The sequence below is a fragment of the Stratiformator vulcanicus genome, from assembly GCF_007744515.1.
Taxonomy (GTDB): Bacteria; Planctomycetota; Planctomycetia; order Planctomycetales; family Planctomycetaceae; genus Stratiformator; species Stratiformator vulcanicus.
In genome coordinates, this window is sequence record NZ_CP036268.1 from 3,200,055 (window position 1) to 3,257,725 (window position 57,671).

Below are 57,671 nucleotides of genomic sequence, written 5' to 3' on the forward strand. Positions count from 1 at the left end.
GGCTGCGGCATGCCGTCTGAGGGGGTTGCTTCGGGGGCCGTTGCGATGCGAGCGTCATTGGTTGGTGCTTCGGCACTGCGCTTTGGCGGGGCGAGGGCGATGGTGCTTTTGCCGTAGCCGACGGTCGTGATCCACATCGGACTTGTCTTACGAACCGGTCGGCGGACCTTTCGGCCGAAACGATCGACGAAGTTCTCCGCCTCGGGCTCTTTCGCGCCGTCACGCAGTGTTAATTTCACTTCGCGACCGGTCGGGTACTTAAGCATCAAAGCGAAGTCGTGTTGCGTGTTCGATGCCACCAGCGGCGCTCCGACTTCTCCCTGCTTGCGGAATTCGACGGTCACGAACTGATCGCCGACATGCAGTTTCGGGCGACCGTATTCGCTATTTTCATTTTCGCCGGCGACAGCAAACAGGACCTTGTCCAAATCCCAACTCTTATCGGCGACCAGCACGAAGTCGTCGCGACCGTAATTCAGGTCGTAATAGCCGTAAAGCGAGCCTCGCAGGCGGCTCGCTACATGGTTCGGCATCGCCTCCCGGCCGAGCGCGGCCGCGCACTTGAGCAGCACCGGTACGGGCACGCGGGCGACAAGTTGCGGGTCTTGAAGTTGCTGGGCGATGCGAGACGGGTCTCCCGTTTCGGCGATGACCGAAACGAGCGCGACGCGGCTTTGTGCTTCTTCAAGATCGGCGTCCAAATTTCGCAGCACGGCGTCCTCGGCCTTCGCGAGCCGACCGGCCCGCAGCAGCACACCGGCGGCAGCAAGATTGACCTGCCAGGAATCGGTCACATAGGCGACCGACTTTTCAGCCGCGGCGACGGCCCGGTCATCGTGCCGGTATTCACGGATCATCGCCAGATTGACCCACGAGGCGGCGAGCATTTCGTCACGTCGGAAATGCCCTTCGCCCAGTTCGGTTAGTCGCTCGAACGTGCGGCACGCGTCGTCGAGTTTCCCCAAACCTTGTTCGGTGCGCGCCACGTGATATTGATAGGGCGGATAGCACTCCATGAAGGGTTCCATCCGCTTGAGGAGTCTTAATCGGACCGGGGCGTCGCGTTCCTGCAGGGCGTGTTCGAGCCGATCGAGATCGTCGTTGCGAAGCAGCCAGCGGTCGGGGATGTTCCGTTTGCGGGCCAGCTTCCAGAACACATCGAGAAAGCCGGTCGATTTATCCATCACCGCTTCGATCCGTTCTTTTTCCACATTGAACAGATCTTTGTCGCGATCGATTTGCGAAGAGCGGACATCCCACCAACTTCCGGCTCCGATACGGGCGGCGGTGATGTAGTCGATCTCGGCCAATTCGGTCGCCACTTGCAAAGCCGTCGCGGTCAGACGTTCGGCGACGGTGCGATTGAAATGGTTCTTGACCACTTTCTCTTCGCGTGCGGACAGCCGGACATCGCCGATCTCATCAAGGACGGACGAATACAGCTTGATGACCTCTTCGTCCCCAATACCGTTGAGATTCAGATTGTTGAGAATCCGCTGCTCTTCTTCGGCCAAGACCTGCGGCGTCGGATATTTGCGGATGCGATAGAACGAGGACCGGCAGTAGTTCATCGCGACCGCCGTCCGCTTGGCCTCCTGGATGGCCGTCTCCCCGGCGACCGAGGATGAAAGAGCAGATGCCGGTTCATCGGCAATCGCACAGGCCCCCCACGAGACGAGCAGCGTCATCGCGGAGACCATCAGCATCCGCTCGAACAACGTGTCGAACGATGTCCGCTTGGACGGATATTTCTGGAAGCGTGGCATTGGGACGGACCTCAAGTGGTCGTTGGCGGCGAGCCCGCGCTGTCCTTTGCGCGGAAGCGGCCGCAATTTCCTATCGAAGTCCGTTTCGATCTGTGGTGTGGGTTGGGCGAAGTCTTCTACTTGCGAACGGCGTGCCCGCTCAGGATCGGCCGAAAAAAACCGTATTTGTCTGAGTTTTCGGACGATCTGACGACTTCGGAGGGTGTGCGGCGGGCACTTCTTTCAAGCCCGCACGACTGCGATTGTAACTTCACCAATGGCGATCCCATCGGCTTTCATGAGCAAACGCAGGCGATCACGTACGTTTGGTCGCACAACGAAGCGATCACGGGCTTTGCAGTCGACCTGTCGGGTCGTGACAGTTCTGCTTGTGGGAAAAAAGAAAGCGGCGGGGATGTCCCCGCCGCTCGTATCGATCGATGTGCCGTATTAAGCAAGCAACGAGATCAGCCCACGCGGCGAAGCGGCAGGGTATCGCTGCCCTGTTGCTCACTCGCGTAGAGTCGAGGCAGATTGGCCCCGCGACCGAGTGCCCGCGAAACGCCGCGAACGACTTCTTCCTGCATCGAGGCCGTCAGTTCGCTGTAAATCGGCAACGCCAGGACTTCGGCACAGGCCCGCTCACACTCGGGCATATCGCCCTCTTTGTAACCGAGGAACTCGAAGCATTTTTGCATGTGCAGGCCGATCGGATAATAGATGCCGCACCCGATGTTGTCCCCGCGCAGGCTTTGCTGCACTTCGTTCCGTTTGCCGTCCGGAACGCGAATGACGAACTGGTTGAAGATATGTCGCCGGTCGGGCAGCGTCGTGGGAAGTTCGACCCCGTCGAGCAATTCGTAGTGCCGAAACAACTCGGCGTAGCGTTTACCGTTTTGGCGTCGGGCCTCCGACCAGTCTTCCAAGTGCCGCAACTTGATGCGGAGCACGGCTGCCTGAAGCGCGTCGAGGCGACTGTTGAAACCGACCTCCACATGGTTGTACCCGCCGACATCGCCATGCACGCGAAGGCGACGCAGTCGATTGGCGACCTCGGGATCGTCTGTGGTGATGATTCCGCCGTCGCCGGCTCCGCCGAGATTTTTGGTAGGGAAGAAGCTGAAGCAGCCGGTCGTGCCGAGAACTCCGGCCTTTCGGCCGCGATAGGCCGAACCGATGGCCTGCGCCGCATCTTCGATGACCGGGATGCCCAATCGCACCGCGATCCGCCAGATCGGCTCCATTTCGGCGCACTGGCCGAAAATGTGAACCGGCATGATTGCTTTGGTCTTGGGCGTGACGGCTGCTTCGATTTGTTCGGGATCGATATTGAATCCGACCGGCTCAATATCGACGAACACCGGCTTGGCACCGACGCGGTGGATCGCCCCTGCGGTCGCAAAGAACGTGAAGGGACTCGTGATGACTTCGTCACCCGGCCCGACACCAGCCGCCATAAGCGACAAGATCAGGGCATCTGTGCCCGACGCGCATCCGACCGCGTGCGCCGAATCACAATATGCAGCAATCTCTTTCTCGAGCTCCGCCACCGGCTCGCCCAAAACGAATGCCTGCTGCTCAAACAGTTCGGAAACCGTCTGCTGCACTTCGTCGCGAATGGTCGCGTACTGAGCCTTGAGATCGATCAGAGGAACTGGACAGGGGGCGGGGGCCGGGCCACCGTCTGCAAGACGGACACTGCTCATCGGCGACTCCATTCGCTCGGCAAGTGATCGGAAAATTTGATGCGAAACCGCGGGAAGCGATTCGGCGAATCCGGTTGATAGTTCGGTCTTCGCAAGCGGTCAAGATGAGCCGACTTTCGCCGCAACGACAATTCGACGCAGTACCGGCACGTCGATCGCTACTAACGGAGTGCGAATAACTGCCTCCCCCGCCCCGCCTCCAGTACCCCACCATCGCTCTACATATTTCCCCACCCACCCTCGCGTAGAACTACCGACGACAACAACTGTCGTAAATCATTCCCCAAAAGCAACTTGCGCCTTTCATCCTTGTTCGTAATAAATTTTATTGCCAAATGACATCGCGATCGGTGTGATGCGGCTCCAAGGGGTTTCTTTGAGTTAATCGGATAATGCAAATCGCTGAAATGTTGGGCAGACAACACGCTACACCGAGCATTCTCGCGGGCGTCCTCTCAATCGGCGGCGGTCTACTCGCATTCGGCCTCGCCGAGGCCCGCGATGATCGCGATGAGGTAACCGAGTTCGTCGCATCACGCGACGCGGCCTACGAAGCCGTCAGCAAAATGCTGAACACGCCGGCGGAGGGTTTGACGAGAACGTTACCGACCGAGCCACTTAACGTGCAGTATCGATTCAGAAAGGCGAGTATTGAGGCAGTCCGACTCAGTCTGCAAAACGGACCGTGGTCGGCCCACCGATTTCTCGTGGCTGCCTATTCCACAGAGACCAAAGACCGTTTGCGCGACGATGCTCTTGATCCCGACCGATTCAATTCGATCGACAAGACGCTCGATTTACTCGTTGCCGAACTGGATAACCACGGTTTCGTTTCCCGAAAACCGGCTTCAATTAGTCGGCATCGGAGCGACCGAGAGATTTTGCTCCGTCGCGATGGGCCGGGGCACATCGAGGTTCTAGCTCGTGCGTCGTGGGACCCCGAGGAACGGGGATGGTTCTTGAATCTAAGAATCAACGAGAGCTTCGAACAGTGAGGCGATAAAGCGATCAAGTGCCCGACCTCGCGTGGTTCATTTTCGGGTCAGATCGCGGAAGGCCTCAAGTAATCGATTGGTCGTTCGGCCCGGTTTGCCATCGCCGATCGGACGACCGTCCAAACTGATGACCGGCACGACTTCCGCCGCTGAGCCGGTGAGGAAGCACTCGTCCGCCACGTAGAGATCATGCCGAGTCAGGGTGACCTCTTCTGATGGGATTTCCGCCTCCCTGGCCAGTCGCAATACCGCGCGGCGGGTAATGCCGTCGAGAATCCCCGCATCAATCGGCGGCGTCTTCAGCACGCCGTGCTTCACAATGAAAATATTGTCGCCGGTACATTCGGCGACTTCGCCTTTGTGATTCATCATCAAAGCCTCAACGGTTCCGGCGTCCGACCCCTCGACTTTGGCCATGATGTTGTTGAGGTAGTTGAGCGACTTAATTCGCGGGCTCAGCGCCTGCGGGTGATTACGGATCGTGCTCGCCGTCACCAGCGGCATGCCCTCTTCGTAAATTTCCGGCGGATAAAGCGTGATCGTATCGGCGATAATGATGACCTGCGGATCGCTCGTGCGGCGGATATCGAGTCCCAACGACCCGGATCCCCGCGTCACAACAAGTCGCACGTAGCCGTCGGAGATGTTGTTGGCCGCGACCGTCTTCTCAACCGCCCGCGTCATTTCGTCTGGCGACATCGGAATTTCGAGCCGGATCGCTCGCGCGCTCTCGAACAGCCGTTCGATGTGCTCGGGATGCAAGAAGACTTTGCCGCCGTAGACGCGGATGCCTTCGAAGACGCCGTCGCCGTAGAGCAGGCCGTGATCAAAGACGCTGACGGTCGCCTCTTCCTTGGGCACGAGTCGGTCGTTGAGAAACACCTGCAGCGACATCAGCATCTCCTCTCGGGGCGAATACGGTTCCGCGTATCTCACCCGACCAGCCCCAAGTCGGCAAGGTTCACGCGAAGGGGAGGGGGGAAGAGGGAGGCGTGCGCCTTCTGGTGAAGCGGCGAGTTAGGAGCTAGGAGTCAGGAGTCAGGAGTCAGGAGTCAGGAGTCAGATCGCATCGAGCTTCACCGCTCAACTCTCGACACTGGACTCTCAACGCTCGACCCTTCGCAAACGGCCCGCGCAACAAAAAACCCCGCCTGAAAAGCGGGGCATTCACCAGCAGACTTTCACCTCTCACCTCTCACCTCTCACCTCTCACCACTCACCACTCACCACTCACCACTCACCACTCACCACTCACCACTCACCACTCACCACTCACCACTCACCACTCACCTCTCAACTCTCACCTCTCTCACAAATCCGGGGAGGACAAACGAATCCATTCGTCGGTGCTCTTCAGATTTGACTCTGTCGCGCTCCCTGTCGGTCGCGGCTATACTCCTCCCCGCTTTCCGCTTTCCGCTTTCAAAAAAGTGCCTCGTCTTGAGGCGTTTCGCGGTCCTGATCTCTCTTAGCGTCGGCTGAGCTGATCGTAGTTCACACCACGCTCAGCCGCCGAAGCCATCTCCCGGACGTCGTTGCCGGTCGCTGCTTTGTGAGCGGCGATGACATCGACATCCTGCGTCAGCGGTTTCAGCAGATCGTAGTTGCCGTCGCGGACTTCGATGTCCGGTGTCACACCGGCTCCGGCCATCTTGCGTCCCGTCGGCGAGTAAAACAGAGCAGTCGTAATCTTCAGGTTGCCCCGAACAGTGCTGACCGGGAAGTGCGTCTGCACCGTGCCCTTGCCGTACGACCGGCGTCCCACAACCACTCCGCGACGATTGTCCTGAATCGCGGCGGCGAAGATTTCACTGGCACTCGCACTGTTTTCATCAACCAGCACAACCAGCGGAACCTTCCAGGTTCGGGCTCGGCTCGCACTTTCCGACATGTTGTCCTCAGCCGTGCGGCCTTTCGTCGAGACGATGCCACCCGAAGGCAGAAACTTGTTCGAGACACTGATCGCCGTAGTGAGCAGACCGCCCGGGTTGCCCCGCAGGTCGAACACGAGCGATTTCATGCCTTTGTTGTGAAGGTCCCACAGGGCTTCGTCCATTTCCTTGTCGGTCGTGGCGGCGAACTTGTCGAGCTTGATGTAGCCCACACCCGCCCGGCTGTCGATCATTTTCGCTTCACTCACGCTTCGCAGTTCCACCTGAGCACGTCGCAACGTGACCGAGTTGCTCGCCCCGTTGGCCTTCGCAATCCCGAGCATGACCGGCGAGCCGATCGGTCCGGTGATGAGGTCGACCGCGTAGTCGAGGCTGCGTCCCTTCAGGCTCTGCCCGTTGATCGATGTGATGACGTCACCTCGCTCGACCCCGCCAGCTTCGGCAGGACCGCCACGCAGAGCCCGCACCACGATAATCCCGTTGTCGTGCGGCTTAATCTCGACACCGATTCCGACAACGTGCGTGTCCATCACACCGGCGGTCTTGCCGGGGACATCGAGGACGGCTCCCTGTCGGCCCGACGGGTCTTCCGGCAGGAAGGCCGAGTATTTGTCGAGCGATTCAGTCGCACCGTAGACAAACTCCGCGGCGACGGCCGTTCCGCCCAGGTTCAGCGTGCTGGAAGCCACGTTGGCGACACAGTACATGGCGTTCATGGCATCGTTGGCATTCGAGATCGAACGGCTCGCGATGCACTCGTCTACTCCCCGTTCGAAGGCCGCGATACGATCCCGGCTCGGATTGAGGTTGTAGGCCCGTTGAAATTCCGGATTCGAAACCGCTCGCTTCAAGTTCGTCACAGCCTGTGCCACCCGATCCTGATAAGAGGTCGGCTCGTAGTGCCGGGCATCGATCATCCGCGAAATCTCCATGTAGAGATTCACGAATTGCTGACCGCTGGTCGACTGGATGAACCGCAGCGTGACGGGGTTGCCGTAGCGTTGGCTCAACTTGGCGTCGACAAGATCGACACCGGTCGGTTCAGCCGGTTGAGTCGGAACAGCCGGTTCCCGTCCGAAGTCGAGGTCGATCGGATTGCGATCGAGATTTCGATCGATCGGGCGATTCCGGAACAACTCGTCGTAGTTCCGAAGCGGAGTGCGATCACGCTGATCGTTGACCGGCTTCCGCGTCCGATAGTCGATTTGGCGATCGTAGCTTCCGTTATTGCTTCGGTCGTTGCTGATTCGATCGTTGTCGCGGCTGCGATAGTCGCGTCGATCCAACCGCAGGTCTTGCTCATATCGCGAGTCGAAGTTCGACCGAACCGAGTCGGTCGCGAACGTCGACGGCGCGGGGCCGAAGTCGGCAGCGGCCAACGGAGCCGCGAGAACCGTGGCAGTGAGCACTGAGATCGCCCACTGCGAAGCGTTTTGAAAAAGGGTCGAAATATTCATGGGAGTGATCCTCTCCGTCAATTGGATTCTTGGATAAGTGAGTCGGAAATCCGTTTTGGTGGGCGGCATCCGTCCTGATCCGACAGTCGCCGCATTCGCTTCGATTGCTCAGACAGCCTGAGGCAGCACGAAGTAGCCTGAGTAGCTGACCGTCGCCGGCATCGCCGCCGAGTCTTCGAAATCGGGCGTGACGACAGCCTTCTCAGCGTCGTCTTCCCCGGTCGGCTCTTCGTCCCGCACGGCCAGTTCGCCACGCAGCACGCGGATGTCGCTGGGAGCATCGATGCCGATCTTAACGGAACCCTTCCCAGTCCGGATCACCTTGATCGTGACGTTGTCGCCAATTTGAATCGTTTCAGCCTGCTTACGAGTCAAAACTAACATTGCCCTACTCCTCCTGAATGTGGCCGCGTTTGGCGGCCGGGTGATGGACCCGGTAGTCAGGACCGCAAGTCTGACGTCCGTGTCACTGTGTTGTTCGGAAGAATCAATTTGCGAACGGTGTGCCGGAGCCGGTGCCGAAAGTCGCTTTTCGCATTGACTTTTTGCAAGTCACTTATATGAATGCATTTACATTTTTATTTGGCGCGCCACACAACCGGATTCCCCCTTGTAAGTTCGTCGAATCCCCCAATCCGAAATCGGAAGGATTACAATCCTTCGCGCGCCAATTCGAAACGTGTCATAATGATGGCGACAGGTTGAATCATTTTGACTCGACCCGTGCCCGTGGGGAGAACCCCGATTATGGCGGTCGGGGCGATTACGCGGCTTGAGCCGTTTCGAAGCACTCTCGACAGCGGGTGCTCGGCCAATGTATGCCCCCTCGAAGTGCCCGGACGAATTGCAAAGCGACCGGGGTGCGCTATACTCGCCGCCGGTCTGATCGGAATGATCAGATTCGATCGACGAGACCGATTCACGCACGACATTTTCACACACGACATTGGGGCCAGACGTGGCTGAGCAGTTCACCAGCGAAGACGTTAGAAAGGTCGCCTCACTGGCCCGACTCCGACTCGAAGATGCCGAGTTGGAGACATTCGCCGGGCAGATGACCGACATCCTCAAATACGTGGAGATGCTCGAAGAGGTCGACACGGAGGGCGTCGAACCGATGGCCCACGCGGTTGAGCGCAGCAATGTCCTCCGCGAGGACGAACCGACGCAGATGCTTCCGCGCGAGGCGGCCCTCGCCAATGCTCCGAAGACCGACGGCAAGTTCTTTCTGGTGCCGCAAATTATCGACGCCGAATAAGCGGACTCGGCCCCAACTGGCGGAATCGGATCAGATCAGGATACGAGATTTATGGCTCAGGCAGACCAGATCATCGCAAAATCGGCTGACGAACTCGCCCGACTCATCGCGGACGGCGGCCTCTCATCGACCGAAGTCACGACCGCGTTTCTCGACCGCATTGACGCAGTCGACTCGCAGGTGGAAGCCTTCCTGCACGTCGATCGCGAAGACGCCCTCAAACAAGCCGGGGAGGTCGACAACAAGCGGTCAGCCGGAGAAGCCCTCGGCCCGCTCGCCGGCGTACCAATTGCGGTCAAGGATGTCCTCTGCGATGAGACGAAGGCCTGCACCTGTGCGAGCCGGATGCTGGAGAACTTCCGGCCGCCTTATTCGTCGCACGTCGTCAACAGGTTGAAGGCGGCCGACGCCGTATTGATTGGCCGCACAAACATGGACGAGTTTGCGATGGGCTCGTCGACCGAGAATTCGGGCTTCCAGAAAACGAAGAATCCGTGGAGCCTCGACAGCACCCCCGGCGGCTCCAGTGGCGGAAGCGCTGCCGCGGTCGCGGCTTCGATGGCCCCGCTCGCCCTCGGCACCGACACCGGTGGCTCGATCCGCCAACCGGCCGGCTTTTGCGGTATTGTCGGCTTGAAGCCCACGTATGGCCGCGTCTCACGATACGGTCTCGTCGCCTTTGCCAGTTCGCTCGATCAAGTGGGGCCGATGTCTCACGACGTCTCCGGATCGGCCCGGTTACTGCAGGCGATCGCGGGGCATGATCCGCTCGATTCGACTTCGCTGCCCGAGCCGGTCCCCGATTATCTCTCGACGATCGACCAACCGATCGACGGACTCCGCATCGGTATCTGCCGGGAGCACTACGGCGAAGGCCTCAGCCCCGAAGTCGACCGGGCGGTGCAGGCGGCGGTCGACACTTATATCGAGCAGGGGGCCGAGGTCGTCGACGTTGAGTTGCCCCATTCGAAGTACTCCGTCGCGACCTACTACATCATTGCGCCGTCGGAGGCCTCCAGTAACCTCGCCCGCTATGACGGTATTCACTACGGCTACCGGGCCGAGAAGTTCGACGACATGATCGACCTTTACGCCCGCAGCCGTGGTGAGTCGTTCGGGGCCGAAGTGAAACGCCGCATCATGCTCGGGACTTACGCCCTGAGCGCCGGGTACAGCGATCAGTATTACAACAAAGCCTTGAAGGTCCGCCGGTTGATCCGCCGTGACTTCGACGATGCGTTCTCCAAAGTCGACGTAATCCTCTCGCCGGTCACGCCGTCGCCCGCATTCAAGATCGGCGAGTTGGCCGATGACCCGCTCGCGATGTACCTCTCGGACATCTACACGATCAGTGCGAATCTCGCCGGCATTCCCGGCATTTCGATTCCTGCGGGTCAGAGCGAAAGCGGACTTCCGATCGGCCTGCAATTACTCGGCCCGACCTTCGGCGAGGAAACCCTCTTCCGCGCTGCCCGCATGTTCGAACAACGCACCGACTGGCATAAACAGCGAGCTGCGCTCGCGTAGCTTTCAGCTATCAGCTTTCGGCTATCAGCTTTTCAAGCGATGGCAACGGCTGATAGCTGACGGCTGATAGCTGAAAGCCCTCTCGATGAACTACACAACCGTCATCGGACTTGAAGTCCACGTGCAATTGCAGACGAAGACCAAGCTCTTCAGCGGCTGCATCAATCGCTTCAATCCTGATCAGCCCAATACGCAGACCGACCCGGTGACGCTCGGATTGCCGGGAACGCTGCCGGTGATGAACCGTAAAGCGTATGAGCTCGCGGTGAAGGTCGGGCTGGCGCTCAACTGCAACATTGCGAAATTCACCAAGTGGGATCGCAAGCAGTACTACTACCCCGACCTGCCGAAGGCTTATCAGATCAGCCAGTACGATCTGCCGCTTTGTGCCGACGGCTATCTGGAAATTACCGATGCCGAGACCGGTGCGCATCGCAAGATCGGCATCATCCGGGCCCACCTCGAAGAAGACGCCGGTAAGAACCTGCACGAAGGGGGCGGCGACAGCAAAGTCGACCTGAACCGTGCGGGCACGCCGCTCGTCGAGATCGTCTCACAGCCCGACCTCCGCAGCGCCGCCGAAGCGAAAGCGTATCTGGAAGAATTAAAGCTCTTAATGACCTACCTCGGCGTCTCCGACTGCAACATGCAGGAAGGCTCGCTCCGCTGCGATGTGAACGTCAACCTGCATGTCCACACGGATGACGGCCACAAAGTCGCCACGCCGATCGTTGAAGTAAAGAATATGAACAGCTTCGCCGGCGTCGAGAAGGCGTGCGAGTACGAAGCGGAGCGGCAGTTCGAAGAGTTTCAAGAGACCGGTAAGAAACTCGGGGAGGTGCCCAAAGCGACTCGCGGCTTCGACCTCGACCGCGGCGTCACCTATAAGATGCGCGAAAAGGAAGAAGCGGCCGACTACCGCTATTTCCCCGACCCCGACCTCGCCCCGGTCACCGCGAGCGACGAGTTCGTAGAGTCGATCCGCGCGACTCTCGGCGAGTTCCCGGCTGCGAAGCGGGCCCGCTATGTCGAGGCGCTCGAGCTTTCCGACTACGACGCGCGAGTCATCATCGGGCAGGGGGTCGAGTTCGCCCGTTACTTTGAAACCGTCGAAGAGACCTGCGGCGATGCCAAACGGGCTGCCAACTGGTGTACCCAGGATGTGCAGCGCGATCTGAATGACCGCAAGCTCACGATCGACGAGTTCCCGATCCCCGCCGAAGTGCTGGGCGACATCCTCAAACTGATTGTCGATGGCAAGCTCACCACCAAGAGCGCTCGCGATCTCTACGGCGACCTGCTGGAGTTGCCGCGCGAGAAAGTCACGAAGGCGAAAGCCGACGAAATCATTGCCGAGAAGGGTCTCGAAGTGGTCGAGGATACCGGCGCCCTCGATGCGGCGATCGACAACGTGCTCGCCGAGCCGAAGAACGCAAAGACGATCTCCGACGTCGAAGGCGGCAAGCAGCAAGCCGTCGGCCCACTCATCGGCCAAGTGATGAAGCAGGTCAAAGGGGCCGACCCCAAGACGGTCCGGGAGATGCTGTTAAAAAAGATTTTGAGCTGACTCGGCTCCCCGACGCGTTCTTCAGGAATCCCCCGGTCTTGCCGGCCCCGCCGATCGACATACAAATGCGTACAGTAATTCGCATTTCAACGATCGGAGACGGCGGCCATGAGCAAGCAGACAAAGTCCGACCCCAAGCAAACGCAGCCGGACGGACCTGACAACCGGGTCAAAGTCCCGGAGAATTGGACGACCGGCGACGAAGAGATGACCGGCGCTCAGGCGTCGTACCTGAAGACGTTGTCCGAAGAGGCCGGTGTCGAATTCGACCCCGCTCCGACGAAGGCCGAAGCATCGGAGCGGATTAACGAATTGCAGGAGCAGACCGGGCGTGGAAAATAAGGCGGGTTCCGAGCTGCCTATTGTCCAGTTGCCTCACCAAACGCGACTCACACGGCGGCAGAACTATGCCTTCTGATCGACAGCCTCAAGCAGCGCCGCGAGGGCTTTCTTCACCGCGGCGTCGACCGGTCCGGGGAGGACGGTGCCTGCCGCTTGGCGGTGGCCGCCTCCGCCGAACTTTTCGGCGACTGCGGCCACGTTGAGGCCGGTGCGGCTGCGGAGGCTGACTTTGATCGAGCCATTTTCCTGCTCGATCGCGATGAACGCGGCCTCGGTTCCGTCGAGCGTCAGGCACTCATTGACGAGGTCTTCGGTGTCGGCCTGCTGAGCACCGAGATCTTTGAAGTCGGCCTGGGTCACCCAGGTGTAGGCAATACGTCCGTCCGCCGCGAATTCGATCCGCCCGAGTACGCGACCGGCCAATCGCAATCGGCCGACCGATTTGCGCTCGTATAACATCCGATAGACATATTCCGGCCGAGCCCCCAAGGCGACCAGCCGGGCTATCGTCTCGTACGTCGAAGGCTTCGTCGATGGAAAACGAAACCATCCGGTATCGGTCGCGATGGCGGCAAAAAGTGGGACGGCCGCACGCTTCGGCAATTCAAAGCCGAGGGCGTCAGCCAGTTCGACCACCAGCACGCCGGACGCTTCCGCGGAGACGTCCTTAAATTCGACCGCCCCGATATCGTCGCTACTGACGTGGTGATCAATGACGACTTTCTTCGCGGAGGTCCGGCGAAGGATCGTTCCCAAATCGCCAAGCTGCGTCCACGCGCTCGTATCGATCACAATATGCACGTCGGCATCTTCGACGCGATTGGCGTCGATTGTCTCTCCGAGCTTATGCACGACGCCGTCGGCATCGAGGAAATCGAGGTGCCCGGGAGCGGCCGAAGGATTGACGATCGCCACCGACTTTCCGGCGTCTTCCAAAATCGCCGCCAGCCCCAATTCCGATCCGAGGGCGTCGGCATCGGGACGCACGTGGCTGGTGAGGATGAACTTCTCACCCTCCTCCAAAATCGGACGTAGCGGCTCCCAATCGATTTTCATGCCGACAGCTTAAACGCCGCAGCCGACGTTACAAGCAAGAGCCGGACCCGACCGAAGAAAGTCGAAGCCACAATCGGGACGTCATCAATGCGTCGCGTTCGACGGCTCAGGCCGCATCGACTTCTGAGATGCGGTTCACCGGGGCAAAGGGTGACTGCATATCCTGCTCAGGCCGCATGACGAAGTGCATCGCGTAGGCGTCTTCTTCGGTCTCTTCGTAGCGATTGCGGAGCACGCCGAAGGCTCGAAAACCAAGCTGCTTAAAGAACAGTTGAGCTGAAAGATTTGTCTCGCGGACTTCGAGAATGATTTCGCGGCGGCGCTGTTGAGACAGTTTCTCGACAAGGCGATTGATCATCGCCGAACCGATTTTGCTGCGTCGGAAAATCGACGCGACGGCGAAGTTGAGAACTCGCAGGCGAGACTTCTGCAACTCGTAGATCATGAACCCGACGACCTCGTCATCGACTTCCGCGACCATCCCGATGCAGTTGCGCTGCCGAAGGCAGCAGAGAAAATCTTCTTCCGTCCAAGGAAACTCGAAGCTTTCCGCCTCAATCGCGAGGACGGACGGCATATCTCGCCGAATCAGCCACCGAATTTGAGCGGGCGATTCGTGGACGGTTGAAATTGCGGCTGAACTCACGGCGGCCTCCCTGCCGAACGATCGTTCTCGAACGATAGATTCGATTGCTATCTTCTGAAGCGACTCATGAATACCTGACGACTGCAAAGATGCAACTCGGTGACTCAAATCGCTACAGGTTTCGAGATTGGCTCCGAAAATGAACGATCGCCACTGACGTCTTGTCGTCGGCGATTTTCGTTGCGAGCGGATGCTAGCGATCCGTCAATTCGCGAGCCAGAGCGATCGGGGGAAAATGTCAGAATCCCCCGAAAATCGATGAGAGTTAGAATGTTCGAAACGTGCGATTCTGTTCGACGATCCGTCGTGACAATCAAGTCACGCTTTCACCGCGTCGAATGACAATCCATTGAGCCGATCCTGAGAGCGGCTCTGTTCGCCGTCACTCAGCGGACACGGCCCTTGCCGCATGTGACCAACTGATTGAGCACACGTTCGACGCCGGAAATCTGCTGAGCGACCGCTTCGACGTCCGGCGCGTCATCGTTCACGTCCACGACACCGGTCAGGCAGACCCCGTCGCTGATTCGATGCACGACCAAGTCCGAGAACCGGTAAGCCGGGTGGCTCTCCAGCGTCGTCTGCACGTCTTTTTCCACCAAGTGCCTTCCTGCGAGTGTCTCCATCAAAGTCTCCGTCGATTGCGAATTGGGTTCTGTCACCGGAGCTTCCACGGGCTTCGGCTTTCCTTTGCTGCTTCGTTTTGCACGATCGACCGACATCGACGACTCCTTCGTCCAAGGGTACAAGGCTATCCGAACGCTCAGTGTAAAGGATCGCGCAGAAAATAAAAGATATTCTCACATACAGTCTTGTTGATGGGTAGTAGATGTACCTAAACCGTTCACACCGTGCGGCTTGCAATATTTTTGAGAAATCTCCGTTCGCCTCATTCGATGGCGAACCCGTGAGCAGATTCGCCAATCTCCCGTGCAAGATGCGTCACATCATGGTCGGCATTTTCGACGCGGAAACCGAAAAGATCAACGAATCGGGAAATGTCCGGTGCGGCAACGCCGATTCGTTCCGGTTAAGCAAGATACGCGCCGCAGACCGCCTTATTGCGGGACATCTTTGGTACGCAGTTCTTCATTGCGCAACGCCACGGTCGTTCTCGAGACGCGCAAGAATGCGAGTTCGCGTGAGAGAGCTACTGCAAGCCGAATCAGTTCCCGCCCGCTGGGACAGGACGCCGGCGCGGCGGAGGGGCGCAGCAGTCGACGGGGCAGACGTCGTGGTTCGGCCCGAATTGACCGCAGGCCCGCTGTGGTTGATCGCGGTCAAGCCGCTCCTGAACGAGTTCACGCAGCATCTTCACGAAGTCGGGGTGCGTCCCAACGGTTTTCGCCCGCACCATCGTGAGGCCAATCTCATCGGCGACGCCGCGGGCCTCATCATCAAGGTCGTACAGCACTTCCATGTGGTCGGAGACGAACCCGATCGGCGAAATGACAACATACGCGACCTCTTTTTCCCGTAGTGACCGCAGATGGTCACAAATATCGGGTTCCAGCCACGGATCCTGCGGCCGGCCACTGCGACTTTGAAACACGAGCTCCCAACGCGACTCCGGTACGCCGACCGCCTCGGCGACAAGGCGACAAGACTCGCGGAGTTGTTGCTCGTAGGCGGACGTCTGCGCCATCGATGCGGGAATACTGTGAGCCGTGAAAGCCAGATGTGCCGACTCTCTCGCTTCCGCTTCGAACTCATCAAGCGCGGCTGAAACGCGATCGGCGTTCGCCTGCACCCACAAAGGATGATTGTACCACACCCGTATTTTGCCGAACTTCGGCGCATCGCCATCGATCTGATCGCACGCGGCGTAAACATTCTCTCGATACTGCCGACAGCCGGAATACGAACTGTAGGAAGACAGGACGAGAGCCAACGCGTTGCGAACGCCGTCAGCCTTCATCTGTTCGATCGTGTCGGTCAGGAATGGATTCCAATTGCGATTGCCCCAATAGATCGGAAGCGTCACGCCTGACGAATCGAACTCGGACTTCAATGCCTCGATCAACTCCCGGCATTGCTCGTTGATCGGACTGACGCCGTCGAAATGATAGTAGTGCTCGGCGACTTCGAGCATTCGCTCACGTGGGACGTTTCGACCGCGCAATACGTTTTCGAGAAACGGCAGCACGTCCTCTCGTTTCTCCGGCCCGCCGAAAGAAACGACAAGCACGGCGTCAAAATCGGTCGCCGAGCGTTGAACCTGATGCTCCGACATTTTCACTCCTCAAGGGTTTTCAACGGTCGATTATTCACCGCGACTTGGTTTCGGCAACGCCGCACACTGCTTTCTTGCGGCTTGCTCATGAGAACCTCTCCTTGTTTTCCGACGAGAGCCCCGGCTGATCGAGGCCGATTCTTGTAAGTCTTGCAGCGACCTTGAATTTCCTGCGGAGGCGGCTTGACCATTTTTCGGATTTCAACAGAATCTCTCTCAAGTCGCTGACACGGTGAAACGAGTCACCGCACAAGCGACCCCCAGACATACCTTCGGCGAAGTTCTTCGCCACTAAAATCCCGCAACATTCTGAACCCCGCCGACGAACGCGATTCTTACCGATCGCGGTCTGCGCCCCCGATCCATGCACTCTCCGCCCCAGTCCCATTTCGGCACGATGATCGCCTCCTCGGCGGGTGCGGTGAGTCTGCGGCGGCTGCTTCCGGCAGCGAGTTTCATCGGTTCGGCCGACATCGGCGTCTCGCACATCACCGATCGCTCAACGGACTGTCGCCCCGGCAGTGTCTTCGCCGCACTCCGCGGACGAACGGTCGACGGAATCGATTATCTTGACGAAGCCATTTCCAACGGTGCCTGCGGTGTCCTGACAGATCGACCGATCACATCGACCGCCGTTCCTCAATGTGTCGTCTCCAATTCCCGCATCGCGTATTCCGAAGTCTGCCGTGCGTTAGCCGGTCGTCCTGACCAACGCCTGAGGGTCGCCGGTGTGACCGGCACCGATGGAAAGACGAGCGTCTGCTCCATGATCCGGAAGCTACTGGAATCGTGCGGGCAACGCTGCGGACAACTCGGCACCGTCGAAAACTACGACGGCGTTTGCACCGAAACGTCGACGCTGACCACCGATGAGCCTCCCAAATTCTGGAACTCGCTCAGCCGGATGACGTCGAACCGAACAACGATGGCCGCGGTGGAACTCTCGAGCCAGGCTCTCGATCAATATCGAGTAGCCGGCTTGCAGTTGGACTTAGCAGTCGTGACTGGAGTCACACGCGACCACCTCGACTATCACGGCACTCCCCACGCTTATGCAGCCGCAAAGGGAAAAATCTTTGGCCTCGTCCGCAAGGGAGGTCGAGCGATCATTAATAACGATGATCCCGGATCACGCGACCTTTTCGCGAAACACAACTGCGGAATCGACGCTATAACCTGCTCGCTCGACGGTCCGGCTGATCTCAGAGCAACCGACCTTACTTCGAATAAGACAGGGGTGCGGTTTACATTTCAGATGGCCGATTTCGCCGAACAAATTCAGACCGAATTAATCGGTCGTCACAACGTGATGAACATGCTACTGGCCGCCGCGGTCGCTGCGGAATTCGGTCTCGCTCCGGAACAAATTGCCGCGGGACTGTCAAAGATTAAGTCGCCGCCCGGAAGGCTCGAGCGAATTGTGGCCGAACCAATCAATGTTTTTGTCGACTACGCTCACACTCCGGACGCCCTCGCTCGGGTCGTCGATGAGCTGAAGCAGATCACTCAGGGACGACTGATTGTGGTCTTTGGCGCCGGTGGCGGAAGAGACGCGGACAAACGACCGTTACTCGGTCAAGCGGCCTCAAATGCCGACCTCGCCATCGTCACGAACGACAACCCGCGGAACGAGCATCCGCAGACCATCATCGAACACATTTTGGCCGGCATCACCAGCACGACGGTTGAAGTCCGACCCGACCGCTGCGATGCAATTCGCCTCGCACTTGATGCCGCCGTGCCCGGCGACTGCGTCCTCATCGCGGGGAAAGGTCACGAGACCTACCAGGAAATCGGCACCCGGCAAATCAGTCACAACGATGCGGCCTTTGTCCGCCGTTACCTGTCGGCCCGACACCCAGCGACCCCAATCACCGCCTGTGCCTAAGCATTAATAAGTCACCTTATACAAATACATTTTCCCGAATTAAGAACTGAATCGATGGAACCGGTAACTCTTCAAGACGTGGCACAGGCAACCGGGGGCGTACTCGTCCCGGGTTCAGCCGCGTCGATTGAGTTTTCCGGAGTCGCCCTCGATTCAAAAGAAGTCCGGATCGGTGAAATCTTCTGGGCGATCCGCGGCGAGCGATTCGACGGCCACGACTTCGTGCATGAAGCCATCGCCAACGGTGCCCGGGCGATCGTCGCCGAGGATTTGTCATTCGGTTTCTGCTCCGTTCCGGTCTTAATCGTTCAGCACTCACGTTCGGCCTTGGCCGACTTCGCAGGTTGGTACCGCCGGTTGATCGATGCCGTGGTCATCGGGGTGACCGGTTCGGTCGGCAAGACGACCACCCGCGAATTAATTCACGCAGCATTATCGGTCAAACAATCCGGCACGCGCAGTCCTCAGAACTTCAACAATCTGCTCGGCGTCAGCCGAACGTTGCTGTCAATCTCGAAACGGCATCGCCATGCCGTCGTCGAAATGGCGACATCGTCACCGCGCGAAATTTCAACGCTGTCCGAGATCGTCAGTCCCGATATCGGTGTCGTCACATCCATCGGCGAAGCACATATTCGCGGCCTAAAAAGCGTAACCGGTGTCGCCGAAGAAAAAGGTGACCTGCTTCGGAGTCTTCCTAAGCACGGCGTCGCATTCGTTCCCTCGACGGCGCCGGCGTTTGATCGCCTCACCGCCGATGTCGAAGCTGAGCTCATTACTATTGGGTCGAACCCATCCGCAGACGTGGTCGCCCGACTCGTCAAGTTCGATGGCGAACGACTAATCGCAAATATCGAGGGGAGTGAAGTCAGAATAAAAGTCGCCGGGCCGCACATGTTAAGTGATGTCGCCACCGCCTACTGCGTCGCGAAACGGTTCGGACTCTCCGATGAAGAAATCAATCACGGTTTTGACTCCTTTACGCCCCTGTCCGGACGGGGTCTGACTATTCGACGCAAACCGTGGACCGTCGTTGACGACACTTACAATGCCAATCCGACATCGGTTCGAGGCGCGATCGACGGACTCATCGCCCGACCATGTGCCGGGCGTCGAATTCTGGTCATTGGCGACATGCTCGACCTCGGCGAAGCATCGACCGTCGGCCATGAGTCGATCGGACAATATGCGAAAGATCAAGGTTTAGACGTGCTGATTGGTTGCGGACGATACGCCGGGCACTTTGCGCATGGATGGCGTCAAGCGGGCATGGATGCCCAGTGCCCGGTCTTTGTCTGCGATTCAGCCAGCGAAGTATTTGACGTACTTCGGGATGAATTAACTCCCGGAGACGTCGTTTGGATCAAAGGCTCGCGGGAGACCCGTATGGAACGTGTCGTCGAATGGCTCGACGATTTCAATCCGGCGGTCACACTCCCACTCGATACGCCGCACTCCGCTCCCGCGCGGACGGCGGCTTAATCCCTTCCACGAATCACCTCATATTGAAAGCGACTCCTGTGTGTGACGCGGTTGTGTACGTCAGGGTTTGCGGGGATCCGACGTGTTGATGCGGCTTGCCGCATTAAGAGCACTATGGCCTTTGGAATACGTGATTACTGGGTCGATCACTCCAACGGGCTGCTTCACAATCGTTTCACATCACTGGGCGTCGGGGAGCGGGTCCCCGGCGCCCGGATACAACGGTGTCTTAATGCCGCGGCGGAATCGACTCGATAGCCGAGACTTCCGCTGCGAGCATGATGACACAATGCCTTCGATAAAGAAGGTCGACTGCCGAAAACTGCCCTCCTCAGAATTAACGACAGACCATTCAGTCAAGCGTCTGATCGCAAGTAAACCCATTCTGTAAGAAGCGCACACGCCAAATCAATGATCCTTTGGTTGACCGACATCTTTCCATCGCTGTCCGAACGGCTGCAGTTCCTCTCTGCAGGCGATTCGCGGGTCTTCTTAACGGCTCGCATCGCGATGGCGACCATTACGTCATTTCTGCTCGCGATCATTCTCGGACCATTCGCCATCCGCTGGTTGAAAGCCCGATTCACCGAAAAGGTGAAAAGCGCGTCCGCTCGGCTCGACGAGATGCAAAAGGGGAAAGAAGCGACGCCCACGATGGGCGGACTATTCATCATCGGTGCGGTCGTGCTTGCCGGTCTGCTGTGGGGCGATCTATCAAATTCGTTTGTCCAATACGGACTTATTCTCTGCGTTGGGCTGACCATTGTCGGCGGAGTCGACGACTGGATTAAATTAAGAACACAACAACGCGGCTTGACAGCTCGACAAAAATTCGGCGCTCAAGCCGTCGTCGCGGCCATCGTCGCAGCGGGCATTGCCCATCAACTCGGCAACTCAACCGGGGGCGCGGAGCTGATCCTGCCGGTCGGACGGTGGGTGATTCCGCTCGGAATATTCTTTATTCCGTGGGCGATTCTGGCGATGCTCGGCGGCAGTAACGGAGTCAACTTGACGGACGGTCTTGATGGTCTCGCCGCCGGCTGCACAATTTTCGTCGGGGCGACAATGGCGGCCCTCACCTATGCGGCCGGTCACTCCGGTATCGCTACTTACCTCAGCATCCCGTCCGTTCCCGGTTCAGGTGAGACAGCCGTGCTGCTCGGCGCCCTCATCGGAGCCATGCTCGGTTTTCTATGGTTTAATGCTCATCCCGCGCAAGTTTTTATGGGCGATACCGGTGCATTACCCGTGGGCGGACTGCTCGCCTTTTCGGCGATCGTGTGCCGCCAAGAAGTTTTATTCGTCGTCTGTTCGTCGGTCTTCGTCGCTGAAACCGTCAGCGTCATCGCGCAGATGGGATCGGCCCGCATGCTCGGAGTCAAACCACTGCTGTGCGCCCCGTTGCACAACCACTTCCTGTTCCGAGGCGACCACGAAACAAAGATTGTCACGCGTTGCTGGATTGTGTCCGCACTCTCCTGCATTGCCGCCTTCGCACTCTTAAAAGTGAATTAAGGCCGGGCACATCGACCGCGTGACCACGATATAAATGCGTTGTTGGGGAGAGAGGGACCGGAGGCCGGTTCGGTAGGCGAAAGCCAATCGGACCGGCCTCCACCCTTTTATAGGCCACCTTTAAACGGCCCACTAAATGTGTGACCATTACTATTTAATAGCTTTATCAGGATTGTGTAAAATCGGATATCTTCTTAATATTTTCGCAGTCTCCTTCAAGTCGCGTTTCGCTCGTTGAATGACTTCTCCGTCGAGCCGAAAGCAAATCGATGAAGAACACGTTTGCCCTGCCGCTCCTACTCGCACTTTGCTGCGCCTCCACAGGGTGCAGCGCAATGCGAACTTTAGGGCATTTGGCAACCAACACGACTGAGACGAATCGCAAGCTCGACCGCCTGACCGCCCAACTGGGAAACCTGAACGCCGGCATCGCGACCACCAATCAGCAACTCGGGCAGATCACCGCGCTGACCATGGAGACGTCGAGAGACCTAAAAAATATCGATGAGAAGATGACGACGCTCGAGCGAGTCGGCTCCAAAGCCGAGCAAAAGCTCAGCCCGTGAGCGATATCACTTGCGAGGCGGCAGCGATCATGATCGGATCGTGGGTGGCCACCACCGCAGTGTGGCCGACCGTGCAAAGGCGTTCGACGGCCTCGACGACGCGCCGCGAATCGGCCGGGTGAAGATCGCCGGTCGGGTCATCCAACAACAGCAGCGCGTGACGCCCCTTGGCTCCCCCGAGCATCTCCGCCAGATTAAGACGGCCCCGCTCGCCCGTGGAAAGAGTCTCGATTGATCGACCGAGCGTCAAATAGTCGAGGCCAACTTCTCTAAGCGGATTGAGCTTCTTTAAGATGCCCGGGTGGTTACGCAGAACTACGAACGCTTCGGCAACGGTCATTTCTAAGATATCGGCAATCGACTTCGCTTGGTATCGAATATCGAGGACGTCGGTGCGATATCGACTTCCGCCACAATCCTGGCAACTCGCACTCACGTCGGGCATGAATAGCATGTCAACTTTCATGACGCCGGTTCCGCGACACGACTCGCAGCGGCCACCTTCGCTATTGAAAAAGCTGAAGGTCGAAGGCGTAAAGCCACGGACTTTTGCTTCCTGGCTCTCGGCGAAGAGACGACGAATTTCATCGAACGCCTTAATTGCGGTCACGACGACCTGACGGCGGACGTACCGGATGTTCTCCGTCGTTAAGAGTCGTATTTCATCAACCGATGGGCCGGAGCTTTGCTCGACACTGGCAATATCCCGACCGTTTTCTCCGGATCGATCATTGCTCAACCTCGCCTCAACGGCCGGATGAATCACCGCTTGCAAGAGAGTCGACTTGCCCGACCCGCTCGGCCCGCAAATTGCTGTGATCGCATTCAGCCGCAACTTCAGCGACGGAAATTCTCGGCCACGGGCTTGATGGCCATTGATCGATAGATATTTGCTGTCGTCGGCACTTCGCGATTCAGCCTTCTTAAGAATTACATTCTCAATCGTGTTTTCAATCCCTCCCTTCGGACCGGGCGGCCCTTCACTAATGACCCGGCCCCCATCACGGCCGGCCGCGGGCCCTAATTCGATGACGTGATCGCTTTCCGATTGCACCATCGGGTCATTAGCCGCCAACACGACCGTATTGCCCTGACCCGTCAATCTCCGCAGACACTGAACGATGCGTTGGACATCGTCGCATCCAAGCCCTCGCGTCGGTTCGTCAATGACGTACAGCAAATTGCTTTGATCTGCTGCGGAAATCGTAGCGAACTGAGCACGCCGCACCTCCCCGGTCGACAGGTCTCGCACGCTTCGATTTAATGGGATTGCTTCGAGCCTCAACTCTTTTAAGAGGTTCGTCCTGTCGGATAGCTGTTCAAATTGAGCCATCGCGTCTCGATGCTCAGAATGCACTGAGCTCAACCAATCATTTAATTCTTTCGCGCACTTCGCCGTGAGTTCAGGGAAACTCATATCTTGAAGTCGCACGGCCCGTGCTGCCGGCCCGAGGCGCGTTCCATGGCATTCCGGGCAGGGAATCGATTTGCTCAATCTCTTCGGATAAATCGGTGCTGTCCCACGACGCCGGGCTGCTCCGCGTGATCGCAAGGCTTCAGCTAAACCGTCGAAGCGACGATCACCCTCGAGCAGTTTGTTACGATCCTTGACGGCCACTTCGCGGAAGGGACGGTCAAGGTCGACTCCGATCTGCTCGGCATATTTGAAAAGGCTCCTGCGGAGATCGCTGCGACGGTTCGTCTTCAATTCGACGATCGCGTCGTCGCGCAGGCTGATTGTTTCGTCGGGGACAAGTCGACCCCAATCAATTTCTGACACTTGGCCTCTTCCGCCGCAAAACGGGCAGGCACCGAGCGGGGAATCGGACCGAAACAACGACTCTTCAGGCTCCTCATAGCGCACGCCACTGACCGGGCTGATCAGTTCTTCGGTGAAGACTCGCTGGGCCCACTTGCGGCCATTGAAGTTTGTCAGAGCCTCATCGGCCAAAGGAGAACCTTCGTCCGTCTCCGTTAGAGCGATGCAGACACCCGCCCCGGCGGACAGCGCGAGGCCGGCCGAGTCGGCAGCCCGTTGCCAGATTTTCGAATCCGACTTGAGCCGGTCGACAACGACCAAGGCTCCGTCGAAATCGGCCGTGTCACCCCAATTGACCTCGTCAATCGACATCGTCCGCCCGGCAATGATGACCCGGCGAAACCCTCCGCGACGCAGCAGCACCGGCATCAACTTCAAGTCTCGGGAGTTTTCAGCGATGACGTGAAGCGGAAACGCAATGATCACCCGTCGACCGTCGTTGGCATGCGTCACCGCGTCGGCGACAGTCTCCGGGGTCGAGCGGACAAGCGGTTGCCCGGTCGCGGGGTCGATCACGGTCCCCAGACGTGCGAATAGTTCTCGCAGCAATTCGTCGATCCGAGCCAGTTCCGCGAGCGTCTTGTCCCCGGTCGAAAACGTCAGGTCTGCTTTCACAGCTACCGATGGGCAGATCGGAGCGATCGAGTCGACGTCGGGACGCTCGACGGTGCCGCGCTGAACCGCCATTCCTTGAGCGATTCCGGCGGCGTATCGCGCCGTCGCTTCCGCATGCAACGTATGAATTGCGAGGCTCGTCTTGCCCGCTCCGCTCACACCGCAAATCGTGGTGATGCCGCCGATCGGGATAACGCAATCAATGTCCTGCAGATTCCGGGTCCGAGCGCCGATCACTCGAATTACGTCGGACGGCTCGGGCATCGGAAGAAATCCAAGAGTGCTTCACGTCGCCGAACTTGCGCGAATTTGCTCGCAGTCCGCCACCATTTGATGCTGCAATTCTTCGGCTGAATCGAACTTTCGACTCGTTCGCACATACGTGAGAAAGTCGATGTTCAAAATCATGTCGTAGAGGGAGCCGCTGAAATCGAGTAAATGGACTTCGACCGTCGACTCATCGGCGTCGAATGTCGCATTCTTGCCAATGTGAATCGCGGCGGCATACGACGTTTCATTGAGTTGAACGCGTCCCCCGTAAACGCCTTCGGCGGGGATCAACGTCTCAATCTCTGACAGATTTGCGGTCGGAAAACCGAGTCCCGCCCCGCGGCCCGCTCCATGGGAGACGCGTCCGGAAATCTGATACGGCCGGCCGAGCAACTCCGCTGCTTGTTCGACATCGCCCTCACCGAGCGCTTTTCGCACGCGAGACGATGAAATCATTTCGTCGGCGATCGACTGCGGTTCGAGGACGTGCAATTCGATCCCGTGTTCTCGACAAAATTCGGCCAGCAACGCGGTATCGCCTTCGCGATCCTTACCGAAATGGAAATTAGGGCCTTCCACCAGTCCCCGCGCGGCAAACTCGCGAACAATGACCCGGTCAAAAAAATCCCGCGGCGATGAATTCAAGAGAGCGTGATTTGTTTCGAGCACGACCACCTGATCGGCGCCGGCGGCGTGCAGCAGTTCGGATCGTTGCAAAATCGTGGTGAGTTGCGCGGGGGCCAACTCGGGACGCAGCAGTTCGGCCGGGTGCGGATCGAACGTCGCCACCACTGCCGGGCCGCCCAGCCGATCGGCCTCACGTCGCAAACGGGCGATCATCCGGCGGTGACCGAGATGCACGCCGTCAAAGTTTCCGATAGTGAGACAGCCGCCGCGACAGGTTTCGTTCGGGGCGTCAAAAAGGGCCATGGGCGTCGGTCGGAAGCGAAACTGTAAAAAAATGAGGCGGGGACAACGGCAGTTTATGCCAATGGCCCCAACGAGCAACGCAAGCAGGCGGCTGGAGCACTTTCCTGCGACCTGTCGCAGCAATCAGACTCAAAATGCCTACGAATTCGTCCGCCCCGCTTCCAGAACCCGCCCCATTTACGGGAAATTAGCGCTCGTGTCGTCAACAATGCCGACCGCTTTCGGCTGACCCGCTGGATGTCGTCGGGCAACGGACTACGATGGACGCGATCCATCGTAATTCATCACCAACGATTTCAGAATCGTCACGACGATCGAAGTCCCGGTCTCTCATGTCGGCGAATAAAATATTCGGCGTCATCTCGGATCATAGCAAGAGAGCAATATGAGCGAGCAAAAGACCGTAGCCGTGCTCGGAGCCAGCCGAGATCGATCGAAATTTGGCAATAAGTCGGTGCGGGCTCATGCCTCAAATGGCTACGCCGTCTATCCGATCAATCCCAAAGCCGACGAGATCGAAGGGCACACGGCCTACAAATCGTTGGATGACCTTCCGATCGAATCGATCGACCGGGTGACCGTGTACCTGCCGCCTGCGGTACTGATCGGCGAATTGGAAGCAATCGGGCGGAAGCGTCCGACCGAAATTTTTCTGAACCCCGGTTGTGAAAGCAGTGAGGTTCTCGCGAAAGCGAAAGAACTCGATCTGCCGGTCATCCAAGCGTGCAGCATCATCGATGTCGGGGCCCATCCGGCGAATCTGTAGCGGTCCGCGAAACGTCGCGGGCGGGGCTGTTTGGTCGCTCATGGCCCGTCATGTCTTTGACGGCAACGGTTGAGACTCCGGCTTGCGCCTTGGCTGTCGAGCGTCACTTCGTTCGCTCGGATAGACATTGTTCCATCCTGCCGAAGAGTCCTCGGTCATGTGCGCCGGCGAGGCTCGGGGTGGTGACTTCGACCGCTGACGCGATTCGCGGGACGGACGGAAGACGACGAGAATCCACAGTGGCAAGTACCAGAGAACATAAATCCCGCCGCCGCGCGGGTACCAGAACTGAATCGCAAGCATGATGGCAGCCGAGCCGGCTAAGAGCGTTTCGGTCGCACCCCGCCTCATTTTGACCGTCACGCCGATCAACAGAATGACGAAGACCGTAAAGACAGGAATCCGGTAGACCTGCGGCCGATTGCTCCAGAACCCTCCGGCATCAACCCCTTCAAACCTCAGAATCTTCCAGTCGATCGAGCCGATGACCTGTCTGACAAAGGAGTCGGCATCGACAGCGGTCAGCGCCAAAGATGCGGCCAGCAATGCGGCGGTGAATACCAGCGCGGCGGAGAATTTCAGCATCTCCTTCCTGCCGTAATACCGCAGCCACAGCGGCAGCAGGAAGATTGGGCAAAAGATCATGCCGCAGGCGAGGCCCAGCAGCAGACCGGCTGCGACCGGGCGATCACGAAGGGCGACGGCCCAGATCAACAAGCCGGCGGGCAGCACACGATTGACTTCGACGGCTTGAAGCGCGGTGCAGGGCAGGAGTACATAGAGCGCCCCGGCCGCGATTCCAATGGAGGAATCGCCGGTCAGCATCCGTGTGGCGAATACCAACCCGACGAGTACCGCCAGTTGAGACAGGATCGCGGCGATCCGTGCCGAAATCGTCACGGCAAAGTCGACGTTTCGCTCCGCCGCCCCCGGGGGCATCACAACCCGCGAAAGCCCGACCGCGGGCGTCGCCAAGACGGCCCCCGCCGGTCCGACCGACTCGCTCTCTCCCGTTTCATCGGGCCGCGCTCGACGCTCCACCAAGTCTTGGGCACGACCCAACGTCGCGATGGTGTCGGTCGGCAATCGGTCTTCGGTCGCAATTTCGACCGCGATCAAACCGGTGGCCACGATCGCTAGAAACAGCAGACCCGGAGGATTCAAATTTTGTGGCAAGCGGGGGCGACGATTCAGCAACCCATCGCAGAGCAATCGCCCCAGCACGACGGCTGAAATCCCGAACAGCCACGTGTACGCCAACGTCGGGTGAGACTCGACAAACAGCAATCCCGGCGTCACGCTCAATAGCAGAAGCAGGTCAAAATTGCGCAGCGACCAGACGCGACGGAAGCGGAAAAAAACAGCAATAACCAACGGCAGCGAGAGGTAGCACCAAGTCGCCGGGTCGAGCCGATATTCGGGGAGGATGGATTCCATGCGGGGGACCTCAGACCGAAGAGCGATGCCGTCCGCACCGCTGAATCGCTAAAGCCTAACGGCTTAATGGTTTGCGGTCTACTTTCGTGAGGTTTTGATGGTGACCGGCGTGGGGAATCGGTGGGCGGCTCATCGCCCGAGCCACGATGGGAACAACGCCGTGGTGCATCGGTCCGCCGGTCGACCCAGAGGAGTTAAGCATGGGAGTTAACGCATGTTGGATGATCTACTTTCAGGTCGCGTGGGCACCGTCTGGGTCACTACCGGACTCGCCGAGAAGTGCGCGAATCGCGAAAATACGGCGAGTCTTGCCGCCGACCGATTGGCTGCGATCTCAATCGAAGAATGGAAGGGCATCGCCACTCGTTCGGGTTGCGAGGTCGTATTTGTCGCCGAGAGCACCACGCACGGAATTCGCGAAGTTTTATCTGAAGCGATTCTTCAATCAGAAGGTTTCGTGGCGGTCGGAGTCGCTCCGACGACGAGTCAGGCGGCGTTGCTGCAGTCTCTGCCCATTCGAGTTGCATGTCTGCTATGGCCCCAATGGCGACCGCAAGCGATCGGCATTTGGCGTGAGGGACTTCGCCATTTCGTTAAAACCGAGGTGAACTCCGCGGAGCCGCTCGGATCACTGTTGATCGGAACCGACCCCGAAGTTGACGCCTTGCGATTCATCACCGCGATGGATGCCGAGAGCGCTGCCTCATACGTAACGCTGCCGTCGCTCGGACCCGCCTGTGACCATCCCCGGGAGACAGCGCTCAACGGCTTAGGCAGCCTCGGCGACTCGGCCTTCGCTGGCAAATTCGATCATTCACTTGTGAAAGCCGGGCTACTTTTGGTTCATGGCGAGTTGGAAGCGAGCCACTCGATTGCCCAAGACGTCGGCGGCCCCGACGGCGATTACTGGCACGGTATCATGCATCGGCGGGAGCCGGACGACTCGAACGCGAAATACTGGTTTCGACGCGTCGGTGATCATCCGATCTTCCCGGCTCTTGCCCGATCGGCGATGGAGATCGATGAACACTGCGGCACCGATTTTACTCAGTCTGTCGCTCATGCGGGCGAATGGGATGCGTTCGCGTTCGTCGACTTATGCAGCCGAGCCCGGCGCAGTGACGATTCCAACCTGACGGCGTACTGCCAACTGGTGCAGTGGTCGGAAATACTGCTATTGCTGAACCGAGCCTGCGGAACTTCTGCCGACGGCGGCAGTTAAGAATTGACAAACATCTGCGTTCGTTCATACTTATCGAAGTCGCCGGGACGTTGACCTCTCAACCCCGGTTCGGCTGACGAGCTGCGGAGCGTCCTTTTCGAGGACGACTCCGGCAACGCCCGCCCCACTGCCTACCGGCATCTCTTTGGACCCGCTCGATTCCCCTCGCGTAGAGCTGCGCGAATAATGAATCGGGCGGACCGCCTGCTTTCCTTGCGGCACTTCGGAGAAAAACTATGAGTCCATTATTCGCACTATTCACCGGAGCACCGGGATTGCCGGAGCTGCTGATCATCGCGGTGATCGTTTTGGTCCTGTTCGGGAAGAGGCTCCCGAGCGTGATGCGGTCGCTCGGAACGAGCATCACGGAATTTAAAAAGGGCATCAACGATGTGTCGGAGGAGCCGACGAAGTCGGAGGAATCGGCCCACTCCGAGTCGCGAAGTGATGCCTGACGCAGCGGATTGGGAAACGAGAAGTTCTTTCGTGCGACGTCAGGACAATTTGAGGTGAGATCATGGCTCCAGGCATGCCGGGCATCGCCGAACTCGTGATCTTGTCGTTCATTCTCGTTCCGTTCGTACTGCTTCCCGCCGGGATCGTGCTGTTCGTTTTGTGGCTTCAACATTCGAATCGGATGTCGCCCGGCGAAGTAAACCGGCAAGCGGTTGATTCCGAAGAGCCGGGTGATCGATCGGCAGACCGAGATCGATCTTAATGATTGACCATCATCAAATTTGAACAGCGGAAACAATGACAGCCTGAATCTCTTTCATCGATGAAACGGCAGTCATTTCGAGTCCGAAAGCAAACAAAGCGAGTTTCAGATATGGGAATTTTGGGTTCGCCGGGAATGGGGGAGATGCTCGTGGTGGGCGTCATCGCGCTGCTGCTGTTCGGCAAGCGGCTCCCCGAAGTCGCCCGCAACGTCGGCAAGTCGGTCAATGAACTCAAGCGGGCGATGAGCGGCTTCACCAGCGAGATCGACAGCGTCAACCGCGACCTGCGCAGCCCGACTTCGAGCACGCCGCCAAGCCGGTCGATGCCCGGTCGCGAACCGACCGATGAAACGGAATTCGACGTCGCTGCCCCGAAGTTCTCACCTCCCGCAGCGCCGGTCGATGCCGAGTCGAAGGCATGAAATTGCCGGCGATTACGGCGGGATCTCAGCGAAGAGCGGCCACGGCCGGTGTGTCCTTCGGCTCTGACGACACCGGCAGCACATAGCAGGCGGCCTCTTCCGCATTGCGGACATAGACGCGATCTCCGACCACGACCGGATGGTTCCACGTCTTGCCGTCGATCGCAGGCACCTTCGCGAGTTCAACGTGACGGTCTGGGTTCGCTTCGAGTAGAACGAGTTCGCCTTTCTCGGATAGCACCAGAATCTGGTTCGACTCGGTCAGCAACACGGCTTGGCCTTTGCCGTACCGACCGCCTTTCCATTCGCGCTTGCCGGTTTCGAGATCAATACAGCCGAAGATCGCCACGTCGAAGCCGTAGATGTAGCCATCGTGTTCGATGTAGTCGTTGAAATCGGGCTTCATCCCGCGACTGGTCCAGGCTTCGTCGACCGACCAATCTCCGTCCTCTTCAGCAACATCGAGTCGGCGGGTGCCTTCACCCAATCCTGTTGAAATATAAACCGCGTCGTTATCAACAACCGGCTGCAACACACGGTAGCCATCGTAGGGCCAGCGGTGGTTCCAGAGGACTGACCCGTCTGCCGGATCAAGAAACCGAACGCCCTCGTTGCAGATCATCAGGATGCCGTCTGTCTCGGCAATCCGGGCGAATTGCGGCGAGCTGTAAGAGTGATCTCCCGATTCCGCCCCCCAGCGGAGTTCACCCGATTCAACGTCGTAAGCCAGCACACCACCCTCGCCCGTTCCGCCGGCATGAACGATAACGAGCCCTTCGTGAACCAGCGGTGACGATGCGAAACCCCACACCGGCATCGGCATTTCGGGATCACGATCGGCATCGTTCTTTATGTCGACCTGCCAGATCACCTCGCCGGTCTCCGGCTCAAGACGATGCAACAGTCCCGACCCACCCAAGGCGAACACCCCCTCAGCCGTGACGGTTGGTGTCGCCCTCGGACCGGCTCCGGCGACCGGTTCCCAAAACCGGCTCTCGTATTCCGCGGCCCACACGATCTCCCCGGTATCGGCCTGCAGGCACACGACCGCCTCGTTGTCACCCCGTTGCTCTTGAGTGAACAAGTACGGGCCTGCCACGGCGAACGAGGACCATGCCGGTCCGATTCTCGACTTCCAGAGTAGTTTCGGGGGATTCGCCTCCCAGTCTTCGGCAATGCTCACGTTATGGACTTTGCCGTCGCGCTCCGGACCGCGGAACTCAGGCCAATGAAACTCGGCCGCTTCAAAGTCTGTTGAGACTTCCGAGTCGCTCGCATCGACTCGCTCGATCGACGCCAGATATTGCTCTTCCGCACTCGGCTCCCAGCGCCAGGCCAACTCCGAGCGAAAATCGCTTGTCACGCCTTCAGAGCGTGCCAGGGTCCAACCCGCCGAAGCGAGTCCGATGACCAGCAAAGTGATGACGGACCGCGTTTTGGGGAGGCCGCCGAACAGAAGCAACGACACGCCTCCTGCGAGCAGCAGCGTCGGAATGACGTTGTACATCGTGCCCATCCCTTTCATGGTGGGATGGAGGAAAAAGCAGGGAACCGCCCCGACGATCGACCAGCCGAGCAGCGCCAACAATTTTTCCGGCCAACTCGCCCGGCTCGCAAAAAGCCACCACACGACGACAGCCGCTCCGACAACCAGCGGACCAAAGAAGCTCATCATCATCACGGTCAGCGGAGGCGTCTCCCAGGCGAGTTGCAGATACCAGCAGACCGGAATCAGCAACAAAAGAATGACCAACGGCCAGCGGCGCAGCGGACGACCGGATGAGCCGGTCTCGCTGGATTTCTCGGTTTGTTCCGGCAAAGTATCAGTCGGTGGTGTTGTCTCGGTTGCCATTTAGATGACCAGCTTATTCGGAGGGCTTGAGGGTCGTTCAACGAACTGAGTCTAACGCGTTCAAGGCGCAATACGATCGAAATGAACAGATATTATTATTTGCTTCCCAATCAAACCATTGAGTCAACTCGGCTTCACAACTTGATCCACGTGTCATTTCAACGTGCGGCTAGACGATGTCAATCGGGCAGTGGGTCACGCTTCGCGTCAGCCAACGCACATTTGACCGCGTTCTTCAGCACAACTCAGGCAATCTCATGAAGAAATTCCTATTAACGGCATTTCTGGCAACCGGAATTAACATCGTTGCTTCGCTCGTGTCTTTGGCAGCTGATGCAGGCGTCGAAACTGCCGCGGAATCAGGGCTGGCCAGCCTCGACATTCTCGTCATCGCCCCGCATCCGGACGATGAGGTCATCGGCTGCGGAGGGGTCATCATTAAAGCCGACGAAGCCGGCCGGAGGGTCGGCATCGTCGTGGTGACCAGCGGAGACGGCTACCCGAACTGGACGGCAAAGATTTTCGAGAAGGACCGCGAGAATTTAAAACCGGCCGACTTTAAGAAGGTCGGCACAATGCGCCGTCAGGCCGCCGTTGACGCCGCAACCAATCTCGGGGTTTTGAAGGAGGACGTGATGCTGCTCGGCTATCCTGATTCCAAACTCGCGGAGGTCTATCAAGCCGCCGACGCGGAGCCCGTCCGGCAGCCGTATACCGAGCAGAGTGAAACCTACGGTAAGGTGATTCCCGACTATCACTCGGCAACGCACGGCACGCCGGCCCCTTACGTCAAGTCGTCAGTGATCGGGGATCTGGCCGAGATCATTAAGACGCGCAAACCGCGGGAAATCTACGTCACCAATACGGCCGACACCCACAAAGACCACAGTACGACAGGACAATTCTCAATGGATGCGGCGAAGGCCGCGAACTATGGCGGGCCGATCTATACCTATATCGTCCACGGTGAAGTAGAGCCGAATCTACCCCAGCACCGGGTCGCGTTATCCCCGAAACAGGTCGCGCGAAAAAGAGCCGCGATCATCCGCTACGACTCTCAATTGCCAAACGTAACCGACCATCTCGACATTTACGCGGCGCGGGCGACTGAAGAGGAGGTCTTTTGGATTGTCGAATCTGATTAGGCACCCCAGCGATCGCGGTGGACGAGAGCATCTTGATCAATCGGCAGTTGCTATGGCAGCCTCAATTTCGCCGCAATGCAGTCGCCGTTGGCCCATCGGCCGTTATCGGTTCCTGCAAACTTTGGCTGCGAGGCGTTGCGGGTTGGCCACCCGGGGCCGTTGACAGCGCCCGTCAACAGGAGCGCTCCGTCCGGCCCGAGAGAGGCACTGCGAGCGTTGTCGTCATTGGGCCCGCCGAGATAACTTGCGTAGAGGATCGTCTCAAAGTCGGAAGAGAGCTTCACGACAAAGCCGTCGCCCCGCTTACCTCCTCCGTGTTTCTTCTGGAAAGCATTCTCGGTGACAGGGAAGTCCCGCGAGCCGGTTTCACCGACGAAATAAACCGTGCCGTCCTCATCAACGGCAATGCCATCTGCTCCGTCATTGGCCGAACCGCCGATCAAGGTATTCTGCAGGATTTTACCTGCGGTTGAGAGCTTGACGACGGCGACATCGCTTATTCCTTGAAGCATCTTGTGCGTACTCCCGCTGCGAATCGGGAAGTCGGCCGACATTGTCCCCATTGAGAGATAAGCATGTCCGTCATCATCGACTTCCAACTGATGGGTGCTAACCGACCAGTCCCGGTCGGAACCGCCGAGATAAGTCCCATACACCAATTCAGACCCATCGGCCTTAAACATTGCAACGAATCCGTCGGCAACACCGTTCAAGCGTCTTGACTCTGCACCGTCGGTGGTCGGCATATCGCTGGACGTAGTATTCGTTGAAACCACCGGTCGGTGATGGCCATCGAGTCGCACGCACGCCGCCTGCGTGTCCTTGCCGGATCCGCCGAGCCAGCTCGCCCAAGATACAGCCGAGCCGTCATTCCTAATCTTGACGAGTCCACAATCGATATCCCCGGCCGGTTTCTTCTGAAATGAATTCTGAAGCGCGCGATCCATCCAGTCAGGGAATGAATCGATATTTGGCGTATATGACATCGGCACAAAGATACTTCCGTCCGTGTCGACCGCCACGTCCCGGCACAATTCGCCCACGCCGACGTACGTCGCCCACACAATTTCGGTGCCGTCCGGGCGGAGCTTTAGGACGAAGGCGTTTTGTGCTCCGTAAAAACCGATTTCTCGAGACCCGGAAAAATCGGGTTGAAAAACGTCCTTAGTCGTCGGAAAACCGGGTCCAGCCCGTCCGGCCACATAGATAAAGCCGTCAGGTCCGACTTCGACGCCGTAGGCGCGGTCATAATTCGGGCCGCCAATGAACGTCGACCACAGCAATCGGCCATCGGCTGAGAACTTCACCACCAGCACGTCGCAATCGCCATGGGCACCGACAAATTCACCGCCTTGGTTGAAAACCCGATCAACGACACCTGCGGTTGTGGGAAAGTCGGGCGACGAGGTTCCGCCGACAATATAAACATTCCCGTCGGCATCGGCACACACGTCCCGAGCGTGATCCCAATTAGAACCACCATAATACGTCGAAAAGACGAATGGATCGGCCGGTTCGGCAGATGCCGAACTCAGTCCGAGAGCTGCCAACGAAACCAGTCCGACAAAGCAGTCGATCGGAATTAGGCAATGACGTTTTCTCACGATAGCACCTGCTTAGCGGATGAAGTACAGCCTCAGTCTGTTCTCGCGCCCTCATGCAAAACAAGGCCGCCCGGATGTCACCGTGACGACGCATGTTGGCAAAACGACCTTCCCGAGGAATTGCATTCACCTTTGTGCAAAGGTACTAATGCACTAGACGTGGCGGAAATGAGAATCAGTAGGCCGACCAGGTACGCGTTCAAAAGAGGAAGCAATCAATGATCATCTGGGGATGGCGGGGAGTAACGACGACGAAAGACACGGGTGATTTTTTCTGCCCGGAATGCAACGCCGATGCGACCTATCGGCACCGCAAGGTCCGTAACTTTTTCACGCTCTATTTCATCCCATTAATCCCGCTGAATGAATTGGGCACGTTCGTCGAATGTGACCATTGCAAGAACGGTTTTCGCGAAGAAGTCTTAGAACTTGACCCGCGAAGAGCGGCGGTACAGTTCGTCGCGACCTACCAGGAAGCGATGAAGAGCGTGATGGTCGAAATGATGCGAGCCGACGGTGAGATCGACGCCGACGAAATCAGCACGATCCAAAAAATCTATCGAAAGTTGACCGGACAGGAATTAACGCCGGACGACGTCCTGTCGCATGAGCCCAGCGAGTCGTTTCTTGAAGAACTTGAAGCGATCGCCCCGCAGATGAATAACGAGGGCAAGGAGAAGGTGATCAAGGCGGCCTATTACGTAGCGGCCGCCGACGGCGTGTTTGCCGATGAAGAGCGCGACTTCATCGTCGAAGTGGCCGACGCGATTGACATGAGCCGAGCACACCTCAAAGGCGTGATCGCCGATTGCTCCGAACGGTCGAAAGTAAAGCAATAACGCTGCGATTTGTACTCTGGCGAGTTTAAGAAGCCGGCGGCCGAGGTGCGCTCGGACGCCGGCGTATTGTTTAATCGTTCTTAAATTGCTTTCGAGCTTTCTTCCATACCTGACGGGCGCAGCGGTAGTCGAGCCGAACGAGCCGCTGTCGGCGCGTATCGAGAGTGTCGAGCCCGCCGTAAATCGTTTTGGTGTAAACAAACGGCAGGCAGACGCCGGTCACTTTTCGAGGAGTACCGGCATCCTGCGGAATCATGTTGACTTTGACGACGTTGTTGTCAGACAGAGACGGATCACTGCCGAGCCAGCACGACGTTGGCATATCATAAGTCTCGTCAAGAACGGTCACGAAGTCACCGCGCACAATGTCCTCACCCGCGACGGTCGCGGCCAGCGTGGATTGGTCGCACTTGGCGACGGTCGCATTCATCGTCATACCCTCCAGATCATCTCGACGGGTTCACATGGTTGCGTCATCCGCTCGCAATAGTGACGACCCGAAACGTGTGCCAAACGATTCCGTAGGTTTGAGTCGCTCGGTGTAAGGCGGACGGGTGCGCAAGTAAAAGGTTCGCACATCCGGCGCTGGGGAGCGAATTGTGCATCGACTTCACTGCTGATACTTTAGCAACTGCTGATGCGTCGCTGTCGACGGGTCAGACTGTCGCTTTGAATCTCGCCGATAGGAATATCCCACATGAAAAATTTGAATCGATGGGCCGCGATGGTCCTTGCGGTGGTTGTCGCCGCAACGACGTCGGCCGCATTTGCGAAAGAAACTCCGGAGCAGGCGGCTAAAGAAGAGAAAATCCGCGCCGATATCCCGCTCGGCGGGAACTTCGAGCCTAATCCGCAGGAAGGCGTTTTCGTCGCGGCCGGACACGGGTTGAATGTGGTGGCGTCTCGCGATGACGGTAAGACTTGGGAGCCGGTATTTTCCGGCTACCCCGGTGGCGATCACGGACGCTGGGCGGTGTGGAATTCAGTCGCCTATACCGACGGCGTCTTCGCGATCGCAGCGGGCTGGGGAGCCCCCGGAACGATCATCGCCTCAGACGACGGCAAGAACTGGCGTCACCTCGCCGACGGCAGTCGCAAGCCGGCGAAGCGAAATCAGAAGCCCTACGACATGAAGACCACCATGCAGATGATTGGGGCCGAAGGAGCATTCATCGCCCCGCTGCAGGCCACTCCCGACTTTGGCAAGACGTGGCACGAAATGTCGCCTTACGGTTTTCGCGACGCCGAGGGCAACCGCGTAAAGGTCAACAACTCTCATCCGTCGGTGGGATACACGGACGGTCGCGTGATCGTGGTCGGAGACGCCGGCCCGTCGGTCTACAGCGACGACCTCGGCAAGACCTGGGTGCCAATGGACGTCAAAGTTGAGCCGTGGGGCGAACGAGGCGCGAAGGGAATTCTCGGCAAAGACGGAGTCTTCATTATCGTCAAAGGGGACGGCTCGACCGTGCTGCGATCAACTGATCGCGGCATGACGTGGACGGCCCATGATTTGGGAGTGAAGCGTCCCGCGAGCCGATCATTCGGTTTGTCGATCGTGAACGGCGAGTTCTGGGTCACCGGCGAAAATGCCAAAGCCAGTGCCGACGGCATTACCTGGCGAGAATTGCCGAAGTCGACGCCGAGCGGTCGAATCGCAGTCAGCGACAAAGGTACGTTGATCAACGTCAGTCGCAAACGACTCTCGATCCTTCGCAGCGAAGACGGAGAAAACTGGGAAGAGGTCTATCAATACTCGAAGCACCCCGATGCCCACGGTGGAGCGCAGGGTCTGGCTGATGTGGCCTTCGGCCGAGTGAAGCGAATTTCGAACTAAGTCTCTCGAGCAAAGGAATCCCGAATCCGCACAGTTGCGTGAATCTGCTAAAGAAAACTGAAGCCCCGGACCAAGTGGTCCGGGGCTATTTTTGTTGGTGAGTTCGTCACGAATCTTCCATTGAGCGCTTCGGTTTGGAATGCCAAACCTATGCGATCAGCAAAACAACGAAAAAGCGATGTCTCGCCGAAATGACGAGGACCAAGATTCAGGACGTGACGTGGTCGGCGCGGGACGCCGTTTCCTGAGCGTGGTGGCACTCACAACTTGGCACCACAGAACTTACAGAAGCCGGCATCCGGGTCATGCCCCTCCGCCATGCATTCGGGGCAAGCCAAAGTGGGAGCCTTCGGAGGCGGCACGTGGGGCGGCTCATCCTGATGCGATGTCGCCAATTCGGCGGTTAATATTCCTGTCGGCACGATGATCAAACTGTAGCCGAACAGCATCATCGCCGCGGCCAAGGCTTTGCCGAGCGCCGTTTGTGGAGCGATGTCGCCGTAGCCGACCGTTGTCATGGTAACGACAGCCCAGTACATGCTTTGCGGGATCGACGTGAAGGGGCTGTCGTCGCGTGTTCCTTCAATCGTATACATCGCGGTCCCGACAATAACGACCGCGATGACCACGCAACTCAGAAACACGGCGATCTTGGAGCGGGACGCGATGATCGCCTCGCGCAGCAGCCGCGCTTCGGCGATCATCGAAGCGATCTTGAACACACGGAACGCTCGCAGCAGGCGAATCATCCGAATCACCGTGATGCGCTCAGCCCCCGGGATGACGAGCATCAGGTAGGAGGGCAAAATCGACACGAGGTCGACGAGGCCGAAGAAACTGAACATGTACCGCCATCGCCGACGGGCGACGACGATGCGGGCAGTGTATTCGACGGTAAAGACGAGCGTGAAGAACCACTCCAGTGCGTCGAACCACGCATGAAATTTTTCGTCAAGGTCCTCCACACTTTCGAGCATCAACACGACGACGCTGCCCATGATGGCAGCGAGCAGCCACACGTCGAACAGTTTGCCCGCCGGCGTGTCGGCTTCGAATATGATTTCGTACCAGTGCTCGCGCCAGCCGGCGCGTTTCGGAATCGCGTTCGGTACGTCAGGCGGCGATGTACTCATTGAGCAAAGCAGATTGCGAAGGGCAGGGCGAACCAGCGGCTCATAACCTATCGAATCACGACGCACTTCGCATGTGGCAGCGGTTTGACAGATCGTGCCGGGTAGACGAGGGTCCGATTGGGTATCGGGAGTTGCCGACGCAGAATTGGTAACCTGAGATGGTTTGGAATCAGTAGCCGCGTCACCTAGTCTGCAGCGGATTGCAGGCGCCGATGCGAGGACGAAATGGGAGTTCGAACGATTCTTAACGATTGGCTGAAAGCCCGGCTCGACGAGCGGGCGTCCGATTGGCTCGAAGCTCAGACGATAAAGATCGCCGGCGGCAACGAACGCGCCCTGTACCTTGCCTTCGGCATGGCACCGCGGAAGGTGGGGAAGGCCGATCTGACTCCGTCCGACGAGGAAATCGCCGCAGCCGCGGAAGCATACCAGCCCGAGGCGCCAGCCGTCGGGGAATTACAGGGAAACGCATCCCGACTGCTGGCGCCTCGGGCTTGTGTTGAGATGTCGACGCGTGACTGGAGTCTCGATCAGACCGCCCGCACGCTGCTGGTTCTGTCCTTTCCCGCGGACGATGCCGATCGCTACGTAAGCGTGTTGGGCAAACTCTACGAGGCGGGCGAGGTCCGCGAACTGTGTGCGCTCTACCAGATGTTGCCGCTGCTGCCGCATCCGGAGCGGCACGTCGACCGCTGCGTCGAGGGCATCCGCACAAACATGCTTCCGGTCTTCAAGTCGATCGCGCACCGCAATCCGTACCCCGCGGCCCATCTGCCCGAAGCCTCGTGGAACCAACTCGTCCTCAAATGCCTGTTCGTCGGCGAACCGCTCTACCCGATCATCGGGCTGGACGAACGAGCGAACCCCGATCTGGCGAAGATGCTCCACAAGTACGCGCTCGAACGCTGGGCGGCGAAGCGAGAGGTGAACCCGGAGCTGTGGCGGTGTGTGGGGCCGCATGCGGATGAGGCGGCGAGAGGCGATCTTGAACGGTTGGCAGATTCTGGTTCAGAACTAGAGCAAGCGTCAGCCGAGATGTGTCTCGGACCCGATGGGTCCGCGCGGTCGCATAGCTGGGATGAGCGCTGGAGCGAAGTTGGTCGTGAATTCGCAGCTGGCTCACAGTAGAGTCATTCTAAGACTTTCATCACGTCAACTGACGCCACGGAGAATTTAATGCGCTCGATCACGATTGCGGCCTTTGGCATTCTTGGCTTGGTAAATAGTGTCGCCGTTGCGGGCGAGGATTTCTCCAACACCGATCTCGTGGAACTTCAAGACAGACTCGACGACCTGAATCGTTTTAACGATAACGTTCTTCTAAAGGACAAGAAGGTCGACGAAATCGTTGAAAGGCTCAGCGAGCAGGCGGCGGGCAAGACGATTCACATCCGACTACGTGTCGAGCGCGTCGTCAAAGGCTACGTTTACGCGGAAGCACTGACTGAAGTGGCTTCGAAATGTCTTCCCGCAGTATTGATGTTGCCGACTGAAAGCTATGAGCGCCATAAAAGTAGCATTTGCCGTCAGCCGGGAAATCCTTTAATGGCGGCTTCAGCACAAGTCTCCGGAAACACGCGAGCGTACCTCCGTGAAATCCCGGAGCGTTGGAGCAGCACGAATTATTATCGGCTCGAGCCATCATTAAGAGCGGGGCGTCTATTCAACTTCCGAATTCGCTCAGCAGTCGGCCCAGAACTTGCCGAAACGCTGCGACGGGGCGACATCGTATTAGCTAAAGCAAAAATTCAATCCGTGTGCCGCGCACGTCTCGACCCACAAGTCAAACCCGGTGAGGTCGATCCCGACTTCGAAACCAAATTATGGGCAAGAGCCGACACAATCATGTTCATCTGCGTTGACCCTAAGGTCAGTCTCGCTGAGAGAACGGATACGAAATAAGTCTGGAGTCCATGCTCTAGCGACTAAATTTATTCTATCAAATAGTACAGGAAGACTGAAGTTGATCATCGACCCACACATCCATGCCGTTTCCCGCACGACCGACGATTACGAGGCGATGTCCGCCGCCGGGGTCGTGGCGATTATTGAGCCCGCGTTTTGGCAGGGGCAGCCGCGGACGAAGATCGGGTCGTTCGAGGACTACTTCGCCACGCTCGTCGGCTTTGAGCGGTTTCGCGCGGCGCAGTTCGGGATTCGTCATTACTCGGCGATCGGCCTCAACAGCAAAGAGGCCAACAACGAGCCGCTCGCCGAGCAGGTGATGGAAATATTGCCGCTCTACCTCGCGAAGGAGGGCGTCGTCGCCGTCGGCGAGATTGGCTACGACGACATGACCGCCGCCGAGGACAGGTTCTTCCGGGCGCAGCTCGAACTGGCCAAGGAAGTCGAACTCCCCGTGATGGTCCATACGCCGCACCGCAACAAGGAAGCGGGCACCAGTCGCAGCATGGACGTGATCGAAGAGCACGGCATCCCGCCGCACCTCGTCGTGATCGACCACAATAATGAGCGGACCTGCAAAGAGGTCCTCGACCGCGGCTACTGGGCGGGCTTCACAATCTACCCGAAGACCAAGATGGGCAACGAGCGGATGGTCGAAGTGGTCAAGCAGTTCGGCTCCGAGCGGATCATTGTCGATTCGAGCGCCGACTGGGGCGTCTCCGACCCGCTCGCGGTGCCAAAGACGGCCAATCTGATGAAAGAACGCGGCGTCGCCGAAGAGGATATCCGACTGACGACCTACCAGAACGCCCTCGACGCCTATGGCCAGAGCGGCCAGATCTCCGAAGACGACTGGCTCAACCCGCCCGCCATCGACCAACGGACCCTGTGGGAAGGCAACAGCGTCCTACGCGGTCAGGAGCCGAAGGTCGACGAACAAGCCGATTCGGGGCTGATCGAATAATCTAAGGCGAGCCGGAAGCGTCAGCGCCCGGAGAATCTGCGATACTTCTTTATCATCCGAAACTCCTTTTCCGTCGTCGTTGACCGTTAGAATACGAAGAGTGACGGAGTAAGAATTCAATCAGCTACGATAAGCGGCGGAATCAAATGTCGGTCGACAACGGAAAACATGACGGGGACGAGCGATTCAGCGGGCATTCCGACGACGAATCGGAGATATCTGAAGACGCACTTCTCACGGAGCGGAAACTGTCGAATCGGCCGCCGGTGCCAGTGCGGGCGCTGCTGTGGGTGCTTGCTTTCGCGATGGCGGCGACGGCGATGATTTATCAGCGGGCGACGGGACCGACCCGGCCGTACAAAGATCAGGCCGAGATTCGCGACAAGACTAACCGCGTCAAATTGATCCGCACGTGGGAGATCCCGCCGGAAGGCGCTAAGGAAGATTGGACCGAAGCCGCGAAGATCGAAGTTCCGAACCCGCCCGGTCGGGTCTCTTCAACGTTGCATCAGCGGCGGTACCGGACGGACGAAGAATTTCGAGAAACACCGATGCGGCCGGGCAGCGGCAAAGAGTCGAACACCCTGTTCGGCCAGTTGGAGCCACAGCCTGCGGCCGGCAAGATGGAATATTATGTGACGCTCGAGGGGATCGATTGGGAGCAGCGAATGGTTCGCTATCCGACCGATCCCGATGAAACGATCGTGCTGCGCTACAAGAATTTCGTCCCGCGGTATGTGCTCGCGCCGCATATCATTTTCATGATCCTGACGATCCTGTTCGGGATGCGAGCCGGGCTGAGCGGGCTGTTCGATCCCGGCGCAATGCGAAAGTATGCCTGGACGACGTTCATCTGCATGACGATCGGTGGCATGATCCTCGGCCCCTTCGTCCAAAAATTTGCGTTCGGCGAGTATTGGACCGGCTTCCCCTTCGGCGGCGACTGGACGGACAACAAACAACTCGTCAATTGGCTCGTCTGGCTGATCGCCTGCGCCGCGATCGGTTTTAAGCCGCTGCCGAAGGAGTGGATCGGCCGCGTGCTTGTGGTCATTGCGATGCTGACCATGACGGCGGTCTACTCGATCCCCCACAGCATGGGGGGCAGCGAACTCGACTACGAAGCCATCGAGCAGGGCGCCGACCCGGAAGACGCCGTTACGACGGGCAGGACATAGAGCGAGCCGGAAGCGTCAGCGCCCGGAGAACTCTGGGAAGACAGAAGTTAGAAGACAGAAGACAGGATCTGTTAGTTGAACGCGGCCCAAATTCACCTGATGACCGTTCACATTCCCGTACTCGGGATGCCGGTGACGGCGCTGCTGATGGCAATCGCGGTGTGGAAGAAGTCGGACCTGCTGTGGTCGGTTGGCGTGTGGTTCTTATTCGGCGTGACGTTGCTCGGCGGTATCGCATACCTGTCCGGCCCGGCAGCGTATGAGGTATTGGACGAATGGAATTTTTTGCCGTGGGTTGAAGGTCCGGAGGAGACGAAAGGACTGATTGAAGACCACGCGGCCGTCGCCAAGGGCGTCTACTTCACGTCACTGATCCCGGCCGTAATGGCATTGGCTCAGTTCATTCGCGTGCTTGGCGGCGACAGTTGGCCGAAGTGGATGAAGATCACTTTGCCCGTCTTGCTGATCCTCTTGTCGGTCGGGTTTGCGTATACTGCCCACCTCGGCGGGATGATTCGGCACCCGGAGATTTATCGATCCGCCCCGTTATTGGATCTTAGCTGACCGACACGATCATCCACTCGCTTGTACGGACGGCTGAAGCGTTGCCAGAGGATTCACATGCTGATCACAAACGACGTTCGACGCCTGCTAATGGTGCCGAGCCGGAACTGAGTGCTCTTGTCGCTGCGCGACCCGGACGTTGTACGGGCCACACGATAGAACGAGACTGAAAAACAAGACTGACGGGCGAATCATCTGCGAACGCCCGAGTGAAGTTAAGGAAGACCAGAATGCGAACTGAAAAACGACTAATCGTTCTCCTGCTGACGCTCTCCTTCGCTGGGACAGCGGTTGCCGAAAACCGCGAGGCCGCGCTGGGTCGCCTTTCCGGCGATCTAAAATATCTGGCCGGCGACGCCCTGGAAGGACGTGGTGTCGATACCGAGGGGAATCGCAAGGCGGCGGAGTTCATTCGCGATCAATTCGAAGCCGCGGGACTTGTCGGCGGGATGGAGGATGGCGGTTTCTTCCAGGAATTCCCGATCACATTGGCTGAAGATGTCGTGCCGAACGAAACATCGCTTTCGGTGACCATCGGTGACGAGCAGGTCGCGTTAGAACTGGGCAAAGACTTTAACCCGCTGCTGATCGGCAACGGCGGCCGAGCCAACGCGGGCCTCGTGTTCGCCGGGTACGGGATTAATGCCCCGAAGCTCGGATACAACGATTTTGAAGGGGTCGACCTCTCCGGAAAGATTGCCGTGATCCTGCGGAAAGAACCGCAGCAAGACGACCCGAACAGTGTCTTCAACGGCACCGAGATTTCGCCGCACGCGTTCATTCGCACCAAGATCAAAGCGGCTGCCGATGCCGGAGCGGCCGGTCTGATTCTGGTCAACGATCCGACAACCGCCGAGGGCAAGAAGGGTGACGAACTCGTCAAGCCGACGGGCTTCGGCTCCGGGTCGGTGAAGCTGCCCTTCGCAATGATCACGCAGACGCAATTCAATCGAGTGCTGCAAACTTCGCCGTTAAAGGGCACTGACCAATCAGCTCTTAGTTCGGTCAAAGAAATTGCGAACGCGATCGACGCCGATCTGAAACCGATTTCTCAGCCGATTGGCGACACCGCAGCGGGCCTCACCGTCGCGACGAAACGCGAGACCGTCACCGTTCCGAATGTGGTCGGCGTTGTTCCGGGATCGGGCGACCTTGCCGACGAGGTCATCGTGGTCGGCGCCCATTTCGATCACCTCGGATACGGCGGCTTCGGATCACGAAAGCCGGGCGTGAAAGCCGTTCATAATGGTGCGGATGACAATGCTTCCGGTACGGCAGTCTTGATGGAACTCGCCCGCCGATTGGGGCAGCAGGACGGAAGTCAGCCGCGGCGACAGCTTGTGTTTATGGCTTTCAACGGAGAAGAGCGAGGTCTGCTCGGCAGTAATTATCTGCTGAAAAATTCACCGGTTGATCTATCGAAGGTCGCCGCGATGGTGAACCTCGACATGGTCGGTCGACTCGGGGCGAAACCGCTCACGGTGTACGGCGTCGGCACCGGCACTGGGTTAGAAGACCTCGCCAAGAGCCTTGCCGAGAAGCGGCAATTGAAGATCAAGCCGGTGCAGGGCGTCATCGGGGCGAGTGACCACTACGGCTTTTATCAGAAAGATATCCCGTCCATTCATCTCTTTACCGGAACAACGCCCGAGTATCACACGCCCGAAGACGACTTCGAAACGCTCGACCTCGCGGGCATTGTCGGCGTTACGGAGTATGCGGGCGATTTGGTCGCGGCCTTGTCGACCGAATCGCAGCGCCGCACGTTTCAAAAGGTCGTCTCGAAGAATCGTAAAGGTGGTCCGGGTGGAAACATGGCCCATCTCGGCGTCGTTCCCGATTACTCCGGTGGCGTCGTCGGATTGCGAATCACGGGGACAAGTCCCGGCTCGCCCGCGGCAAAGGGTGGTCTGGAGGAAGACGACATCATCACGAAGATGGGCGACATCCCAGTGACCGACATCTACGGACTGATGAACGGGCTTCGGACTTACAAGCCGGGCGAGCGGATCGACATCGTGGTGACTCGTGGCGACGAGGAAGTCACCCTGCACGTCGTGCTTGGTGAGCCGAAAGGTCGCCACGAATGACCTCGATTGCCTGATCGGCGCAAAGTTGCATCGCGGTCCCGACGTACTTATGTTGGAACAAGGATCGAGGCATGAAGACACGCTGACGTGTCGACGCCCGGCCTCCCACCGACTTCCCCGCCTCTCTATCGATATTTGTATTGCCATTCGGAAGGCGAGACGTTCATGAGATCACGATTGCAGGTGTTGTTGTTTTGCGGGCTCGCGGCTCTTGTTGCGACATCGGGCTCAGTCGCGGATGCCTATGATTGGGCCTATTGGCGCGGCCCGGAGATGAACGGCGTCAGTCGGGAAACCGGGTTGATCGACGATTGGTCGCTCGAGGACGGCAAGAACGTCCTGTGGACGTCGGACATCGGCGGTCGAGCTGCTCCGATCGTGCTCAACGACCGGGTCTACCTCAACTGCCGCACCGACAACGACGTCTCGTTGAGCGCCAAGCCGGAAGACAAGATTGGTGCCGGTCAGCAAGTCGTCTGTTGGGACGCAAAGACCGGCGAAGTGCTGTGGAAGGATGTCTTTCCCGTCTTCCAGACCGACATTCCCGCTCCGCGAGTCGGATGGGCCAGTCCAGCCGGTGACCCCGAAACGGGAAACGTCATCGTGCATACCGTCGACGGAATGCTGATCTGCTACACGCCCGATGGCGAGCGGGTGTGGGAACACTCGCTCTACGAAGAATACGGCAAGATCAGCGGCTACGGCGGACGGACCACGACTCCGATCATCGATGAAGACCGCGTGATCGTCAGTTTTCTGCAACTCAACTGGGGCGACACAGCCAAACCGCCGCCGACGCAGACGTTTTACGCCTTCGACAAGCGTGACGGCAAGTTGCTGTGGGCGACACCGATCGGCGGTGCCCCGGAAGATACGATTTACACCAACCCGGCGATCGGAGTGATCGACGGCGTCCGACAGCTTGTCACCGGCAATGCCGACGGCGGATGTCACGGGCTCAATGCCCGCACGGGCGAGCCGCTGTGGTCGTTCCACATGTCCCGTCGCGGACTCAACGCCTCCCCTGTGATCAGCGGCAACAAGGTTTACATTTCGCACGGCGAAGACAATATCGACTCGATCGAGTTCGGCCGGGTGCAGTGCATCGACGCGACGCAGCGCGGTGACATTACGGAAACCGGGAGCGTCTGGCGTGATGACGGCATTAAAGCCGGGTATACCGCACCGATCATCCACGACGGCATCCTGTATGTCCTAAGCGATATCGGAGGCCTGCACGCCTACGATGCGGAGACTGGCGAAGTCTTGTGGCTCCAGAAGATCGGGACCGTCGGCAAAGGCTCGCCGGTATGGGCCGACGGCAAAATCTACGTGATGGAAGTCAACGGCCGCATCTGGGTACTTAGGCCGAGCCGCGAAGGCTGCGAGGTGCTATCGAAGAACGAATTGCTCGCGACCGGCGGTCAGAAGGGATACGACGAGATTTATGCGTCGCCGGCCATCTCCAACGGGCGCATCTTCTTCGTGACGCGCGATCGCACGATCTGCGTCGGGAAAGAGTCCGGAGAGTTCGGCGAAGATCCGATTCCGCCGATGGCTCCGGAAGCCGAATTGGGCGACGAAATCGCCTCACTCAGCCTGATCCCCTATGAGACCTACGTGAACGCCGGCGATGCCGTCGAATACGAAGTCCGTGCCTACGACAAACACGGGCGGTTTCTCAAGACGATCGATGACTTCGAGTTGACGGCCGACGACGGCCTCAAGGGCGGAACTGTCGACGAATTAACCTTCACGTCGGCCTCTTCCCCCGAGATGCCGCAGGCCGGGTTACTGACCGCAACGTTTGAAGGCAAAGAGGCCAAGGCCCGGCTTCGCGTCTTTCCGCCACTGCCTTGGAAGTGGAATTTCGACGATCTCAGCGGAGTGCGAGTTCCGCCCGCGTGGGTGAACGGCTTCCTGAAGCTGAAGCCGACGCAGATCGGCGACGAGATGGCGATGAAGTCGAGCGTCGGACCGGGCAAACCCAGTTTCGACACCTGGCTCGGTCCGCCCGAAATGTCGAATTACGTTATTCAGGCCGACGTACGCGTGGAGGGACGACGACGCCTTTCCAGTCCCGGTATCACCAATCAGCGCTACAGCCTGATTTTAAAGGCGAACTCGCTGAAACTCGGAATTCAAACCTGGCAGGCGCACCTGCGGCTGGGCGCGGAGATGAAGTACCGCTCCGATCCCGGCAAGTGGTACACGCTGAAACTCGTGGTCCGCCCCGAAGGCGAAGACAAGGTCCGCGTTCTCGGCAAGGTCTGGCCGCGGGACGAGGAAGAACCGGAAGAGTGGACCATCGAAGCGGTTGACCCGCTACCGAACAAACAGGGCAGCCCCGGGCTTTACTGCTACCGGCTCGCCGATACCTATTTCGACAACGTGCTCGTGACTGAGGATCAGGAATGACTCGCTTTGCGGTTTTAACGCTCCTCCTGTGGACATTTGCGATCGTCGGCTGCGAACCGGCTCCGGCTCCTGACGCCACTCCCGATACGCCATCCGAAGGGTTGGGCGGCGGAAGCGATGCCCCCCCGGTTGATCCGCCCGCGCAACCGGACGAGCCTCCGGTCGAAGGAGGCTCGGCCACATCGAACGATGACGCGGAAGTCCCGACGCTGCCCGGCCCGGAAGAAGCATCAACCACCCCGGCAGAAGTGCCCGGTTCAGCCGATGAGCCGATCGAAGTCGCTTTGGTTGATGAATCGAACGAATCGGCGGCCAATAGCACTTCGGCGAAGCCCGTCGCAAAGAAAGATATTACCTCGGGCGATTGGCCGATGTGGGGCGGCTCGATTGAACGAAACATGGTCAACCCGACCACCGACGTTTCGCTCGACATCGAGCCGGCCGAGTCGGCCGAAGACGGCAAGAATTTGCTGTGGGTACGCGAACTCGGATCGCAAACCTACGGCAACCCGGTCGTCGCCGAAGGATATGTCGTCGTGGGCACCAACAACGGTGGCGGCTATCGTCCCGCTCACCCGAAAACGGAAGACCGTGGCGTCGTGCTCTGCTTCCGCGAGTCGGACGGCGAATTTCGCTGGCAGTTGACGCGAGAAAAACTGAGCCAGGGCCGGGTCAATGACTGGCCGGAGCAGGGCATCTGTTCAACGCCGGTCATCGAAGACGGGATCATGTACGTCGTCACCAACCGTGCCGAGTTGATGGCGGTCGACATGGAGGGGTTTTACGACGACGAGAACGACGGGCCGATCACCGACGAACCCGACACCGACAAGCTCGATGCCGACATTTTGTGGAGCCTCGATCTCATTAACGAACTCGGGGTTTTTCCGCATAACCTGGCGACCAGTTCGCCAGTGCTGCACGGGGACTCGATCTTCATCGTGACCTCGAACGGTGTCGACGAAGCTCACCTTGAAATCCCGGCACCTCGTGCACCATCGTTTGTTTCGGTCAATAAGAAGTCGGGCGAATTGGAATGGGAAGACAACACCCCATTTGACCAGATTCTGCACGGGCAATGGGCGTCGCCAGCGATCGCCACCGTCAACGGTGAACCACAGATTCTCATGCCCGGTGGCGACGGCTATTTGTACGCGTTTGCGAAGACCGGCGACGAGGAAGGCTTTGGCGACATCTTGTGGAAGTTCGACCTGAACCCGAAAGACTCAAAGTGGGAACTGGGCGGACGGGGAACGCGGAACAACATCGTCTCAACGCCGGTAGTCATCGGTAGCAGCGTGATTTTGTCGGTCGGTCAAGACCCGGAGCACGGCGAAGGCGTCGGGCACATCTATAGAATCGATGCAACCAAGTCGGGTGACATCAGTCCCCAGATCGCGGACGGTGAAGGCGGTTTCAAGGAGAACCCGAATTCCGGCGAGATCTGGCACTGGGGCGGCGTCGATGAAGACGGCAGCATCACGGGTCGCAAAGGCGAATTGCTTTATCGCCGCACGATCTCCACGGTCGCCGTGCACGACGGGCTCGTGATCGCGCCCGATCTGTCAGGCTTCGTCCATTGCCTCGATTTTGAAACCGGCAAACGCTATTGGGAATACGACATGTTTGCGGCCTGCTGGGGCTCCCCCATGGTCGTCGATGGTAAGGTACTGATCGGCGATGAGGACGGAGACCTTACGGTGCTGCCGCTCGATCGCGAGCTTCCCGATGAAGAGCCGCTCGCCGAAATCCTGTTCAATTCGTCGATCTACAGCACACCGACGATTGCGAACGGACGGATGTATGTCTCGGACCGGAGCCGACTCTACGCGTTCCAAATTAAGTAGGTCGCCGAGAATCTCTGCGTGAGTCGATATCGATGCGCAGTGAACGCGGAGATTGCCGCTTCGTCTTCTCAGCCGAAGACTTGGCGAAAGAGGGTTTCAACCGCTTTCGCCTTGTCGGCTGAGATCGGAAGATCAGGTCGATCTTCGATATCGGCCTTAATCGACCGGACCAGTTCCTGCCGCCGTCCGCGAAGCGGGCGGGGCGAATCTTGAAGCAGCCGGCGGCAGCGAACCCACAGGGGGTTCGACAGCACGCGTTTCTCGAGTTCGCGTCGTTCCTGAGCGGCAGTTTGCATTCGATCGAATTCGTGTTGGGTGAGGAATTGAATCGACACAAGCGAGTTGCGTCACTCGTCTTCTGTCCGCAGATGAAACTCCGTGCGATGCCGCTGGGCAGTTTTCGAACTCCGCGGCGATGTACACGTCCTGAAAGGGTAGTTCGAGAATTGAGGTTGGGCGGCTGTAACGGCAAAAACTTCGGTAGAACTGGCGAGAGACCGCGTTTGAGTTGGCAAGTCGGTCAGCCGTCGATATTGTTTGTCGTTTGCTGGTGAGATTTTTGTGATGCGCGCTGGGGTTCGGCGCGGTGAATCGAGAACGGAAAAGGTTATGTCGAGCGGAAATCGTACAAATTTACGGAAGCTGCGGAAGAAACGGGCGCGGCTGAAGAAAAAACTGAAGTGCCGATTCACCGGCAACGGGGAAATTCCGCGCCCTGTCTACGTCGACTACAAAGACGTGAAGCTGCTGAAGTCGTTGATCGACCGGGAAGGCCGCATCCTTCCGCGTCGCCGAACGGGCACCTCGGCCCTGTATCAACGGGCCGTCCGGGAAGCTGTCATCCGTGCTCGCTTTATCGGCCTGCTCCCGTATGTTCCGGAAGAGTAGCGATTCGATGGCGGCGTGATTCGAGTGGTCGAGTGATTCCCGCTCATTGTGATCGCGACGCGCCTCAACCAAAGCGGTCACTGACCGGACATTTCGGCCGACTCCGTGGACGCCGCTCGTTAGCCATCCCACCGTGTCGCGTCGGCTGAACGCGAGCATGCACGCGCTGGTGACCAAGCGACGCCAGGCCAAACGCGCTGTCGGCATCATGCTCCGTCGAATCGGCGGATGTCATCTCTAATTTTGGCGGCGGTCTCGTAGTCCTCGCCGTCGATCGCAACTGCCAAATCTCTTCGCAGGCGGATCAACTCGTATTGTCTTCGGCTTTCCAGCGGGGCACGGGCGGGCACTTTGCCCACATGCTGCGTCTCCCCGTGAATATTTTCGAGCAGCGGGACCAGTCGGTCCGCGAAGGCTTCGTAGTCGTAGGGGCAGCCGAAGCGGCCCTGCTCGCGAAACTCGCGGAACGTGATTCCACAGTTCGGGCAGGTCAGGTCGTCCGACTCCGAAACTTCGTCACCGAATTCGGCCATCGCATCCTTCGCAGGCGATGAACCGGTCGGCTGCGCAGCGGGGCTGTTCATGTATTCGTGGAAATGGCCTTCACAGAAGTGAATCTCCTGTGGTGATCCGCCGTGGATTTCCGTGATGTGATACACGGCGGGTTTCGAGCAAACGTTGCACTTCTTCATGTTTTTCCCTGTCGAGCGGCCGCCCGGTCGAACGATTCGAACTGGTTGTCGAAGGCGGCTTGCAGTTTAGTTCACAAATACATGCGGCGCAAAGCAAATCGGTCCGGCAATCGACTTCACGAATGACTTCCGGGTTTTCCCTCACGATCCACCACGGGGCATTGTAGAAGCGGGTGGTCTCTGACCGATCATCTTCGATATGGCCCTCCCTTCGATCAACGTCGTGCTGCTCGGCACTGTTGATTCCCGCCCATTGCCATTGGAAATCTGACGCCGTGTCGACACCAGCTCGCCGACAAGGTCGGTATCGATTGATTCTAGGCATTGTGGCCCTTGTCAGCGGCCACGCCGTCGCCGTTGCGGCCCGTGCGCCGGTCGAGGCGCAAATTCCGCGTCCGCCCGAGAGTGTGTCGGTTTCGGCTTCGCCGATCGACTTCGCATCGCGACCCGTTGTCGAAGCCCCACGGCCCGCCGAGACGATGCCGACGCAAGTTGCCGACTCACCGACTGCCGACTCACCGACTGCCGAAGACACAGACGCTGAAAAGACTTCTGTCGCGATGCCGCGCCGTTTGACGCCGGATCAAGCAGAACCGCTTGAACCGAAGGCGGGCTCCCAGTCCTCTGAGGCAAAAGGGCCAACGAAGAGTCCCGTCAACATTGCTGAGCAAAAATCGCAACAGCTGTCTCGACCTGTAACGCCACTCAAAGATCCGGCTGGCGAGAAAGCAACGACTGATGATGCCGCAGCGAAATCCACCACCGACACCGCCGTTCCCGTCAAAGCCGAAGACAAGACACCTCGCTGGATCGTTCCCGACGACCCCTTGGCGAGGAAGGTCGCCCAAGCGATCGATATTACTTCGCGTCGCATTCTATCGGTCGATACGCACACACCGTGGCAGATCGGTCACGGGGTGATGGCACTGCGTCACCAGTACGAACTGCAGATCGGTGACGAGCGGATCAATGCGATCGAATGGATCTCGGACAATCCACGCTTCGGCGGCGAGCCATGGTGGTACGCCACGCGCTACGGAGCCAAGCCGCATCCGTTCAGCGAGCCGTATGCGTTCGAGGGACATCCCAACCAGTTCCTTGCCTTCCTGGCGATGTCGCGGCTACCGCTCGATCACAAGTTCAAAGTCGCTCCCGATCGGACGGCCACACTGGCCGACTTCATCGAGAACGCCAAGATGACGATCGACAAGCGCGAAGAAACGACGTGGACGCTGTGGTTCTTCGCGTACTACCTCGACAGCGACGAATCGTGGGTCAATGAGCGACGCGAGCCGTGGAGCATGGAGCGGATGCTTCGCGAAGAGATGTCGATCCCTGTCACGAAAAAAGCGTGCGGCGGGAATCACGGATTGTTCGCTTTGGCCAGTGCTCGCAACGCCTACCTGCAGGGCGGCAAGAGGCTTCGCGGGGTCTGGCTGCAGTCGCATTACTTCTTGGCCCGTCACGCCGAGTTGGCCAGACGGCTGCAGAACGCGGACGGTTCGTTCTCGTCGAATTACTACAAGGGACGGGGTTACTCCAAAGACCCGAGCAAGCGCGTTTCAACCAGCGGCCACACCCTCGAATTCCTGATGATGTCCCTGCCGAAGCAACAGCTCAAACAATCGTGGGTCCGACGGGGAATTGAGAATATTGCCGACGACCTGATCAAGTATCAGGCTGAGCCGCTCGACGTGGGAGGCATGTATCACGCCCTGCACGCCATGATTATCTACCGAGAGCGGACGTTCGAGAAGGATACCCGGCGGCCTCTGCCGCTCGTCGGTCGGCTGCCGTGGCGCCGGTGATCGATTAGGTCCCGAACGCTTCCGCATCAGGCCGACGATAACGCATTGCTCTCATCCAATTCGGCGCGAATCGTTGGCGAATACGGCGGGGTATTAATCAAACTCGGCCCGTCAGAGCTGAGCAGGTCCGGCTCGCTCAACGCCGCCCGGAGCTTTGCGCGGTTGCCCGTGGTCAAAATGACGCTAGAAATACGCTGGACCACGGGGCTTCTACTGCGGAAAATAACGGGAACTCGCCAGAAGTCGGCGAGAACGCTCCGATGAAGCAGCCCTGACTCACACCTCAGCGACAGCCCACCCATTGCAATGAGTGAATTGATCTCCGACGCGCTCCGGTTGTCCGGCAGTGCGTTCCAGAGCCCGAGCACCTTCGCCTCGAGTGTTTTGCCGGACATTGCTGAAGACTCCGTCGCCGCCGTTCCGGGAATGCTCGAACGGGTCGGGATGTCCGCGGTTGAGGTCTTGCTGCAGGTGCCGGCGGCGAATGACACGTCCCTGACACTGCCGGGTAAGGCGGACGCATTTGTCAGTTTGGACGACGAATCGGCCAAGGGCATTCACATGTCGCGGCTGTTTCTCGGACTGCAGGAGCGACTCGACTGCGAGCATTGGACTCCCGATGCGATGGGCGGGACCTTGCAGATCTTTCTGGAACGACACGAGAAGATCAGCCGGTCGGCGTCGTTGGCCGTTCAATTCGAACTGCCGGTCCGCCGAAACGCACTGCTGACCGAGCATTCCGGGTGGCGGCACTATCCCGTCCGCTCGGAATCGTTTTCCACCGAGGGAAAGACGCGTCACTGGCTGACGGTCAAATTGACCTATTCGAGTACCTGCCCCTGTTCGGCTGCGTTATCGCGGCAGTTAATCCAACAGGCGTTCCACGAAGAGTTCGAAGGCCGCAGCGCCGTCAGCGTCGATGAGGTCTCCTCGTACCTCGGGACCCAGCGGGCGATCCGTGGCCTGCCGCACGCTCAACGAAGTACCGCGGAGGTCACGGTCGAACTCGATGACTCTCAATCAGAGTATCCGACGCTTGAACTGATTGATCGTTTGGAAGACGCTTTAAAGACGCCGGTGCAGACGGCCGTCAAACGTGCCGACGAGCAGGAATTCGCCCGCCTGAATGCAGACAACCTCATGTTCTGCGAAGATGCGGCGCGGATACTGGCTTCCGAACTAAGAACGATTGACTATGTCGCTGATTTCAAAGTCCGCGTCGAGCACCTGGAGAGCCTGCATCCGCACGATGCCGTCGCCATCATTACAGCCGGGCGTGAAGGCGGACTGCGTCCGTAAATTGGCCGGGCGGATCGAAACTTCTTGGGTACGTTCGGTTCTTTTTGTCCTTCTGGCGTCGGCGTTGCTTCACGACTCGTGTGACGCCCATCCGCAGTCGATTTCTTCGGCGGCCGTCGGCATTTCGCCCGAACGAATCGACATTCAATTCGCAGTACCGATCGAAGACCTGTTCGACTTTCAGGGGTTAAAGGTCGACAAAGGCGGTCAGATCAATCGCGCCGCTTATCGCGAAGCCGTCCGGGCGCACGGTGAGTTCGTTCGTGATCGACTTCTGGTTCTCGGGCCGGACGGTCATCGATTCGAAGGAAGGGTCCGGCTGGTCAACGACCCATTCGCTACAGCCTCAGAACTTGAGTTCGCTTCGATACTCGGGCAATACCTGCGCTATCGCTTGGACTACAAAATCCCGCGAGCGCTGCCGTTTCTAACGATGGTGCAGCGGTTCAGCGACCCGGGTAGCGGGGCGACCGCGATCACGGAGTTAACCCTGCTCCAAGCCGGTGACGAAGAGCCTCGGGAAGCCGTCCTGATGTCGCATCGTCCGGTCACGTTTCAGCTTCAAAAGACTCAATCAGGTGAAGAGCCGGTGAACGCACCACTCGCGCTGGATCCGCGCTGGGTGGCCATGACCGAGGCAGTCGGCCGACCGAACGAATCGGTTTGGCTCTATGTCTACGTCGAGCGCCGTTGTGTGCGAGTCGAATTCTTGGCTCCGATCTATTTGTTTGAAACCTTCGGAACCATCGATCGCGCCGATGAGCAATATCTGACCGCCGCGGAGCAAAGAGCGGGGGCTGAAATTGTTCGAGAATTCTCTAATGAGGCGTTCGACCTTCAAATCGATGGCGCGCCTGCAACTGCTAATTCGATCGACGTCCGATTTTTTGATCTGACGACGGAAAACCTCGCTAAGCCCGACCGTATCAAATCGCTTAGCCCGTGGAACGGCTTGGTCGGATTTTCCGCGGTGTTTCCGACTGATGCGCCACCGCAATCACTCGCTCTACGGTGGCGGCGATTCACGCGGGAGGTGCGAGAGGTCCGCGCGATCTGCTTCGCCGAAGGCGACGCGGCTTCCAAGGTCTTGGAACGTCGTGGGGGCAATAACGATCTGCAATGGCAGGCGAACTCAACGAAGGTCGACCCTCAATTACTCACAGCCCTCATCGCACCGCATTTCGAAACCCATGTGAGCCGGTACCGCCCACCTTCAATTTGGCCGGCAGCCGTTCTCGGCCTGATCGTCGGGGGCATCGCCGCAATTGTCATAAAATTAAGACGACTTCACACGATCGGACTTGTGGTCGCAGGGGCATGTCTGGGAGCGATCGGCGGATTCTCGTTCGAACCGTTCGCCGCTGAAAAACCCTCGATCCGGCATCATACCGACTTTGCAGTCCCAGTCTTGTCACAGCCGGTCTTAACCGCCGAGGATGCCTCCGTGACCGCTATTGAGCGGATGTATGCGGCTTATGAGACCGGACGAGAGACTGATGCCTATGAGATCCTCTCTGCAACGAGTGCTCCCGAGTTGCGGCGGCAATTGTTCTTCGAGTGTGCGCGGGCCTTCGATCGCGCTGCCGAGGCGGGGGGCTCTCTCGAAGTGGCTGATCTTCGCGTAACAGCCGATGCCGATGCCGCGGAAGAAAATAATCTCGGTCCCGGCAATGATTTGATTCGAGTTCAGTGCGTGTGGGAATTTCGGAGCGACATTCGGCACTGGGGACATGTCCATTCCGTCAATCACCGGCAGATCGCAGATGTCGATTTAGTCGCCCGACGCGGTCGCTGGCTCGTCGAGCAAATCGCGTTGAAAGACCGGCGGACCGATGGATGACAATTCGATCGCCTCTGTCGCAACCGAGGCCGTTCTCAAAACTCAAGACGTGTCGTGGGCACCGTCACCGGGTCGGCTCATTACCTATCCCGACTTCGCCCTGCCGCCACAAAGCATGACCGCCATCATCGGGCCGAGCGGTTCCGGGAAGACGACGCTGCTCGACCTCCTCGCCGGGCTGCGTCCGCCTGATGGCGGCGAAGTGTCGATCCAAGGCGCCCGTCCAAAATCGATGGGCGAGATGTCTATCCGAGAATTCCGACGCGAGAACATCGGCATCGTCTTTCAAGACCTCCGGCTGCTGGAGCATCTGTCGGTGATGGAAAACATTCTGTTGCCGACATTGCTTCACGTCCGCGACCGCGTTCCGCAATTGAGAGAGCGTGCAAAGACGTTGCTTTGTCGGCTGGAACTCGACATCGACTGCGATCGACCGCTCCGATACCTTGCCGGCGGCGAAAAACAACGCGTGGCGATCGTCCGTGCGATCTTGCAGCAGCCTCCGATTGTGCTGGCCGATGAACCGACGGGGCACTTGGACGGCCCGACCGGTGAGTTGGTCTTAGCCGAACTTCGCACGCTCGCGAACGAGTGCGGCTCGACGATTCTCGTCGCAACGCACGATACGTCACTGCTTTCAATGTTCGACCGCGTGATCGATTTGGCGTCCGGCATCGTCGCGGAGTCGAATTGATGATTGGGCTCGTGTTTCGCTCGCTCAGAGCCCGGCCGACGGCCGCACTCTTATTGATGGCGGCAATCGCGATCGCAACGGCCACACCCTCGGCGGTTCTTGCCGTGAGCGGGGCATTGAAAAATCGACTTGCCGAGCGCGCCGCGACGACCCCCGTCGTCATCGGTCCGGCGGGTAGTCGGTTGGAAGTAGCCGCCGCGACGCTCTTTTTCGCGTCGGCGGAGGTGCCGCCCATTTCTGCCGCGGACTGGCGAGAGCTGAAGTCAACATTTTCCGGAGAAGCGCTGCCGATTTACTTGTGCGGCCATCTTGGCAAAGAGATTCCGCTCGTTGCGACAACTCCCGGGTACTTCCGTCACCGAGCCTCGCGCGTCGAGGGCGACGTCCTCCGTCGGATCGGCGACGTCATCCTTGGCGCAACGGCGGCACGCGAATTAGATGCGCGAGTCGGAGAACTTCTTACGACTGAGCCGGAGTCGATTCTCGAACTCGTCGGACCACGTCCGGCTCGGCTCAAGGTCGTGGGCGTACTCGCCCCGTCCGATACGGCCGATGACAAAGCCGCATTCGTTTCGCTGCGTACCGCATGGGCGATCGACGGCTTCGGGCATTCACACGGAGCCGTCACCGAATCGGAATCTGACATACTTGACCTGACCAATGAGGCCGCAGCGGCGTTGCACTTTCACAGTGACGACCGTCGCCTGCCACTGACCTCAATCATCTACCTGCCGGCCGACGAACGCGATTTGCTGATGCTGCTTGCGGAACTGAAACAACGAGATTCCACGCTCGGCGCCGTTGAGCCGCTTCGGCTGCTGACGAAATTTCGTCGCGACTACGATGCGTTGGAGGGAACGCTGTTCTCCGTCGCACTGGTCAATGTCCTGGTCACCCTCGTGCTCGGGCTTGCCCTCATCTTGCTGGTGCTCCGGCTGCGCAGCTCCGAGACGCGGACGCTCGCCAGTCTCGGCATTTCCAAGGGAGCGATCGCCCGGC

General features: G+C 58.7%; 49 protein-coding genes (2 of these 49 cut by a window edge). 31 read left to right on the top strand and 18 right to left on the bottom strand.

What is annotated here, in order from left to right:
- Both Pan189_RS12415 and Pan189_RS12420 read right to left on the bottom strand, forming a co-directional pair.
- Nucleotides 1-1,766 carry the 5' portion of a tetratricopeptide repeat protein gene (locus Pan189_RS12415; RefSeq protein WP_145364217.1) on the bottom strand. It extends 25 nt beyond the left edge of the window, so the window shows 1,766 of its 1,791 coding nt (coding positions 1-1,766); its start codon is at nt 1,764-1,766; its stop codon lies beyond the left edge, outside the window.
- Nucleotides 1,767-2,212: 446 nt separating this feature from the next.
- A complete protein-coding gene (locus Pan189_RS12420; RefSeq protein WP_145364218.1) occupies nt 2,213-3,451 on the bottom strand; it encodes a DegT/DnrJ/EryC1/StrS family aminotransferase in 1,239 nt (412 codons plus the stop codon).
- 392 nt (nt 3,452-3,843) lie between these two features.
- Between Pan189_RS12420 and Pan189_RS12425 the strand changes: the two genes are divergently transcribed.
- The gene (locus Pan189_RS12425) at nt 3,844-4,446 is read left to right on the top strand and encodes a hypothetical protein (protein WP_310820398.1); all 603 of its coding nucleotides are present in this window, start codon (nt 3,844-3,846) and stop codon (nt 4,444-4,446) included.
- 36 nt (nt 4,447-4,482) lie between these two features.
- On the opposite strand, the gene ilvE is transcribed toward Pan189_RS12425, so the two are convergent.
- From ilvE to Pan189_RS12440, 3 genes are all read right to left on the bottom strand, one after another.
- Nucleotides 4,483-5,340 (bottom strand): branched-chain-amino-acid transaminase, encoded by an 858-nt coding sequence (gene ilvE, locus Pan189_RS12430; RefSeq protein ID WP_145364222.1) that lies wholly within the window; start codon nt 5,338-5,340, stop codon nt 4,483-4,485.
- 574 nt (nt 5,341-5,914) lie between these two features.
- A complete protein-coding gene (locus tag Pan189_RS12435; RefSeq protein WP_310820400.1) occupies nt 5,915-7,795 on the bottom strand; it encodes a S41 family peptidase in 1,881 nt (626 codons plus the stop codon).
- A 108-nt stretch (nt 7,796-7,903) separates the two neighbouring features.
- Complete coding sequence (locus Pan189_RS12440; protein ID WP_145364226.1) at nt 7,904-8,179, bottom strand: carbon storage regulator; 276 nt, start codon at nt 8,177-8,179, stop codon at nt 7,904-7,906.
- Between the two features lie 574 nt (nt 8,180-8,753).
- On the opposite strand from Pan189_RS12440, the gene gatC reads away from it, so the two are divergent.
- From gatC to Pan189_RS12460, 4 genes are all read left to right on the top strand, one after another.
- Nucleotides 8,754-9,053: an Asp-tRNA(Asn)/Glu-tRNA(Gln) amidotransferase subunit GatC gene (gene gatC, locus Pan189_RS12445; RefSeq protein ID WP_145364227.1), complete on the top strand. Its 300-nt coding sequence runs from the start codon at nt 8,754-8,756 to the stop codon at nt 9,051-9,053.
- Nucleotides 9,054-9,104: 51 nt separating this feature from the next.
- A complete protein-coding gene (gene gatA / locus Pan189_RS12450; RefSeq protein WP_145364229.1) occupies nt 9,105-10,580 on the top strand; it encodes an Asp-tRNA(Asn)/Glu-tRNA(Gln) amidotransferase subunit GatA in 1,476 nt (491 codons plus the stop codon).
- Between the two features lie 85 nt (nt 10,581-10,665).
- Nucleotides 10,666-12,147, top strand: coding sequence for an Asp-tRNA(Asn)/Glu-tRNA(Gln) amidotransferase subunit GatB (gatB, locus tag Pan189_RS12455; RefSeq protein ID WP_145364231.1), 1,482 nt, complete (start codon nt 10,666-10,668; stop codon nt 12,145-12,147).
- A gap of 108 nt (nt 12,148-12,255) precedes the next feature.
- The gene (locus Pan189_RS12460; RefSeq protein ID WP_145364233.1) at nt 12,256-12,489 is read left to right on the top strand and encodes a DUF3072 domain-containing protein; all 234 of its coding nucleotides are present in this window, start codon (nt 12,256-12,258) and stop codon (nt 12,487-12,489) included.
- A gap of 63 nt (nt 12,490-12,552) precedes the next feature.
- Here the strand turns inward: Pan189_RS12460 and Pan189_RS12465 are convergent, their stop codons facing one another.
- The 4 genes from Pan189_RS12465 to Pan189_RS12480 form a co-directional block, all read right to left on the bottom strand.
- Nucleotides 12,553-13,545 carry a DHH family phosphoesterase gene (locus Pan189_RS12465; RefSeq protein ID WP_145364235.1) on the bottom strand — a complete coding sequence of 331 codons (993 nt, stop codon included), beginning with the start codon at nt 13,543-13,545 and terminating at the stop codon, nt 12,553-12,555.
- A 106-nt stretch (nt 13,546-13,651) separates the two neighbouring features.
- Nucleotides 13,652-14,122: a ribosomal protein S18-alanine N-acetyltransferase gene (gene rimI, locus Pan189_RS12470; protein ID WP_145366178.1), complete on the bottom strand. Its 471-nt coding sequence runs from the start codon at nt 14,120-14,122 to the stop codon at nt 13,652-13,654.
- A 455-nt stretch (nt 14,123-14,577) separates the two neighbouring features.
- Nucleotides 14,578-14,817, bottom strand: a complete 240-nt coding sequence (locus tag Pan189_RS12475) for a BON domain-containing protein (RefSeq protein ID WP_310820406.1) — start codon at nt 14,815-14,817, stop codon at nt 14,578-14,580.
- A gap of 539 nt (nt 14,818-15,356) precedes the next feature.
- Complete coding sequence (locus Pan189_RS12480) at nt 15,357-16,424, bottom strand: ferrochelatase (protein ID WP_145364239.1); 1,068 nt, start codon at nt 16,422-16,424, stop codon at nt 15,357-15,359.
- A 364-nt stretch (nt 16,425-16,788) separates the two neighbouring features.
- On the opposite strand from Pan189_RS12480, the gene Pan189_RS12485 reads away from it, so the two are divergent.
- From Pan189_RS12485 to Pan189_RS12500, 4 genes are all read left to right on the top strand, one after another.
- On the top strand, nt 16,789-18,312 hold the full coding sequence (locus Pan189_RS12485; protein ID WP_145364241.1) for a UDP-N-acetylmuramoyl-L-alanyl-D-glutamate--2,6-diaminopimelate ligase: 1,524 nt from the start codon (nt 16,789-16,791) through the stop codon (nt 18,310-18,312).
- Between the two features lie 54 nt (nt 18,313-18,366).
- Complete coding sequence (locus Pan189_RS12490) at nt 18,367-19,794, top strand: UDP-N-acetylmuramoyl-tripeptide--D-alanyl-D-alanine ligase (protein WP_145364243.1); 1,428 nt, start codon at nt 18,367-18,369, stop codon at nt 19,792-19,794.
- Between the two features lie 411 nt (nt 19,795-20,205).
- Entirely contained in the window at nt 20,206-21,309 is a 1,104-nt protein-coding gene (mraY, locus tag Pan189_RS12495) for a phospho-N-acetylmuramoyl-pentapeptide-transferase (protein ID WP_145364245.1), read from the top strand.
- Nucleotides 21,310-21,578: 269 nt separating this feature from the next.
- Nucleotides 21,579-21,875 (top strand): hypothetical protein, encoded by a 297-nt coding sequence (locus tag Pan189_RS12500; RefSeq protein WP_310820408.1) that lies wholly within the window; start codon nt 21,579-21,581, stop codon nt 21,873-21,875.
- On the opposite strand, the gene Pan189_RS12505 is transcribed toward Pan189_RS12500, so the two are convergent.
- Both Pan189_RS12505 and Pan189_RS12510 read right to left on the bottom strand, forming a co-directional pair.
- On the bottom strand, nt 21,865-24,573 hold the full coding sequence (locus Pan189_RS12505; protein ID WP_145364248.1) for an excinuclease ABC subunit UvrA: 2,709 nt from the start codon (nt 24,571-24,573) through the stop codon (nt 21,865-21,867). The two genes, Pan189_RS12500 and Pan189_RS12505, sit on opposite strands and share 11 nt — an antisense overlap.
- A 21-nt stretch (nt 24,574-24,594) precedes the next feature.
- Entirely contained in the window at nt 24,595-25,509 is a 915-nt protein-coding gene (locus Pan189_RS12510) for a bifunctional riboflavin kinase/FAD synthetase (RefSeq protein ID WP_145364249.1), read from the bottom strand.
- 385 nt (nt 25,510-25,894) lie between these two features.
- On the opposite strand from Pan189_RS12510, the gene Pan189_RS12515 reads away from it, so the two are divergent.
- On the top strand, nt 25,895-26,275 hold the full coding sequence (locus Pan189_RS12515) for a CoA-binding protein (protein WP_145364250.1): 381 nt from the start codon (nt 25,895-25,897) through the stop codon (nt 26,273-26,275).
- A 48-nt stretch (nt 26,276-26,323) separates the two neighbouring features.
- Here Pan189_RS12515 and Pan189_RS12520 read toward each other — a convergent pair whose 3' ends face one another.
- The gene (locus tag Pan189_RS12520) at nt 26,324-27,712 is read right to left on the bottom strand and encodes a glycosyltransferase family protein (RefSeq protein ID WP_145364252.1); all 1,389 of its coding nucleotides are present in this window, start codon (nt 27,710-27,712) and stop codon (nt 26,324-26,326) included.
- Between the two features lie 214 nt (nt 27,713-27,926).
- Between Pan189_RS12520 and Pan189_RS12525 the strand changes: the two genes are divergently transcribed.
- The 4 genes from Pan189_RS12525 to Pan189_RS12540 all read left to right on the top strand — a co-directional run bounded on the left by Pan189_RS12525 (nt 27,927) and on the right by Pan189_RS12540 (nt 30,075).
- Nucleotides 27,927-28,934: a hypothetical protein gene (locus Pan189_RS12525; RefSeq protein WP_145364253.1), complete on the top strand. Its 1,008-nt coding sequence runs from the start codon at nt 27,927-27,929 to the stop codon at nt 28,932-28,934.
- Nucleotides 28,935-29,170: 236 nt separating this feature from the next.
- Nucleotides 29,171-29,389 carry a Sec-independent protein translocase subunit TatA/TatB gene (locus Pan189_RS12530; RefSeq protein WP_145364254.1) on the top strand — a complete coding sequence of 73 codons (219 nt, stop codon included), beginning with the start codon at nt 29,171-29,173 and terminating at the stop codon, nt 29,387-29,389.
- Between the two features lie 62 nt (nt 29,390-29,451).
- Nucleotides 29,452-29,652, top strand: a complete 201-nt coding sequence (locus tag Pan189_RS12535) for a hypothetical protein (RefSeq protein WP_145364256.1) — start codon at nt 29,452-29,454, stop codon at nt 29,650-29,652.
- 111 nt (nt 29,653-29,763) lie between these two features.
- The gene (locus Pan189_RS12540) at nt 29,764-30,075 is read left to right on the top strand and encodes a Sec-independent protein translocase subunit TatA/TatB (protein ID WP_310820412.1); all 312 of its coding nucleotides are present in this window, start codon (nt 29,764-29,766) and stop codon (nt 30,073-30,075) included.
- Nucleotides 30,076-30,100: 25 nt separating this feature from the next.
- On the opposite strand, the gene Pan189_RS12545 is transcribed toward Pan189_RS12540, so the two are convergent.
- A complete protein-coding gene (locus tag Pan189_RS12545) occupies nt 30,101-31,927 on the bottom strand; it encodes a PQQ-binding-like beta-propeller repeat protein (RefSeq protein ID WP_145364257.1) in 1,827 nt (608 codons plus the stop codon).
- A 176-nt stretch (nt 31,928-32,103) separates the two neighbouring features.
- Between Pan189_RS12545 and Pan189_RS12550 the strand changes: the two genes are divergently transcribed.
- Complete coding sequence (locus Pan189_RS12550) at nt 32,104-33,072, top strand: PIG-L deacetylase family protein (protein ID WP_145364259.1); 969 nt, start codon at nt 32,104-32,106, stop codon at nt 33,070-33,072.
- Between the two features lie 50 nt (nt 33,073-33,122).
- On the opposite strand, the gene Pan189_RS12555 is transcribed toward Pan189_RS12550, so the two are convergent.
- A complete protein-coding gene (locus Pan189_RS12555) occupies nt 33,123-34,676 on the bottom strand; it encodes an NHL repeat-containing protein (RefSeq protein WP_145364261.1) in 1,554 nt (517 codons plus the stop codon).
- A 218-nt stretch (nt 34,677-34,894) separates the two neighbouring features.
- Here Pan189_RS12555 and Pan189_RS12560 point away from each other — a divergent pair, with 218 nt between their 5' ends.
- Entirely contained in the window at nt 34,895-35,515 is a 621-nt protein-coding gene (locus Pan189_RS12560) for a TerB family tellurite resistance protein (RefSeq protein WP_145364262.1), read from the top strand.
- Between the two features lie 70 nt (nt 35,516-35,585).
- Here Pan189_RS12560 and Pan189_RS12565 read toward each other — a convergent pair whose 3' ends face one another.
- Nucleotides 35,586-35,945, bottom strand: coding sequence for a hypothetical protein (locus Pan189_RS12565; RefSeq protein ID WP_145364264.1), 360 nt, complete (start codon nt 35,943-35,945; stop codon nt 35,586-35,588).
- A gap of 267 nt (nt 35,946-36,212) precedes the next feature.
- On the opposite strand from Pan189_RS12565, the gene Pan189_RS12570 reads away from it, so the two are divergent.
- Nucleotides 36,213-37,352, top strand: coding sequence for a WD40/YVTN/BNR-like repeat-containing protein (locus Pan189_RS12570; protein ID WP_145364265.1), 1,140 nt, complete (start codon nt 36,213-36,215; stop codon nt 37,350-37,352).
- A 260-nt stretch (nt 37,353-37,612) separates the two neighbouring features.
- Here Pan189_RS12570 and Pan189_RS12575 read toward each other — a convergent pair whose 3' ends face one another.
- Complete coding sequence (locus Pan189_RS12575) at nt 37,613-38,485, bottom strand: ion transporter (RefSeq protein ID WP_145364267.1); 873 nt, start codon at nt 38,483-38,485, stop codon at nt 37,613-37,615.
- 225 nt (nt 38,486-38,710) lie between these two features.
- Here Pan189_RS12575 and Pan189_RS12580 point away from each other — a divergent pair, with 225 nt between their 5' ends.
- The 8 genes from Pan189_RS12580 (at nt 38,711) to Pan189_RS12615 (ending at nt 49,451) form a co-directional block, all read left to right on the top strand.
- The gene (locus Pan189_RS12580) at nt 38,711-39,613 is read left to right on the top strand and encodes an EboA domain-containing protein (protein WP_310820414.1); all 903 of its coding nucleotides are present in this window, start codon (nt 38,711-38,713) and stop codon (nt 39,611-39,613) included.
- Between the two features lie 48 nt (nt 39,614-39,661).
- Entirely contained in the window at nt 39,662-40,387 is a 726-nt protein-coding gene (locus Pan189_RS12585; protein ID WP_145364268.1) for a hypothetical protein, read from the top strand.
- A 55-nt stretch (nt 40,388-40,442) separates the two neighbouring features.
- Nucleotides 40,443-41,354, top strand: a complete 912-nt coding sequence (locus Pan189_RS12590; protein WP_145366180.1) for a TatD family hydrolase — start codon at nt 40,443-40,445, stop codon at nt 41,352-41,354.
- Nucleotides 41,355-41,500: 146 nt separating this feature from the next.
- The gene (locus Pan189_RS12595) at nt 41,501-42,532 is read left to right on the top strand and encodes a hypothetical protein (protein WP_145364270.1); all 1,032 of its coding nucleotides are present in this window, start codon (nt 41,501-41,503) and stop codon (nt 42,530-42,532) included.
- A 99-nt stretch (nt 42,533-42,631) separates the two neighbouring features.
- Nucleotides 42,632-43,096, top strand: a complete 465-nt coding sequence (locus Pan189_RS12600) for a hypothetical protein (RefSeq protein ID WP_145364272.1) — start codon at nt 42,632-42,634, stop codon at nt 43,094-43,096.
- A 230-nt stretch (nt 43,097-43,326) separates the two neighbouring features.
- Complete coding sequence (locus tag Pan189_RS12605) at nt 43,327-45,186, top strand: M28 family peptidase (RefSeq protein WP_145364274.1); 1,860 nt, start codon at nt 43,327-43,329, stop codon at nt 45,184-45,186.
- Between the two features lie 165 nt (nt 45,187-45,351).
- Nucleotides 45,352-47,604 carry an outer membrane protein assembly factor BamB family protein gene (locus Pan189_RS12610; RefSeq protein WP_145364275.1) on the top strand — a complete coding sequence of 751 codons (2,253 nt, stop codon included), beginning with the start codon at nt 45,352-45,354 and terminating at the stop codon, nt 47,602-47,604.
- Nucleotides 47,601-49,451 carry an outer membrane protein assembly factor BamB family protein gene (locus Pan189_RS12615; RefSeq protein WP_145364277.1) on the top strand — a complete coding sequence of 617 codons (1,851 nt, stop codon included), beginning with the start codon at nt 47,601-47,603 and terminating at the stop codon, nt 49,449-49,451. Before Pan189_RS12610 ends, Pan189_RS12615 begins: the two co-directional genes overlap by 4 nt.
- A gap of 68 nt (nt 49,452-49,519) precedes the next feature.
- Here the strand turns inward: Pan189_RS12615 and Pan189_RS12620 are convergent, their stop codons facing one another.
- Nucleotides 49,520-49,747 carry a hypothetical protein gene (locus Pan189_RS12620; protein ID WP_145364281.1) on the bottom strand — a complete coding sequence of 76 codons (228 nt, stop codon included), beginning with the start codon at nt 49,745-49,747 and terminating at the stop codon, nt 49,520-49,522.
- 313 nt (nt 49,748-50,060) lie between these two features.
- On the opposite strand from Pan189_RS12620, the gene rpsR reads away from it, so the two are divergent.
- Complete coding sequence (gene rpsR, locus Pan189_RS12625; RefSeq protein WP_145364282.1) at nt 50,061-50,339, top strand: 30S ribosomal protein S18; 279 nt, start codon at nt 50,061-50,063, stop codon at nt 50,337-50,339.
- Nucleotides 50,340-50,545: 206 nt separating this feature from the next.
- Here the strand turns inward: rpsR and Pan189_RS12630 are convergent, their stop codons facing one another.
- Nucleotides 50,546-50,998: a UvrB/UvrC motif-containing protein gene (locus tag Pan189_RS12630; RefSeq protein WP_310820421.1), complete on the bottom strand. Its 453-nt coding sequence runs from the start codon at nt 50,996-50,998 to the stop codon at nt 50,546-50,548.
- Nucleotides 50,999-51,306: 308 nt separating this feature from the next.
- On the opposite strand from Pan189_RS12630, the gene Pan189_RS12635 reads away from it, so the two are divergent.
- From Pan189_RS12635 to Pan189_RS12655, 5 genes are all read left to right on the top strand, one after another.
- Nucleotides 51,307-52,839: a hypothetical protein gene (locus Pan189_RS12635; RefSeq protein WP_145364286.1), complete on the top strand. Its 1,533-nt coding sequence runs from the start codon at nt 51,307-51,309 to the stop codon at nt 52,837-52,839.
- A gap of 306 nt (nt 52,840-53,145) precedes the next feature.
- Complete coding sequence (folE2, locus tag Pan189_RS12640) at nt 53,146-54,138, top strand: GTP cyclohydrolase FolE2 (protein ID WP_145364288.1); 993 nt, start codon at nt 53,146-53,148, stop codon at nt 54,136-54,138.
- A 64-nt stretch (nt 54,139-54,202) separates the two neighbouring features.
- Nucleotides 54,203-55,978, top strand: coding sequence for a hypothetical protein (locus tag Pan189_RS12645; protein WP_310820422.1), 1,776 nt, complete (start codon nt 54,203-54,205; stop codon nt 55,976-55,978).
- Nucleotides 55,971-56,672: an ABC transporter ATP-binding protein gene (locus Pan189_RS12650; protein WP_145364292.1), complete on the top strand. Its 702-nt coding sequence runs from the start codon at nt 55,971-55,973 to the stop codon at nt 56,670-56,672. The genes Pan189_RS12645 and Pan189_RS12650 overlap by 8 nt, the downstream gene beginning before the upstream one ends.
- Nucleotides 56,672-57,671, top strand: partial view of an ABC transporter permease gene (locus Pan189_RS12655; RefSeq protein ID WP_145364294.1) — the 5' portion only. The gene runs 92 nt beyond the window's last position; the window shows 1,000 of its 1,092 coding nt (coding positions 1-1,000); it begins with the start codon at nt 56,672-56,674; the stop codon falls past the right edge of the window. The genes Pan189_RS12650 and Pan189_RS12655 overlap by 1 nt, the downstream gene beginning before the upstream one ends.

Coding starts and splice junctions, on each gene's coding strand:
- Pan189_RS12510 (WP_145364249.1), bottom strand. CDS start 25,509: ATGGCCCTTTTTGACGCCCCGAACGAAACCTGTCGCGGCGGCTGTCTC.
- folE2 (WP_145364288.1), top strand. CDS start 53,146: ATGAGTGAATTGATCTCCGACGCGCTCCGGTTGTCCGGCAGTGCGTTC.
- Pan189_RS12600 (WP_145364272.1), top strand. CDS start 42,632: ATGACCGTTCACATTCCCGTACTCGGGATGCCGGTGACGGCGCTGCTG.
- ilvE (WP_145364222.1), bottom strand. CDS start 5,340: ATGTCGCTGCAGGTGTTTCTCAACGACCGACTCGTGCCCAAGGAAGAG.
- Pan189_RS12500 (WP_310820408.1), top strand. CDS start 21,579: ATGAAGAACACGTTTGCCCTGCCGCTCCTACTCGCACTTTGCTGCGCC.
- Pan189_RS12610 (WP_145364275.1), top strand. CDS start 45,352: ATGAGATCACGATTGCAGGTGTTGTTGTTTTGCGGGCTCGCGGCTCTT.
- Pan189_RS12550 (WP_145364259.1), top strand. CDS start 32,104: ATGTCAATCGGGCAGTGGGTCACGCTTCGCGTCAGCCAACGCACATTT.
- rimI (WP_145366178.1), bottom strand. CDS start 14,122: ATGCCGTCCGTCCTCGCGATTGAGGCGGAAAGCTTCGAGTTTCCTTGG.
- Pan189_RS12485 (WP_145364241.1), top strand. CDS start 16,789: ATGCACTCTCCGCCCCAGTCCCATTTCGGCACGATGATCGCCTCCTCG.
- Pan189_RS12535 (WP_145364256.1), top strand. CDS start 29,452: ATGGCTCCAGGCATGCCGGGCATCGCCGAACTCGTGATCTTGTCGTTC.
- Pan189_RS12585 (WP_145364268.1), top strand. CDS start 39,662: ATGCGCTCGATCACGATTGCGGCCTTTGGCATTCTTGGCTTGGTAAAT.
- Pan189_RS12595 (WP_145364270.1), top strand. CDS start 41,501: ATGTCGGTCGACAACGGAAAACATGACGGGGACGAGCGATTCAGCGGG.
- Pan189_RS12435 (WP_310820400.1), bottom strand. CDS start 7,795: ATGAATATTTCGACCCTTTTTCAAAACGCTTCGCAGTGGGCGATCTCA.
- Pan189_RS12570 (WP_145364265.1), top strand. CDS start 36,213: ATGAAAAATTTGAATCGATGGGCCGCGATGGTCCTTGCGGTGGTTGTC.
- Pan189_RS12520 (WP_145364252.1), bottom strand. CDS start 27,712: ATGGAATCCATCCTCCCCGAATATCGGCTCGACCCGGCGACTTGGTGC.
- Pan189_RS12560 (WP_145364262.1), top strand. CDS start 34,895: ATGATCATCTGGGGATGGCGGGGAGTAACGACGACGAAAGACACGGGT.
- Pan189_RS12575 (WP_145364267.1), bottom strand. CDS start 38,485: ATGAGTACATCGCCGCCTGACGTACCGAACGCGATTCCGAAACGCGCC.
- Pan189_RS12480 (WP_145364239.1), bottom strand. CDS start 16,424: ATGTCGGAGCATCAGGTTCAACGCTCGGCGACCGATTTTGACGCCGTG.
- Pan189_RS12425 (WP_310820398.1), top strand. CDS start 3,844: ATGCAAATCGCTGAAATGTTGGGCAGACAACACGCTACACCGAGCATT.
- gatA (WP_145364229.1), top strand. CDS start 9,105: ATGGCTCAGGCAGACCAGATCATCGCAAAATCGGCTGACGAACTCGCC.
- Pan189_RS12580 (WP_310820414.1), top strand. CDS start 38,711: ATGGGAGTTCGAACGATTCTTAACGATTGGCTGAAAGCCCGGCTCGAC.
- Pan189_RS12460 (WP_145364233.1), top strand. CDS start 12,256: ATGAGCAAGCAGACAAAGTCCGACCCCAAGCAAACGCAGCCGGACGGA.
- gatB (WP_145364231.1), top strand. CDS start 10,666: ATGAACTACACAACCGTCATCGGACTTGAAGTCCACGTGCAATTGCAG.
- Pan189_RS12490 (WP_145364243.1), top strand. CDS start 18,367: ATGGAACCGGTAACTCTTCAAGACGTGGCACAGGCAACCGGGGGCGTA.
- Pan189_RS12565 (WP_145364264.1), bottom strand. CDS start 35,945: ATGAATGCGACCGTCGCCAAGTGCGACCAATCCACGCTGGCCGCGACC.
- Pan189_RS12525 (WP_145364253.1), top strand. CDS start 27,927: ATGTTGGATGATCTACTTTCAGGTCGCGTGGGCACCGTCTGGGTCACT.
- Pan189_RS12650 (WP_145364292.1), top strand. CDS start 55,971: ATGGATGACAATTCGATCGCCTCTGTCGCAACCGAGGCCGTTCTCAAA.
- Pan189_RS12620 (WP_145364281.1), bottom strand. CDS start 49,747: ATGCAAACTGCCGCTCAGGAACGACGCGAACTCGAGAAACGCGTGCTG.
- Pan189_RS12505 (WP_145364248.1), bottom strand. CDS start 24,573: ATGCCCGAGCCGTCCGACGTAATTCGAGTGATCGGCGCTCGGACCCGG.
- Pan189_RS12605 (WP_145364274.1), top strand. CDS start 43,327: ATGCGAACTGAAAAACGACTAATCGTTCTCCTGCTGACGCTCTCCTTC.
- Pan189_RS12420 (WP_145364218.1), bottom strand. CDS start 3,451: ATGAGCAGTGTCCGTCTTGCAGACGGTGGCCCGGCCCCCGCCCCCTGT.
- Pan189_RS12615 (WP_145364277.1), top strand. CDS start 47,601: ATGACTCGCTTTGCGGTTTTAACGCTCCTCCTGTGGACATTTGCGATC.
- Pan189_RS12530 (WP_145364254.1), top strand. CDS start 29,171: ATGAGTCCATTATTCGCACTATTCACCGGAGCACCGGGATTGCCGGAG.
- Pan189_RS12475 (WP_310820406.1), bottom strand. CDS start 14,817: ATGGAGACACTCGCAGGAAGGCACTTGGTGGAAAAAGACGTGCAGACG.
- Pan189_RS12540 (WP_310820412.1), top strand. CDS start 29,764: ATGGGAATTTTGGGTTCGCCGGGAATGGGGGAGATGCTCGTGGTGGGC.
- Pan189_RS12545 (WP_145364257.1), bottom strand. CDS start 31,927: ATGGCAACCGAGACAACACCACCGACTGATACTTTGCCGGAACAAACC.
- Pan189_RS12515 (WP_145364250.1), top strand. CDS start 25,895: ATGAGCGAGCAAAAGACCGTAGCCGTGCTCGGAGCCAGCCGAGATCGA.
- rpsR (WP_145364282.1), top strand. CDS start 50,061: ATGTCGAGCGGAAATCGTACAAATTTACGGAAGCTGCGGAAGAAACGG.
- Pan189_RS12440 (WP_145364226.1), bottom strand. CDS start 8,179: ATGTTAGTTTTGACTCGTAAGCAGGCTGAAACGATTCAAATTGGCGAC.
- mraY (WP_145364245.1), top strand. CDS start 20,206: ATGATCCTTTGGTTGACCGACATCTTTCCATCGCTGTCCGAACGGCTG.
- Pan189_RS12465 (WP_145364235.1), bottom strand. CDS start 13,545: ATGAAAATCGATTGGGAGCCGCTACGTCCGATTTTGGAGGAGGGTGAG.